Consider the following 53,791-nt stretch of genomic DNA (forward strand, 5'->3'; position numbering starts at 1 on the left):
TGACCGGCCTTGCGCCGATTGCCTGCGAAAGTGGCGAGCGGGCCGGACATCGCTCCATCAGGGGCGGACGCCCAGCACCCAGGAACGCCATCTACATGGCCGCCCTGTCCGCCTCCCGTCACAACCCAGACCTCGCGCGCTTCGCCGCAAGGCTGAAGAAAGTCGGAAAACCCAATAAGGTCGTCCTCGTCGCCGTCATGAGAAAGCTCATCGTCCTGGCAAACACCCTCATCACCAAAAACCGCATCTGGACACCAAATCCACCTTGACACCAAACACAGATGCTCATCCGCCTGCCGGCACCTTCTCCCCGCTGGGGAGAAGAGGACATGTCGCGACCTCTCCGTTCCTCGCGCCCCTTTCACAGAGCATACTGCGGACTTTTCATTTGCCAGGTCTTCTGTGGGCGATCTATTCGGAAAGCAGTTCATCCGTCTCAGGACCATCTTCGACCTTGCGCAACGGCCTGAAGCTCATCCGGTGTAGCGAGCAGGGGCCGTGTCTCTCGATGCCGGCGCGGTGCTGCGCCGTGCCATAGCCCACATGCGCGGCAAAGCCGTAATCCGGAAATACCTTATGCGCTCGCGCCATCATCCGGTCACGCGTCACCTTGGCGACAATCGAGGCCGCGGCGATCGAGACCGAGCGGGCATCGCCCTTGACCACCGCCTGTCCGGGGCAGTCGAGCCCGGGCGGCACGTCGAGCCCGTCGGTCAGCACGTAGCTTGCCGGAATGGCGAGGCTGCAGATGGCGCGGCGCATGGCGTCGAGGCTTGCCTTGCGGATATCCGTCTCGTCGATACGCGTCGAACTGGAGGAGGCGATGGAAACGGTCGCAGTCGCCAGAATCTGCACGAACAGCTCCTCGCGCCGTTGCGCCGAAAGCTGCTTGGAATCGTTCAGACCCTCAGGGATGCGCCGGGGATCAAGGATGACGGCAGCAGCCACGACGGGTCCCGCCAGCGGCCCGCGGCCTGCCTCGTCGGCACCGGCGACCGGCCAGTGGCCGGCCTTGCGGGCTTTGAGTTCCAGTCGGAAATCCGGCACGAGCGGAACCGTGTCGAAAAGCAGGGGAGAATCGGGTGGCGTGCGAGGTTTCATGCGGCTGAACCTCGCACGCCAACCCGATTTCCCGCAAGTCCCCGGATCAGGGCGGCGGCCGGGGACGCTCCGGCGGATGGTGGCGGTCAGGGCCATCCGCGGGAATTGCGCTCGGGGCTCGAAAACAGGGCGGTTTTGTCGAGCTGCCGATGCGCAAGCTAGAAGCAATTCCGGGAAAAGTGTGCAGCGGTTTTCCGTCCGGAATTGCGTAAAAGGGTAGAGGAAATTCCAGGAAAAGTGTGAATCGGCTTTGCCGGAATTGCGTGGAAACAAAAGGTTAGAGCAGCGATAGTTGTACGCCGCTGCCGTCTGGCGGCACGAACAGATCGTCGCGCAGCGGCACGCTGCGTCGCGTCAGCTCGAAACGTCGGGCTGCCATTTCAAAGCGCCGGGCGATCTGCCAGGCATAGGGACCGGCGCCTTTCATGCGCTTGCCGAATTCGGCGTCATAATCCTTGCCGCCGCGCATCGAGCGCACCAGCGACATCACATGCCGGTAACGATCGGGATAATGCTGCAGCAGCCAATCGCGAAACAGCGGGCTGACCTCGAGCGGTAGCCTGAGGATGACATAGCTCGCCTCGGCAGCACCGGCCGCCTTCGCGGATTCGAGAATACGCTCCAGCTCATGATCGTTCAGTGCCGGGATGAGCGGGGCGGCCAGCACAGCCGTCTGGATGCCTGCTTCGGCAAGCGTGTGGATCGTCTCCAGCCGCCGCGGCGGCGTGGCAGCACGTGGCTCCATCGTCCGGGCAAGCTTGCGATCCAGCGTGGTCACCGAGATGCCGACACGCACCAGGTTCTTAGCTGCCATCTCCTGCAGAATGTCGAGATCACGAAGGATCATCGCCGACTTGGTGACGATCGATACCGGATGGTTCGCCTTGTTCAACACCTCGAGAATGCCGCGCATGATGCGCCATTCCTTCTCGATCGGCTGATAGGGATCGGTATTGGTGCCGATCGCGATCACCCGCACCTTGTAGCCGGGCTTGGCGAGCTCCCGCTCCAGCAGTTTTGCCGCATCGGGTTTGGCAAACAGCTTCGTCTCGAAATCGAGCCCCGCAGAAAGCCCCATATAGGCGTGTGTCGGCCGGGCGAAACAATAGATGCAGCCGTGCTCGCAGCCGCGATAAGGATTGATCGAGCGGTCGAAGGAAATGTCCGGCGATTCGTTACGGGTGATCGCCGTGCGCGGTTTTTCGACCTGCACTTCCGTCTTGAACGGCGGCAATTCTTCCCACGTCTGCCAGCCGTCGTCGACGGTCTCGCGCTGCTGCGCTTCGAATCGACCTGTCGGGTTCAGTCCCGCCCCACGCCCACGACGCCGATCGACCTCGACCCTCAGACCGGAGGAAACGATCATCGCATCGGCAATATCTGCCGTATTGGCAGGCGCGAATGCGGCCTGCCCTGCCAGGGACTGCTCTCTCATCGGATTCTCCCGCGGCGAAAAGCCATCGCCGTCGCCCGTTTTGCTGATTAAATTCCTATCCGCAAAAAGAGAACAATGCAAGAACAAAATGAGGAAAACGGCGCTGGCAAAAATTTGTGCGGCGCATTATAAATAGTCAATGTTGACGGTTGTTCTCGAATGTCAGGATCAGGAATCTGAGCTGGCACAGACTTTATCGGTACTGGTGGCGGGCGCGGTGGAGGGGCTGGTGAGCGATGTGGTCGTGCTCGATCACGGCTCGCGCGACGGCACCTCGCGGGTGGCCGACGCCGCCGGTTGCCGCTTCCATTCGCAATGGGATATCAAGGACATCGTCCGCGCTGCCCGCGGCGAATGGCTGCTTTTCGTCGAGCCGGGTGCAAGACCCCAGGCCGGCTGGATCGATGAGATCGCCGAATATGTGGCGCTGAACAAGCTGCCGGCGCGCTTCACCGCATCGCGCGGCTACCGGCGCCCGTTCTTCCAGCGTGTCGGCCGGACCGTGCCGCCGCTGGAACTCGGCTTTCTCCTGCCGAAGAAGCAGGCGCTCGCCATCGCCAAAAGCGGCATGCGGCTCACCGAATTCGTCAAGGGCCAGAAGCCGCGCCGGCTGGCGAGTGAACTCATTCCCTCCTGGGTCGCCCGCGCTGCGCGGTAGGTTCGCGACCCTCTCCACCGTTCGCGCAAAAGATGGCGCCCAATAGGATTTCGCGCTATAATTCAATCATGGCGCCGTCGAAGCGCCTCGCTTCGCAACGGAATGGCCATGGAATGCCGGTGAACGGCAGAACAGGTCAGCAAAATCTCCTTTTCTGCCGGGTTCCCGGCGAAAGGAGGTGCGTCATGACACGCGGTAGGGTCTACGGCGTACGCAGTATGGTCTTCGGCCTCATAGCCGTCATATTGCCGACAATGGTGATCGCGCATCCGCATTCGGTAGCATCGCAGATGATGCGCAGTTGCGCAGGCCGACCCGAAATCGTCAATTTCCTGGACAAGAACTTCGCCGAAAAGCTCACGGCAGTCGGACTGATCAACCAGAACGCCATTCTCGAGGTCTATGCCGCCGAAAGCGGCACCTGGACACTCATCGTCACGGATGTTCATGGCATAAGCTGCGTCCTGCTGTCGGGTGATAGCTGGGACACGATGCCCGTCCTGCCGGGCATTGCGACATAACGCATGTCGCGCAAAACTGTGCTGCGGTTTTGCAATAACGACATGCGTAAAAACAAAGACCTGAAGCGCAAGGAGCGAATCTGAAATACTGTGACGCGCCTTAGGCGATGCCGCTGTTGCAGGCAGTCTATTTGGTCGCGCCGCGTTTCAGGTGCTCGTCCAGACGCGGCATGATCTCGACGAAATTGCACGGCACGCTGCGATAGTCGAGCTGTCCTTTCAGAATGCCGTCCCAGGCATCCCGGCAGGCGCCGGGCGAACCCGGCAGCACGAAGATGAAGGTGGCGTTGGCAACACCTGCCGTGGCGCGCGACTGGATCGTCGCCGTGCCGATCTTCTCGTAGGAGATCCGGTGGAATATGGCGGCAAAGCCGTCCATCCGCTTTTCGAATAAAGGTTCCAGCGCCTCGGGCGTCACATCACGGCCGGTAAAGCCGGTGCCGCCAGTGGTGATGACGACGTCTATATCTTCGTTCTCGGTCCAGGCCTTCACTCGCGCGGCAATCTTTTCGCGATCATCGGGCACAATTCCCCGGTCGACCAGCCTGTGGCCCGCCTCCGTGATCCGCGCCGCCAGCGTATCGCCTGACTTGTCCGTCTCCGGCGTGCGGGTATCCGAGACAGTCAGAACCGCAATGCCGACCGCGATGAAGGGCCGTTTTTCGTCCAGATCTGCCATCATGCGCCTCCCGAAACGGTTTCCGTCGCCTGGAAATACCAGTCAGGGCGCGCGTCGTGAAGTGCTGCCGCCGCATCTTTGGCAGCAGTTATGCTCGCAAATATGCCGAAACAGGTGGCGCCGGAACCGGACATGCGGGTCAAAAGCGCGCCCTTCGCTTGCAGCATCGCCGAGATCGCCGTGATCTCGGGCACGAGTTCGCGCGCCGGCGGCTCCAGGTCGTTGCGGGCAGCAGCAATTGCCGCGAGCCAGTCGGCAGTCTGAAGCCGGCTCGGTGCCAGACGCAGAGCCGGATTGTTTTTCTCCGCCAGCCGGCGGAAGACCTCGGGCGTCGAGACGCCCTTCAGCGGATTGGCGAGCACCATGGCAAAGGCCGGCAGCTCCGGCACGGGTTCGAGCTCTTCGCCGATGCCGCGGGCAATCAGCGGCCGGCTCGCAAGGCACATCGGAACGTCGGCGCCGAGCTTCAGGGCGAGAGCTGCGAGCGCCTCCTCGGGCAATGTCGCGCCCCAGAGCCGCATCAGCCCGCGCAGCGTCGCGGCAGCATCGGCCGAGCCGCCGCCGATGCCGGAGGCAACAGGCAGGTTCTTTTCCAAATGGAGGCGGACGGGGAAGGCGAGGGGACCGATCGCCTCGCGCAGGAGGTCGCGCGCCTTCAGCACCAGGTTGGTGCCGCCATCGCCGGCAAGTACCTCGCCGAAACGGCCAGACAGAATAAATTCGTCGCCCGGCGACCGCGTGAAGCCCAGCCGATCGCCGTGATCTGCGAAGGTCACCAGCATATCGAGCAGATGATAGCCGTCCGGTCGCTGGCCCGTCACATGCAGGGCCAGGTTGATCTTCGCGCGAGCTTCCTCGGTGATGCTGGAGCATGATGCCGAAAAGTGTGAGAGATTTTCGGACGACATCATGCTCTATTTCTTTGACCTGTTTCCGGCCAAGCCCTTATCAGGCATGCCTTCCGCCCGTCAGGATTTCTTGTCGACCGGCGGCGGGATGACGGGCGCCGGATCCGGCTGCTTCTTGTCGGCCGCCTTGGCATCGTCGCTGGCGGGAGGCAGGCCGTTGGCGACTTTGTCCTTGATCTTCGGGATCTCGGCAGCTTCGGGCTCGGAGCTGAGCGCCCGGTTCCACTGGTAGACGGCCTCGAGCTTGCGGCCGACGCGCCAGTAGGCGTCGCCGAGATGGTCATTGATCGTCGCGTCGCCGGCCTTGATCTGGGCGGCGCGCTCCAGCTCGTCGACGGCATCATCGAAGCGGTTGAGGCGGAAATAGGCCCAGCCGAGCGAATCGATGATGTAGCCGTCGTCGGGGCGAAGGTCGACGGCCTTCTTGATCATGCCGAGACCTTCGTCGAGGTTCCGGTTCATGTCGATCCAGGAATAGCCGAGATAGTTCAGCACCTGCGGCTGGTCGGGATTGAGCTCCAGCGCCTTGCGGAAGTTCGGCTCCGCCTGGTCCCACTTCTTCAGCCGCTCATAGGCAATGCCGCGCTGGAAGAAGACGCTCCAGTTGGCGCGGCCGGGAATGGGGCCGATCGCTTCGACGGCCTTGTCGTAATTGGCGGCCATCGCCTCGTAGTCCTTGGCGTCGGAGAGCACGCTGCCATAGGCGAGGTAACTGCGGATGTCCTTCGGGTCGGAGGCGATCAGCGCCTGCAGGTGCTTGCGCGCCTCGTCCACCTTGCCGCCCTGGGCAAGGGCAAGACCGAGCTGCAACTCGGAGATGCGCCGCATCGGCGAATTCTCCGGCACCTTCTTGTAGAGCGCGATGGCGCGGTCCATCTGATTCTGTTTCTCGGCGATGCCGCCGAGCAGCACCAGCGTATCGGCGCTGTTCGGATCGAGCGCATTGGCCGTCTGCAGGTATAGCGAGACGATGTCCTCGGCGCCGTCGCGGTTCAGCGCCCCGCCGACGGAGAAGAGCACGCCGGCAGCCCCTTCTTCGGCCGTCTTGACCTGCTGTTCCTGCTTCTCGTTCTTTTCAATGCTGTCGCGCAGCGCGTTCAGCGGCGCATAGTTCGGCAATAGGTTGTCGCCGACGGAAACGGCGTCGAGCGCCTTCTGCTTGTTGCCTTGTGTTGCTTCGAGGCGGGCAAGCGCCATCACCGCGCGCATGAAGGTATCCGGCGCCGTTGCGCCGCCTTCCTTGTCGAGCACGGCATCGTTCAGATGCTGACGGGCGGCTTTCACGTCGCCGGTGACGATGGCGATCGCCCCGGCATTGTAATTCTGGAAGATGCGGAACCAGTCCGGCCCCTTCATCTTCTCGACCATGGTGAGTGCTTCCTTGCCTCGGTCGGCGCCGACGCGGGCCCAGGCGAGCAGCAGGTCGTTCATCATCCGGTCGAGATCGTTCGGCCCCTTATATTTCAGGATGGACTCGGCAGTCTTGTAGTCGTCGCGGCGCACGGCATCCATGCCGCGCACGATCGTGGTGATGCGCTCGACGGAAGGATCGCCTTTCAGGTCGTTGGCATATTTGACGCCCTCCTTGATGTCGCCACTGAGCAGCAGCGAGATCATCAGCCGCTGGCGGATCTCGGGATTGCCTGGCTCGATCTGCAGCGCCTTCTTGTAGAGCTCGATCGCCGTTTCGTAGTCATGATCGACATCGGCGGTGCGCGCCGCGAGGAAGGCGCCGGAGAAAGTGGTCACGCTGTCCGCATCAAAGTGAGCGGCCGTACCGGCATCGTCTGCCTTGGCCGCATCCTCGGCGTTCACGCCGCCGACACTGCCCAGCGAAAGGACAGCTGCAAGCGCTGCGCTCGTAAGAAGACGGATGGCAAGTCTCTGCCGCATTAGGAAACCTTTCTTCGACAGCGTCCCGACAAATGGTGCCGGTCGCAAAACCAGTTGCGATCACTGATTCACAACAGGATGGCTTTTTTGAAGCGGCGCTGCAAGAAAATCAGCCTGCGATCAAGGACGTTTGATCAATTGACGCGCTCGATGCAGAAGTCGATCACTTCCATCAGGGCGGATTTCCAGACCGTATCCGGAAGGGGCGCAAGCGCGTCCCGTGCGATCGTTCCGTAATGGATCGCGCGGCCGATCGTGTCGCTGAGCGTGCCATATTTGGTGATCAGCCCCAGCGCTTTTTCGAGATTGGCGTCGGTGCTGTTGCCGGCTTCGATCGCATCGCGCCAGAAGGCGCGCTCGTCCTCGGTGCCGCGGCGATAGGCCAGAATGACGGGCAGGGTGATCTTGCCTTCGCGGAAATCGTCGCCGACATTCTTGCCGAGATCGGCCGCCTTGCCGCCGTAATCAAGCGCGTCGTCGACGAGCTGGAAGGCGAGCCCCAGATTCATGCCGTAGGATTTCAACGCATTGCGGCCGGACCGGCCGATCTCGGCGACGATCGGCCCGACTTCGGCGGCAGCGGCAAAGAGGGCCGCCGTCTTGGCGCGAATGACGGAGAGATAATCGTCCTCGGTCGTCTCCATGTTCTTGGCGACGGAAAGCTGCAGCACTTCGCCTTCCGCGATCACGCAAGCCGCGGAAGACAAGACGTCGAGCGCATCGAGCGAGCCGACATCGACCATCATCCGGAAGGCCTGGCCGAGCAGGAAGTCGCCGACCAGCACGCTTGCCTGGTTGCCCCAGATCATCCTCGCCGTCGATTTGCCGCGGCGAAGATCGCTCTCGTCGACGACGTCGTCATGCAGCAGCGTCGCCGTGTGCATGAACTCGACTGAGGTTGCGAGCTTGACGTGGTTTTCGCCCCTGTAGTCGAACAGCGAGGCGGAAGCCAGCGTCAGCATCGGCCGCAGCCGCTTGCCGCCCGATGAGATCAGATGGTTCGCCACTTCGGGGATCATCTGCACGTCGGAGCCGGCCTTGGACAGAATGAGCTGGTTCACTCGCTCCATGTCCGCCCTGGTGAGATCGACCAATGGCTTGATGGATGCCAGTTTGTTTTTGCTTTCTTCAAGCGGTATGACCACGCCCAACGACCCGGACTCCTGTTCATTCTTTGCATCTGACAATAGAAAGGGGCGATGGACGCGGCAAGGGGTGAATTGTCGCGCTGAGCGAAATTGGAAGGAAAACGACGGCAAATGCATGAACTTATCCGCGCCAACGACCCCGTTCTTCTCTCCTATGCCGAGAGTTTGATGAAGGATGCCGGAATTCACTGCTTCATCGCCGATCAGGGCATGAGCGTGCTGGAGGGCTCGCTCGGCATGCTGTCGCGCCGCCTGCTGGTGGATGAGGAGATGGCCGATCAGGCGCGCCGCATCCTCATCGATGCCGGTCTCGGCGGCGAGTTGCGCGAGCGGAAGTGAGCTCCGATGACCGGGGAAACCACTGACACCATCGATGCCTTTCATCGCGGCGCCTTCCACGTGATGCAGCCGAAGGGCAGGGGCCATCGCTCCGGCATGGATGCGATGCTGCTTGCGGCTCTGGTTGCCGACGATCGCCCGGTCAGGGTTGCCGATCTCGGCGCCGGCGCCGGTGCCGCCGGTCTTGCCGTCGCCTCACGGCTTGCCAATTCGCAAGTGGTGCTCTTCGAGCGCTCGGCCGAGATGGCCGATTATGCCCGCCGCAGCATCCTCTTGCCCGACAATGCCCATGTCGCGGGCCGCGTCAGCGTCGTCGAGGCCGATGTGACGCTGACCGCCAAGGCGCGCAACGATGCGGGGCTCACCGATGAGAGCTTCCACCACGTCATCATGAACCCGCCTTTCAACAACGCCGGTGATCGGCGCACGCCGGATGCGCTGAAGGCCGAAGCCCATGCGATGACCGAGGGCCTGTTCGAAAGCTGGATCCGCACGGCCGGCGCCATCATGATCCCAGGCGGGCAATTGTCGCTGATCGCCAGGCCTCAGTCGATCGCCGAGATCGTTGCCGCCTGCGGCCGGCGCTTCGGCGGCATCGAGATCACCGCTATCCACCCGCGTCCGGGTGAAAACGCCGTGCGTATCCTGGTGACTGGTATCAAGGGATCGCGGGCGCGGCTTTCGCTGCGGGCGCCGCTCATCATGCACGAAGAGGGGAGCCACAAGTTCTCCCCTCTCGTCGATGATTTCAACAATGGCCGGGCGGCCTACGCCAGGCTTTAGACTGGCGCCACACTTTTCCTGGAATTGCTTCAGCCGGTGACGAAGTCGAAGAGCAGCTTGACGTTCAGCCCGGCGATGACGACCGCGATCAGATAGGCGATGCCGCTCAGCCAGCGGGGCGCCACGAGTTCGCCCATCTTGGCCTTGTTGGCGGTAAACATGACAAGCGGGAAGACGGCGAAGGAAAGCTGCAGGCTGAGCACCACCTGGGTGAGGATCAAAAGCTCGGCCGTGCCCTGGTCGCCATACCAGATGGTGACGATCGCCGCCGGCACGATGGCGATGGCGCGGGTGATCAGCCGGCGTATCCATGGCTTCAGCCGGATCTTGAGAAAGCCTTCCATGACGATCTGGCCGGCAAGCGTTGCCGTTACCGTCGAATTGAGACCGCAGCAGAGAAGGGCGATGCCGAACAGCGTCGGCGCGATGGCGAGGCCAAGCAGCGGCGACAGCAGCGAATAGGCATCGCCGAGTTCGACGACGTCGGTCTTGCCGTGCGCATTGAAGGCGGCGGCCGCCAGGATCAGGATCGAAGCGTTGATCAGCAGCGCGAAACACAGCGCGACCGTGGAGTCGATCGTCGCAAAGGTCAGCGCCTCCCTCTTTTCGGGAACCGTATGGCCGTAGGCCCGCGTCTGTACGATACCGGAGTGGAGGTAGAGATTGTGCGGCATGACGGTCGCGCCGAGAATGCCGAGTGCCAGATAGAGCATCTCGGGATTGGTGACGATCTCCGTGGTCGGGAAGAAGCCGGTGAGAACGGCGCCCCATTGCGGGTCGGCCAGCAGGATCTGCACGCCGAAGCAGACCGCGATGACGCCGAGCAGCGCGATGATGAAGGCTTCCACCCAGCGGAAGCCGAGCTTCTGCAGGAAGAGGATAACGAAGACGTCGAGTGCGGTGATCAGCACGCCGAGTTCGAGCGGGATGCCCATCAAGAGGTTGAGGCCGATCGCCGTGCCGATCACCTCGGCGATGTCGGTGGCGATGATGGCGATTTCCGCAAAAGCCCAGAGCGGCAGCGAGACATATTTCGGAAAGGCGTCGCGGCAGGCCTGGGCGAGGTCACGGCCCGACGCGATCGCCAGACGCGCGCAGAGCGATTGCAGCACGATGGCCATCAGGTTGGAAAGCAGCGCGACGGTGAGCAGCGCATAGCCGAATTTCGAGCCGCCGGCGAGGGATGTCGCCCAGTTACCGGGGTCCATGTAGCCGACGGCGACCATGTAGCCCGGCCCGGCGAAGGCCGCCGCCCTTCGCCACATCGAGCTGTGACGCCCGGTTCCGACGGTGCGGTAGACATCCGACAGCGACGCCTCGCCGCGTTCGTGCCGCCAACCGCTCTTTGCATTCGGATTAAGGACGTCCATGCGATTTCCACCTGTTCTATCGTCAGCGCACTATGACGAATTAGAATGATAATGCAAGTCATTCGCAACAACAAATTCAAACCCGCTATTTTCGGGAACGCGGGGATTGCGTTTGCCGTTCCAACGCATACATGGATGCCGATCGCAAACTGCGATCGTGCGACCCGAAGCGAAGGATGGGAAATGGCCGGATTCTTGAGAAAACTGCTGCCGAAACGGTTCCGCAAGGACGGCATCACCATCCCGGTCGTCCGGCTGCAGGGGGCGATCATCAGCGGCGGCGGCCAGTTCCGGCCGACCCTCAATCTGGCCAATGTCTCTCCGGTTCTGGAAAAGGCCTTCGCTATGAAGGACGCGCCGGCGATTGCCATCTCCATCAATTCACCGGGCGGTTCGCCCGTCCAGTCGCGCCTGATCTTCACCCGCATTCGCGAGCTTGCCCGCGAGAAGCAGAAGAAGGTTCTGGTCTTCGTCGAGGATGTCGCCGCCTCCGGCGGCTACATGATCGCGCTCGCCGGCGACGAGATCATCGCCGATGCCACCTCCATCGTCGGCTCGATCGGCGTCGTCTCCGGCGGTTTCGGTTTTCCCGAACTCTTGAAGAAGATCGGCGTCGAGCGCCGCGTCTATACCGCCGGCGAAAACAAGGTGATCCTCGATCCTTTCCAGCCGGAAAAGGAGAAGGATATCGAGTACCTGAAGAGCCTGCAGCTCGAAATTCATCAAGTCTTCATCTCCATGGTGCGCGAGCGTCGCGCCGGCAAGCTGACAGACGATGCGACGGTGTTTTCCGGCCTGTTCTGGAGCGGCACGCGCGGCTTGGAGCTCGGCCTCATCGATGGCCTCGGCGACATGCGCCAGGAGTTGAAGAGGCGCTACGGCCAGAAGACCAAGCTGGAGCTCGTCACCGCCGGCCGCGGCCTGTTCGGCCGCCGAATTCCCGGCGTGTCGCCGGTGTCGCTCGAGGGCGCTGCATCCGGTCTCGCAACAGGGCTTGTCGAAGCGGCGGAAGAGAGAGCATTGTGGAGCCGTTTCGGGCTTTGAAGGGAGCAAGAGAGGGGCATGCCGCAGTTAATTACCATTCTGATCCTGATCTTCTCAGCCTGGTGGCTCTACCGCCGCTTCGTCTCTGACGCCCGCAAGCTCGCCGAAAAGTCGCGCCGCGCCGAAAAGGAGCGCCAGACCGGCGCGATCGGCACGCTGGTCAAGGACCCGGAGACCGGAGAATACCGGCTGAAGCGCGAGGGCGAATAAAATTAAGAGCACAAATTGAAGGGTCTCGCCACTGCTCTGCCCCATCCAGCATCCTAAACCCCTCCCCAACCCCTCCCCACAAGGGGGAGGGACTAACCCGGAGTACCCGCCTCGCTCCTCCTTAAACGTCGAAGATCTGGAAAGCGGGCGCAGCAAGTTAAGCCCCTCCCCCTTGTGGGGAGGGGTTGGGGAGGGGTTTTAGATCTCTCCGCCGCCGCAAAAGTCTTGACCCCTGCCGCCCTCCATGGCACCTGTCGCGCCGATAAATCCCACGCAATCGGTGCCGTTCGATGTCAGCTATCCCAGACCATATGAACCCGAAGCGCTCCTTTCAGGCGCTGATCCTGACCCTGCATCATTACTGGGCGGATAAGGGTTGCGCGGTGCTGCAGCCCTACGACATGGAAGTCGGCGCCGGCACCTTCCATCCGGCCACCACGCTGCGCGCCCTCGGCCCCAAGCCCTGGAAGGCCGCTTACGTTCAGCCATCCCGCCGCCCCTCCGACGGTCGCTACGGCGAGAACCCGAACCGGCTGCAGCATTATTACCAGTACCAGGTCATCCTGAAGCCGAACCCGCCAAATCTGCAGGAGCTTTATCTCGGCTCGCTGGCGGCGATCGGTCTCGATCCGCTGCTGCATGATATCCGTTTCGTCGAGGACGATTGGGAAAGCCCGACGCTCGGCGCCTGGGGCCTCGGCTGGGAATGCTGGTGCGATGGCATGGAAGTCTCGCAGTTCACCTATTTCCAGCAGGTCTGCGGTATCGAATGCTCACCGGTATCAGGCGAACTGACCTATGGTCTCGAACGCCTCGCCATGTATGTCCAGGGCGTCGACAATGTCTATGACCTGAACTTCAACGGCCGCGACGGCGACGAGAAGATCAGCTATGGCGATGTCTTCCTGCAGGCCGAGCAGGAATATTCGCGCCATAATTTCGAATTCGCCAATACCGAGATGCTCCATCGCCACTTCGTCGATGCCGAGAAGGAATGCCGGGCGCTGCTCGATGCCGGCGCCCCCGGCGACAACGCCAACCAGCGCCTCCACAAATGCGTCTTCCCGGCCTATGACCAGTGTATCAAGGCAAGCCACGTCTTCAACCTGCTCGATGCCCGCGGCGTCATCTCGGTCACCGAGCGGCAGAGCTACATCCTGCGCGTACGCACGCTCGCCAAGGCCTGTGGCGAAGCCTTCCTGCTGACCGACGCCGGCGGCGTCAATCTGGCCAAAGAGGCGGCGTGACGCAACAGCCCGCCAGCCGCATCATCCATATCAACGGCTGGCCGGGCACTGGAAAGCTGACTGTCGGCCGCCTGCTGGCGAAGAGGCTCGGCGCGCGGCTCGTTGATAATCACATGCTGCTCAATCCGGCTGAGGCCCTGTTCTCGCGCAGCGATCCGCTGCACGCATCGCTGCGGGGGCAGATCCGCCAGGCGGTTTTCGATCATGCAGTGCGCGCAGACCCGGCTGAAAGCTTCGTCTTCACCGATGCCTTATCGGACGATGCACAAGACACTGCGACCTTCTCCTGGTATCGCGATCTGGCTGCCGCGAGAGGCGCCGATCTGGTGGCAATCCTGCTCGATTGCGCCCCGGAAGAGAACGCCAGGCGCCTTGTTTCTCCCGGCCGGTCCGAGGCGCTCAAGCTGACGGATATTGCGGTACTGCAACGGCTGCGGGCAAACCATAGGCTGCTGCGCGGGCTGGCTGAACGCACCGTCGAAATCGACGCGACAGGCCTTTTGCCGGAGCAGACGACGGCCCGAATCCTCGGAGATATGGGCGTTTGACGGCAGCCGGCAAAACCGCTTAGTGTCCGCCCGGACATTACTTCGCTGCGGGGGATTCGCGATGTATATTGCACTTGGCGTCATCGTTCTGGTCGCGCTCTATCTCATCTTCATCTACAACGGCCTGGTTCGCGCGCGGCAGATGGCGGAAGAGGCCTGGTCGGGCATCGATGTCCAGCTCAAGCGCCGCGCCGACCTGATTCCGAACCTGATCGAGACGGTCAAGGGCTATGCCGCCCATGAAAGGTCGACGCTCGAAGAGGTGGTTGAGCTCCGCAACAAGGCGCAGGCCGTGCCATCAGGCGATGTCGCCGGCAGGGCGCAGGCGGAAGGCCTGCTCGGCCAGGCGCTCGGTCGTGTCATGGCGCTCGCCGAGGCCTATCCGGATCTCAAGGCCAACCAGAATTTTGCCGAGCTGCAGGCCTCGCTGGAAACCATGGAAGGCGAGCTGCAAATGGCGCGGCGTTATTACAACGGCGCCGCCCGCGATCTCAACGTCAAAGTCGAAAGCTTCCCGTCCAATCTTGTTGCCGGCCAGTTCGGATTCTCCAAGCGAGAATATTTCGAAATCACCAACGAGGCCGACCGCGCCGTCCCCACCGTGAAATTCTGACGATCCGGCATTTTGCCTTTGCCAGAAAGCGATTAAGAGCAAGGGCAGATCGCGGCCGGCAATGGTCGTCTCATGGACGGAAGAAAATAGCATGACACGCACAGCCAAACTCACGATCATTCCGCCGGGCCGGCCGCTTTCGGGCCGCGCCATGCCGCCGGGCTCAAAGTCGATCACCAATCGCGCCCTGCTGCTCGCCGGCCTGGCGAAGGGCACCAGCCGGCTGACCGGGGCGCTGAAGAGCGACGATACGCGCTATATGGCCGAAGCGCTGCGCGCCATGGGTGTTTCGATCGACGAGCCAGACGATACCAGCTTCGTCGTTACCGGCAGCGGCAGGCTGCTGCCGCCGAAGGCGCCGCTCTTCCTCGGCAATGCCGGTACGGCGACACGTTTCCTGACGGCGGCTGCGGCTCTGGTCGACGGCACCGTCATCGTCGATGGCGACGAACATATGCGCAAGCGCCCGATCGGCCCGCTGGTCGAGGCGATGCGCACGCTCGGCATCGACGTGACCGCCGAGACCGGCTGCCCACCGGTCACCGTCAAGGGCACCGGCCGCTTCCAGGCCGACCGCGTCCGCATCGATGGCGGCCTGTCCAGCCAGTATGTTTCGGCACTGCTGATGATGGCGGCCGGCGGCGACCGGCCGGTCGATATCGAACTCGTCGGCGAGGATATCGGCGCACTCGGCTATATCGACCTGACCACGGCGGCGATGAAGGCCTTCGGCGCCAAGGTCGAGAAGACCAGCCCCGTCACATGGCGGGTCGAGCCGACCGGCTACCGTGCCGCCGATTTCATCGTCGAGCCGGATGCCTCGGCTGCGACCTATCTCTGGGCGGCCGAGGTTCTCACCGGCGGCGCGATCGATCTCGGTGTTCCCTCCGATACCTTCTCGCAGCCCGATGCGCGCGCCTATGACATCATCGCCAAATTCCCGCATCTGCCGGCAGAGATCGACGGCTCGCAGATGCAGGATGCCGTTCCGACCCTTGCCGTGCTTGCCGCCTTCAACGAGACGCCGGTTCGCTTCGTCGGCATCGCCAATCTGCGCGTCAAGGAATGCGATCGCATCCGGGCGCTCTCGACCGGCCTCAACCGCATTGTTTCAGGCCTTGCCCGCGAAGAGGGCGACGATCTGATCGTGCAGTCCGATCCCGCACTTGCAGGAAGGCGTCTACCGGCGGAGATCGACAGTTTCGCCGATCACCGCATTGCCATGAGCTTCGCGCTTGCAGGGCTCAAGATCGACGACATTACCATTCTCGATCCCGATTGCGTCGGCAAAACCTTCCCCGCCTATTGGCGGACGCTCGCGGCACTCGGCGTGAAATACCAGGACAACGATTGACGGAACGCGCAGCCGAGGCTGCCGGCGAGGAGACAGGGATGGGGCGTCGGGTTTTCGGATTTTGCTTTGCGCTGCTGTTGACGCTCGCCGCTCCGGCGGTGTTTGCCGCCGAGGTGATCGACAGTTTCGCCTCCGATATCGCGCTCGAAAAGAGCGGAGCGATGACGGTGGCGGAAACGATCACCGTCAATGCAGAGAACAACCAGATCAACCACGGCATCTTCCGTGACTTCCCGCTCTATTTCACCGATGCCGCGGGCCGCCGCCGCAGCGTCGATTTCGATATGGTCTCGGTCCAGCGTGATGGCGATAACGAGCCCTGGCACACCGAGTCGATATCAGGCGGCATCCGCATCTATGCCGGTTCTGCCGATGTGACGGTGACGCCGGGCCGTCATAAATATGTCTTCACCTACAGGACCAATCGCCAGATCCGCTATTTCGATGATCATGACGAACTCTACTGGAACGTCACCGGCAATGGCTGGATCTTCCCAATCCGCTCGGCAACGGCGACGGTGCACCTGCCGCCCGGTGTCGGCGCCACTGATACGATTTTCTTCACCGGCCCGGAAGGCGCGACCGGCAAGAATGCCCGCGTTAGCGAAACCGGCGCCGGCCTGGTCTTTTCGACGACCGAGCCGCTTGGGGCCCGTGAAGGCCTGACATTCTCGATCAAGATGGCGAAGGGCGCCATCGATGCGCCGAGCGCCGATATGGAAAGCAGCTGGTGGTTGAAGGACAACCGCAATTATTTCATCGGCTTCGGCGGTCTCATCCTCGTCTTCGCCTACTATACGCGCTCCTGGCTGAAGGTCGGCCGCGATCCCGCCCGCGGCGTCGTCGTGCCGCGCTGGGATGCGCCAGACGGCATCTCGCCGGCACTGGTCAACTACATTGACAATAAGGGCTTCTCCGGCGGGGGCTGGACGGCGCTGTCCGCCACCGCGCTCAATCTCGCCGTTCGCGGTTACGTCAAGCTCGAGGACCTGAAGAATTCGATCGTCATCAGCGGCACCGGCAAGCCGCTCGGCAAGGAGAAATTCCAGGCCGGCGAGATCGAATTGCTGAAGGTTGCCGGCGGCGCCAGCTCGACGCTGACGATCGACAAGGCCAATGGCGAGCGGGTGAAGTCCGTCGGCCAGGCCTTTCGCTCGGCGATCGAGAAGGAACACCGCGACAAATATTACAATTCCAACCTCGGTTATACCGCAGGCGGCATCGTGCTCAGTGCCGCCGCCCTGGTGATACTGTTCGTCTTCGGTTCGCTCGAGCCCGAGACGATCGCGCTGATGCTGATTCCAATCGCCATCTCGGTCTTCGTCGCGGTGTTTGCCGCCGGCCTCGTCAGATCGGTGCATCGCGGCAAGTCGCTGTTCGGCAAGATCATCGCCATCATCTCCACGGCGATCGGCGTTTTCGTCGGCGTCAGCATCCTGGCGATCATGGTGATGGTGCTCACCTCGTCGCTGATGGAGCTGCATGAAACGCCGATGCTCTTTGCCGTCGGCGGCATCGTGCTTTTGAACATCCTCTATTTCTTCATCATGGGCGCCCCGACCCCGCTCGGCGCCAAGATGATGGACGGCATAGATGGCCTGCGCCAGTATCTGACGCTTGCCGAGAAGGACCGGATGAACACGGCTGGCGCGCCCTCTATGTCGCCGCAGCATTTCGAGACGCTACTGCCCTATGCGGTGGCGCTCGGCGTCGAAAAGCCCTGGTCGCGCACTTTCGAGGCCTGGCTTGCGGCAGCTGCCGCCGGCGCGGCTGCCGCCTATGCACCCGCCTGGTATTCCGGCAATTTCAACAGCGGCAGTTTCTCCGATCGTATCGGCGGCTTTTCCTCGTCGATGGCCTCGACCATCGCTTCGACAATTCCTTCGCCGCCGCCGTCTAGTTCATCCTCCGGTTTTTCCGGCGGCGGCTCGTCCGGCGGGGGCGGCGGAGGCGGCGGAGGCGGGGGTTGGTGAGCTTTCCCGCTTGACCTTTCGGTCCTTCGCCCTTAACCGCCAGACGAAACAGGAAAGGGTCGCGCATGAAGGTTCTGTTGATCGGATCGGGCGGACGCGAGCATGCGCTCGCCTGGAAGCTGGCGCAATCGCCGTTGATGACGGAATTCTATGCTGCACCCGGCAATCCCGGCATTGCCGAACACGCCGTGCTGGTGCCCGTTGACATCGAGGATCACCAAGCGGTCGCGGCCTTCTGCAAGGACAAGGCGATCGATTTGGTCGTCGTCGGTCCGGAGGCGCCGCTGGTTGCCGGCCTCGCCGACCGGCTGCGCGCCGATGGCCTGGCGGTCTTCGGTCCCTCCGCTGCCGCAGCCCAGCTCGAGGGTTCCAAAGGCTTCACCAAGGATATCTGCGCCCGCTACGATATTCCGACAGGCGCCTACCAGCGCTTCAACAATGGACCGAAGGCCAAAGCCTATATCCGCGCCGAGGGTGTGCCGATCGTCGTCAAGGCTGATGGCCTTGCCGCCGGCAAGGGCGTAACGGTTGCGATGACGATCGAGGAAGCTTTGGCTGCTGTCGACGACTGCTTCGAAGGCGCCTTTGGCGCTGCCGGCGCCGAAGTCGTCGTCGAAGCCTATCTTGATGGCGAGGAGGCGAGCTTCTTCTGCCTCTGTGATGGCAAACATGTGCTGCCGCTCGCAACCGCCCAGGATCACAAGCGGGTGGGCGAGGGCGATACCGGCGTCAATACCGGCGGCATGGGCGCCTATTCGCCGGCGCCTGTGATGACCGCCGAAATGGTCGAGCGCACCATGAAGGAGATCATCGAGCCGACGATGCGCGGCATGGCCGAGAGCGGCCATCCCTTCTCCGGTGTGTTTTTCGCCGGTCTGATGATCACCAAGAAGGGGCCGGAACTGATCGAATACAATGTCCGCTTCGGCGACCCCGAATGCCAGGTGATGATGATGCGGTTGAAAAGCGATCTTCTGTCGCTGCTGCTCGCCACCGCCAACGGCACGCTCGATCAGGTCAACGCCGAATGGAGCGACGATCCGGCACTGACGGTGGTCATGGCGTCCAAGGGTTATCCCGGCGCTTACGAGAAGAATACGCCGATTCTCTCCCTGCCGGATGCAGGCGAGGGCGAGAAGGTGTTTCATGCCGGCACGGCTCTGAAGGACGGCGCACTGGTTGCGACCGGCGGCCGCGTGCTGAACGTCACCGCGTCAGGTAGCACGGTCGCCGAGGCCAAGAACCGCGCCTACGCGTTGCTCGACCGGGTAAGATGGGAAAACGGCTTTTGCCGGCGCGACATCGGCTGGCGGGCGATCGAGCGGGAAACCGGCTCGGAATGAGTATAAACCGGCCCGTTCTTTAAATTTTTACCCTTTCCCCTGACGGGATAGAAACAAAGCTGCGCTAATTTGCTCCCAAGATGAGACGGAGTAGCGTTGATGCGTCAGATTTTCCTCGGTGCGGCAATCCTGCTGATGGCAGGTTCTGCGATGGCGTCCTCGATCGAGGTGGTCGGCAAGACTGCGCCGCGCGCTGAAGGCAGCATCGTCACCGAAACCTGCGCCCATTGCCCGCCGCTCCAGACCGAGCTGACCAAGAGGGACTATACGGTGCCGGAGCTGAAGCCCGGCGTCCTCGAGGCGAGTGAAATCCGCGATGTCGGCGGTGAAAAGAAGATCTACCGCACCGAAGGCTGGATGGGTGGCTCGCCCGTCGTTTTCGTCAGCAAGGCGACGCCTGAATCCATGATTGCGGCCGCGCCGCCGGCGCCGCCGGTCGACGGCATCGACATGAATTCAACCACCGCGGCCGTCATTGGCGGCGACGCCAGGCCCGTTGCGGCAGGTATGGTGGAACAACCGGCAGCGCTTAACGCTTCCGAATTCAAGCTGCGTTTCTAGGAGCAACTTCCGGCAAAAGTGTTGAGCGGTTTTGCGTCCGGAATTGCCTAAACAACAAATTCCCTGCCCCCGCCTGATCAAGGTTTCGATCGTTTGGGGGTCCACCACAGGTGGGCCGAATGCACCCTCGATGAGCAGCGGGGGTGCATTCATGTTTTGATGCACCGGGCACGCTGAGAATTGAAAAGAGAAATGATATTTGGCCGGCCGATGAAAATCCGGCGGTCTGCCTTGTAACTTTACCCCCTGATTTTCAGGGAAGTTCACATCGCGAACAATAAAATTAAAGCTTTTTTATAGGGTGAGCATTAATTGATACTTTACCCGGTCGCAGCATGTTTATTTTAGCAGCGGTAGACGCGTCCTCTTTTTCGGCGCGCTCGCACAGGCGGTAGAAGACCGCACCGGAATGCAGCCATCCATTCCCGTTGCGAGGCGTCATGAAAAATTTGAAGATATCGAAGCAGCTCATATTGCTGGTCGTCGGCCTGATGATCGCCTTTGCGATCGCCACCTCCCTGCAGATCCGCTCCTCCGTCAACGCGATCTACAACGAACGCTACGACATGCTGCGGGCGGAGGTGCAGTCTGCGGTCTCTGTTCTCAAAATCTACCAGGCCAAAGTGAGTGCCGGCGAAATGACGCTGGAAGACGCCCAGAAGCAGGCTTACGCCACGGTCAATGCGATGAAATACGACCCCGATGGCTATTTCTTCGGCTATAGCTACGACATCCAGATGATGTTCCATTACGATGCGGCGAAAGTCGGTCAGGTCAACAAGGGCCAGCCGGACAGCAAAGGCAAGCTCTATCGCGAAGAGCTGGTCAAGCTCGGGCAGCAGGGCGGCGGTCTCGTCGAATATTATTCCACAGCCAAACCGGGCCACCCCGCTGGCGATTTTCGTAAGACGGCCTATGCACAGGCCTTCGATCCCTGGAAGGTCGTCGTCGTCACCGGCGTCTATATGGACGATCTCGATGCTCAGATAAACAGCACGATCCTGACCGCGCTCTCCGGCAGCATCGTTCTGTTCTTCCTTGCCATGACAGCCGCATACTTTGTCATCCGCGGTATATCGGGACCTCTCAACACCGTCCATGCCGCCCTGAAGGCCGTCGCCGAAGAGGATGTTTCGATCGCCATCCCGCATACCGGGATGAACAACGAAGTCGGCATGATGGCGAAGGCGACGTTGTCGCTGCAGGAAAAGATCAGGGAACGCCATCAGATGTCCGATCGCGAGGCGGCTCAGCAGCTGGCGCTGGAAAGCGAGCGCGAAAACAATCTGCGCCAGCAGCAGGATGAGACGACGCTCCAGGCGCGCGTGGTGGCAACGATTGGCCAGGCACTGGCGATGATTGCCCGTGGCGATCTCACCGTCCGCTGCGCCGATCTCGGCCAGAAGTATGCCGCCCTCCGCGATAACTTCAACGATGCGCTGTCGCATCTCGAAGCCGCCATGGCCAAGGTCAGCGCCAAGGGAACCGACATCGGCACCAGCAAGGAAGAGATCCGCCGCGCTTCGAACGAGCTGTCGCAGCGCACCGAGCGTCAGGCGGCCAGCCTGGAAGAGACTTCGGCCGCCCTCGATGAGCTCACCGTCGCCGTCCGCCAGACGGCCGATGGCGCCCACGAGGCGAGCAAGCGCGTCCACTCGGTCAGCACCGAGGCCACCCATAGCGATGCGATCGTCACCCAGGCGATCGAGGCGATGAGCGGCATCGAGAAGTCTTCCTCGGAGATCACCAAGATCATCGGCGTCATCGACGAGATCGCCTTCCAGACCAACCTTCTGGCGCTGAATGCCGGCGTCGAGGCAGCGCGTGCCGGCGAATCCGGCAAGGGTTTTGCGGTCGTCGCCCAGGAAGTGCGCGAACTTGCCCAGCGTTCCGCCGCGGCCGCCAAGGAGATCAAGGACCAGATCGCCCGCTCTTCCAGCCAGGTCGACCATGGCGTCCGTCTGGTCGGCGAGGCAGGCGAAGCGCTGAAGCGCATCTCCGATCAGATCAAGGCCGCCAACGAGATCGTCGCCAAGATCGCCCACAGCGCCTCCGAACAGGACACGACGCTGCGCTCGATCTCCTCGTCGATGAACCAGCTCGACGCCGCCACCCAACAGAATGCCGCCATGGCCGAGGAGACCACGGCATCGGCAGAGACGCTGGCCACGGATACCGACGAGCTGATCGACCTCATCCGCGGATTCCGCGTCAATGCCGAACGCACCGCTCCCGCCACACATCAGGGTCGCCGTGCCGCTTAAACGGCACGGAGACGAAAGCGTTTTCATCACCAAATTCTTAGCGGCCGTCGGTTCTCCGGCGGCCGTGCCTTTTGAAGCTCACTGCGCGATACGCTCGATCAACTGTTCGATGTCGCGATCGGAAAACACTTCGACACCGGCCGCTTTTAGCGCCGCCGCTGTCACGCCATTACCTGCCTGCTTGCGGCCGGAAAACGTGCCGTCATGGATGAATCCGGATCCGCAGGACGGGCTGCCGTCGATGAGCAGCGCATAACGGCAGCCGGCCTGCCTTGCGAGCGCCACGGCATTCTTTGCTGCTGCAGGAACTCTTCCGTCACGTCGGCGCCCGTCAGCTCGACAACCCGCGCTGTGCCGGCCAGCACCTCTTCGCCGGTTGCCGTCTCTGCGATCTCCGCCGGCGGCCGCGGCACCATCATGCCCGCCGACATCTCCGGACAGATCGTCACCAACCGGCCCTCGGACCGCCATGTCTCGATTACCGGATGAAGCAACGGCTTCGCCCGCCGATCATAGCGGACGGCGTGGCCCATGAGACAGGCGCTGACGAGAATCTTGCTCTGCATGTCTGCATGAATAACGCTACGTCGGCGGCAATGCCAGAGTCCGATCATCGTTCTCTACGCTCGATCGTCGCCCTGATCGGAAGTCCAGGAAGCCGCGGGCTCACTCGGACGATAGACATCGCGCCAATCGGGGTTCATGGCCTGAGCGAGATCGACCTTTCGGGATCGTGCTGTGGCCACTCGAAGCAAGTTCAAGGCGTGGGAATTCCTTTAGCCGGCGGAGATTCCCAGCCGTCATAGTCACCGCTGAATTCTCCCGCGAGATGGGTGAGCTTTACGGTAACCCTTGTGATTTCACTTGGCGCATCCCGGCGCGAGAATCTGATCGGCAATTTGCCGTCGACTTGGTCTGATGTAGTTTCATTATCGACGTGAAATCCATCGGCAAGAATTGCAGCTTTGAAATTCTGAAGCTCCGTCGGCGTGCTGAAATATGCGAAATGATGAATGAGCCGCGGCAGGTTTATGTCATCGCCCAGCGAAGTGAGCTTTTGGATTACCTTGTTGTCTTCAGCTTGCTGTAGATTGTCACCGCTGGGAGCTAGGACATGGCGATATACTGACCAACTCGTGTCCTGAATAACATGCTGATCGATGATATAGCTGGGAAATTGCTTTCTAGCCGTTTCGATAATGCCCCTCATCGCCGAGGCATTGGATGCATAAAAGAAGTATGTTGCTAGGCCATCGGATAGTTTATGGCCGACGAAGCGGATATTGCCGACGCTATCCGATTGACTGACAAGCCGATCTTCCAAGGCGTAGATGATCTCAGATTCATCATTTTGCGGTAATCCGTTTTCCCGAGGATGTTGGAGTTTCAACTCCACGGTCAAAAGCATTGGATAGGATGGGATGCGCTCAACCTGTCGATACTGAAGATCCACGGCGATTGCCGCCGGACTAGCGATATCAACACTGATGTAAACGCTCCAATCACCGCCGTCCAACGCCAATCCCCATCGTTAGATGTCGATATGAAAAGTCTTACCCCGAAATCTTCGAGAAATCCGCAACCGTTCCCGTTGCCTCGCGGATCAGCCGCAGCAGGGCGAGGCGGTTGGCGCGGATGGCGGCGTCCTCGTCGTTGACGAGCACGTCTTCGAAGAAGCGGTCGACCGGGCCGCGCAGCTTGGAGAGCGCTTCCATCGCCGAGCGGAAATCTTCTCCGGCAACCGCGTCCGACGCATCCTTCGAGGCGCTGGAGATGGCGGCGAACAGCTCCTTCTCGGCGTCGAGCTTCAGAAGCGCCTGCGACACGCCATCGGCGATCACCGTGCCCTTCTTTTCCTCGGCGGCAAGCAACTGCGTCGCCCGCTTGGTGCCGGCGAGCAGGTTCTTGCCGTCTTCCGAGGTGATGAAGGCCGTCAGCGCTTCGACGCGGCGCGCCACCATCAGCAGGTCGTCGGCATCTGAAGTCAGCACGGCGTCGATCAGATCGTGGCGAGCGCCCTGGTCGCGCAGATAGACCTTGAGGCGGTCATGGAAGAAGGAGAGCAGGTCGCCATCCCTTGTTGTTGCCAGCAGCGGCAGGCGGATCCTTCGCTCCAGCAGGATCCTGACGACGCCGAGTGCGGCACGCCTCAGTGCGAATGGATCCTTCGACCCTGTCGGCTTTTCATCGATCGCCCAGAAGCCGATCAGCGTATCGAGCTTGTCGGCAAGGGCGATCGTGATCGCCACTCTGTCCTCCGGCACGCGGTCCGACGGACCCTGCGGCTTGTAGTGATCCTCGATCGCTGCGGCAACGGAGGCATCCTCACCCTGCAGCACCGCATATTTGCGGCCCATCAAGCCCTGCAGTTCCGGGAATTCGCCAACCGCTTCGGTGCGCAGATCGGCCTTTGCAAGCACGGCGGCGCGATCGGTGAGAGCCGCATCGGCGCCGGTGATATCAGCCAATTGCTTGGCCAGGGCTCGGATGCGGGCGACGCGTGCGCCCTGCGTGCCGAGCTTGGCATGGAAGGTCACATCGAGCGCATCGAGCTTGGCCATGCGCTGGTCGAGCGGCTTGTTGATGTCGAGGCCGAACTTTGCCGCTGAAGCGGAGAGCATCTCAAGATCCGGCAGATTGCCCTGGTCGCGCTTCCAGAAATGCAGCGCATCGGAAAGCCTTGCCCGCACCACCTTGCCGTTGCCGTGGACGATTTCCTTGCCGCCGTCGCTCGCCTGGATGTTGGAGACGAGGATGAACTTGTTCGACAGCGTCTCGCTGCCGCTCGCGCGCGTCACGAAACACTTTTGGTTGGTCTTGATCGTCAGCCGGATAATTTCGGAGGGGATCGAGAGGTAATCCTCCTCGAAACTGCCCATCAGCACCTGCGGCCATTCGACGAGGCCGGAGACTTCCTCCAGCAGGCCTTCGTCTTCCACCAGCTCAAGCCCGTTGGCAAAGGCGATATCGCGGGCGTCGTGCAGGATGATGTCCTTGCGCCGCTCGGCATCGAGGATAACCTTCGCCTTTTCCAGGTTCGCCGCATAATCGTCGAAGCGTCGCACCGTGATCGCCTCGGGCGCGTGAAAACGGTGGCCGTAGGTGATGTTGGAGGCAGTGATGCCGTCGATCTCGAAGGGGATGATGGTGGTCTCTTCATGCTCCGGGCCGAAGGTGCAGACGATCGACTGCAGCGGCCGCACCCAGCGCAGCGCACCGGGCTTCGACGAGGCCTTGCCCCAGCGCATCGACTTCGGCCAGGGAAAATCGCGGATGATGCCGGGTATCACATCGGTGACGATCTCTTCCGTTGCGCGGCCAGGCTTGGAGATGACCGCGACGTAGAAATCGCCCTTCTTCGGATCGCTCACCACCTGCGCCTCGGAGACCGAGGAAAGGCCGGCGCCGCGCAAAAAGCCTTCGATCGCCTTTTCGTTGGCGTCGGTGCGCGGTCCCTTGCGTTCCTCGCGCACATCGGCGGAGCGGGCCGTCAGGCCATGGATGTCGAGCGCAAGCCGCCGCGGCGTCCAATATTCGCGCGCGCCCTCGTAGGACAGGCCCGCTTCGACAAGCGCATCGGTGACGAGCTTCTTCAGGTCGCCGGCAGCCTTGCGCTGCATGCGGGCCGGAATCTCTTCGGAGCGGAGTTCGAGAAGAAGGTTTGGCATGTCAATCTTTTCCTTGCGCCCGCGGGCAGGGCGATCCAAAAACGTTGCTTCTGCTATCAAAGAATGCCGCATCTGCACAACCGCAAAAACGGACGAGAGCGATGGGGCGGGGCGACCGGCGGGCGTGTTGCCGCGTGGCCCCCTCATCCGCCCTGCCGGGCACCTTCTCCCCGATGGGTAGAAGGGGAGTTGCGGCAGCGATCCATTCTTGCCACTGCCGTTTGTGATGGAGGAAAGCAGTGCGGCATATCCCTTCTCCCCTCGGGGAGAAGATGCCGGCAGGCAGATGAGGGGGCCACACGGCAACACGCCGATGGATCCCCCAATCCATTAACTTCCGCTGTGAAAACCACAGTCGGGCATTGCCTTGCCGCTTTTCGCCGCTATGGTCCCGCCACCTCTGTCGAAACAGGAAATCCCCAGGAACCCCATGGCAGCAGACCTCCGTTTTCTCGCAGCCCGCATCTCCGCCGAAATCAGCGCCCGGCCCGAACAGGCCAAAGCCGCCATCGAGCTGCTCGACGAGGGCGCAACCGTGCCCTTCATCGCCCGCTACCGCAAGGAAGTGACGGGCGGGCTGGATGATACACAGTTGCGCAATCTCGCCGAGCGGCTGGTCTATCTGCGCGAACTCGAAGCCCGGCGCGACGCGATCGTCGAATCGATCACCGGCCAGGGCAAGATGACCGACGAGCTGATGGCCAAGGTCGCAGGCGCCGAAACCAAGGCCGAGCTTGAAGATCTCTATCTGCCCTACAAGCCGAAGCGCCGCACGCGGGCAGAAATCGCCCGTGAACGCGGCCTCGGCCCGCTCGCCGAGATGATCCTCGCCGACCGCGCCAGGGAACCGGCGGTGCTGGCCGAAGGCTTCGTCACCGCTGATGTGCCCGATGTGAAGACGGCGCTCGAGGGCGCGCGCGATATCATCGCCGAAGGCATTGCCGAAAATGCCGACCTGCTCGGCAGGTTGCGCGCTCATATGCGCCAAGCCTCATTGCTGAAGGCGAAAGTCGTCGACGGCAAGCAGGCGACGGGCGAGAAGTTTTCCGATTATTTCGACCATTCCGAACGCTGGGCGACCGCCCCCGGCCACCGCGCGCTCGCCATGCTGCGCGGCTGGAACGAGGAGGTGCTGACGTTGACGATCGAGGCCGACGCCGAGACGGCCTCCCCGAACAAGCCGGTCGAGCGCATGATCGTGGCGGCATACGAGATCGGTACCAGCCGTCCCGGCGACCGCTGGCTGATGGAGGTCGCAAGCTGGACCTGGCGCGTCAAGCTTTCCATGTCGCTCTCGCTCGACCTGATGCGGGAACTGCGCGAAAGGGCGGAAGAGGAGGCGATCCATGTCTTCGCCCGCAATCTCAAGGATCTGCTGCTGGCCGCGCCCGCCGGCTCGCGCGCGACGATGGGTCTCGATCCGGGCATCCGCACCGGCGTCAAGGTCGCCGTCGTCGACGGCACCGGCAAGGTGGTGGCGACATCGACCGTCTATCCCTTCCAGCCGAGGAACGATGTGCGCGGCGCCCAGGTCGAGCTGGCCTCGCTGGTCCGCAAGCACAATGTCGAGCTGATCTCGATCGGCAACGGCACCGGCAGCCGCGAAACCGAAAAACTGGTGGCCGACATGCTGGCCGATTTGCCGGCGCCGAAGCCGACCAAGGTCATCGTTTCGGAAGCCGGCGCCTCGGTCTATTCCGCCTCGGCGACCGCTGCTGCTGAATTCCCTGATCTCGACGTGTCGCTGCGCGGCGCCGTCTCCATCGCGCGGCGCCTGCAGGATCCGTTGGCCGAACTCGTCAAGATCGAGCCGAAGTCGATCGGCGTTGGCCAGTATCAGCACGACGTCGACCAGCAGAAACTGTCGCGTTCGCTCGATGCCGTGGTGGAAGATGCGGTGAATGCCGTCGGTGTCGATCTCAACACCGCGTCTGCGCCGCTGCTCTCGCGCGTCTCCGGCCTCGGCCCGTCGATCGCCGACGCCATCGTTCGCCACCGCGACAGCGAAGGCCGTTTCGAGACGAGAAAGGATCTCCTGAAGGTCGCCCGCCTCGGCGGCCGCACCTTCGAGCAATGCGCCGGCTTCCTGCGCATTCCCAACGGCAAGGAGCCGCTCGATTCCTCTTCGGTGCATCCGGAGGCTTACGGCGTCGCCAAAAAGATCGTCGCCGCCTGCGGCCGGGATCTGCGCGCGCTGATGGGTGATAGTGCCGTCTTGAAATCGGTCGATCCACGCCAGTTTATCGACGAGAAATTTGGCCTGCCGACGGTCAGGGACATCATCGCGGAGCTGGAAAAGCCCGGCCGTGACCCGCGTCCGAGCTTCAAGACCGCGACCTTCGCCGAGGGCGTCAACGAAATTTCCGACCTGACGCCCGGCATGGTGCTGGAAGGCACGGTGACCAATGTCGCCGCCTTCGGCGCCTTCGTCGATATCGGCGTGCACCAGGATGGTCTGGTGCATGTGTCCCAGCTTGCCGATCGCTTCGTCAAGGATCCCCACGAGGTCGTCAAGGCGGGCGATGTCGTCAAGGTGCGGGTTGTCGAAGTCGATGCCAAGCGCAAGCGCATCGGTCTTTCCATGCGACGCGACGATGGTTCATCGGCGCCGCCGCCGCGCGGTGATTCTCGTCCAAACCAAGGGGCGCGGCCGCAGAACGAACGCCGGCCTGCGGCTCAGAAACCGGAAAGCCAGGGCGCATTCGGCGCGGCACTTGCCGAAGCCATGAAGCGAAAATAGGGGTTTAGCCGGCATTTCGGCAAAAATGCAACAGTTTGGCAGCGTTCTGAACGGAGTGCTAAATCCGGCGCTTGTAAGGCGAAAGAGAGCGACTAAGTTGATGTGACCATCCTGTCACATTTGCGAGGCGTGCATGGCGTCGGCATTCTTATCGATCGTCCAGCAAATCGTCCGCAAGGGTTCATTGAAACTTACCCTTGCCAATGGCGAAACCCACACGATCGGCGACGGCACGGGTGAACCCGTTGTCGCTCGCCTTGCCGATCAGGAGGCCGAGGACGCCATCCGGCGCGACCCGACCATGAAGCTCGGTGAAATGTACATGCAAGGCCGGTTCATTCTCGAACAGGGCAACATCTACGATTTCCTGTCGCTGGTGAAACAGAACACCACCAATGAAATCTTCGATTTCAAGATGGCGGCACTGCTGCTTGGCCGCATTGCCTGGCAGCAGCTGAAGAGCCGCGTGCCGGTCAATCGCAACAAGCACAATGTCGCCCATCATTACGACCTGTCGGCCAAGCTCTTCGATCTTTTCCTCGACGAGGACTGGCAATATTCCTGCGCCTATTTCGAACCCGCCGGCATCAGTCTCGATGAGGCGCAGCTCGCCAAGAAGCGCCATATCGCCGCCAAGCTTCTGCTCGAGCCGAACCAGCGCATCCTGGAGATCGGCTCCGGCTGGGGTGGCATGGGCATGTACCTGACGGAGGCGACCGAAGGTGCCGAGTTCACCGGCATCACACTGAGCGAGGAGCAGCTCAAGGTCTCGCGCACGCGCGCCGAAAAGCGGGGCCTTGCCGACCGGGTGCGGTTCGAACTGCAGGACTACCGCACCATGACCGGCCGGAAGTTCGACCGCATCGTCTCGGTCGGCATGTTCGAACATGTCGGCATCGGCAATTACGGCAACTTCTTCCGTAAGGTGTCGGATCTCCTCGACGACAACGGTGTGATGGTGCTGCATTCGATCGGCCGCCCGAAGCCGAGCTTTGCCACCAATGCCTTCATCGAGAAATATATCTTTCCCGGCGGCTATATCCCGTCCGTCGGCGAGGTCGTGCCGCCGCTCGAAAAAGCAGGGCTGCTGGTCAAGGATATCGAAATCCTGCCGATGCATTATGCCTATACGCTGCGCCATTGGCGCGAGCGTTTCGTGGCGCGCAAGGCCGAAGCCGTGGCGCTTTACGACGAGCAATTCTTCCGCATGTGGGAATTCTATCTGGCCGGTTCGGAAATGGGCTTCCGCTGGGACGAGCTCTTCATCCTGCAGATCCAGATCGCCAAGAACCAGTTCGCCGTTCCCGACAATCGCAATTACATCGCCCGCAACGAAGCCAAGCTGAAGGAATTCGAGGCGAGGCGCGCCCCGCTGGAAAAGGTGACGTTCTAATCCCGCGGAAGTGCTGCTTCCGCTGGCGGTTTAGCCGAGGGACCGATTCTCATGAAAGGACGTGCCGATGAGCAGTGCGTTTCCCGAGACCTATCTGGTCCGCCACGGTGAAACCGAATGGAGCCTGTCCGGGCGCCATACCGGACGCAGCGATATTCCCTTGACGGCGAACGGCGAGGCTGCCGCCCGCAAACTCGCCGGCCGGCTGGCGGGCCTTACCTTCTCCGCCGTCTGGTCGAGCCCGTCCGAGCGGGCTCGCAAGACCTGCGCGCTCGCCGGCTTCGGATCGGACGCGGTGATCAAGGACGATCTCGCCGAATGGGACTACGGCGCTTATGAAGGCATCACCACAAAGGCGATTCTGGCGGAGCGCCCCGGCTGGCAGCTCTTTCGCGACGGTTGCCCAAATGGCGAATTCGCCGCCGATGTCGGCGCCCGCGCCGACGCCGTCATCCATGCGCTTCGCGAAACGGCCGGCACCACCCTCATCTTCTCCAGCTCGCATTTCCTCCGCGTCCTCGCTGCCCGCTGGCTCGGTCTGCCGCCGGAAGGCGGCGCGTATTTCTCGCTCGATACGACAAGTATCAGCGTGCTCGGCTACGAGCACGATCTGATCGAACCGGTCATCCGCCGCTGGAACCAGAGATAGGGAAGCGGGGGAGTGGTTTTGCGGAATTCGATAGTAGATGCCACCAGGGTGTGGCCCCCTCATCCGACCCTTCGGGCCACCTTCTCCCCGAGGGGAGAAGAGGGGAGGAAGGCGCGCCGACACTGCCAAACGAACCCGCCTGCTCAACGGTACGCCATCCAATGGGGTTGCTGACGAAGCGGCGTTCTCCCTCTTCTCCCCTCGGGGAGAAGGTGCCCGTAGGGCGGATGAGGGGGCCGCAGGGCACCGACTTTCATGAGCGCCCTTTGTTTCACCGTGGTTAACATTGGGGTAACGACATCAGGATAGATGTAGCGAGCGCCGCCCTCCGCGGCTTTGTTTTTGCTTTTTCTGGAGTGTGGACGTGTCTCATCGATCAGTCGTATCGATCTCTTTAGCTATTGCCATTTCATCTCTAGGTTCGGCGGCCGCCGCCCAGGAAAGCGGCCAGCACTTCTGGTCCGGCGACTGGTATTTGAGCGTCGGTGTCGCCGGCTTCTCCGCCCCGAAATTCGAGGGCTCGTCGCACAACGAATTCAAGTTCAGCCCGCTGATCTCGGTTGGCCGCCAAGGCGCCGGCCAGCGTTTTTCGTCGCGTAACGATAATCCTTCTTTCGCCCTCATTGACAAGGGTGCCTTCCGTGCCGGCATCGTCGGCAGATTCGTGCCGTCGCGCGATGACGGCGACGGCAGCGAGCTGAAGGGCTTGAAGAAGGTCAAATGGGGGGCGGAAGCCGGCGGTTTCGTCGAGGTCTACCCCACAGATTTCCTGCGCGCCCGCGCCGAAGTCCGCCAGGGCATCCGCGCGCATGACGGCATCGTCGCCGATCTCGCGGTCGATGCCTTCACCGATATCGCGCCCGACCTGCAACTATCAGGCGGTCCGCGCGCGACCTTCGCCACCAGCGGCTATTACGACGCCTATTACGGCGTCAACGCCAAGCAGGCAGCGGCAAGCGGCCTTGATCCTTATAAGCCGTCGTCGGGCATCCAGTCTTATGGCGCCGGCACGGCGCTCACTTGGAAGGCGACGGAAAACCTCTCTGCCAGTTCCTTCCTCGAATACAAGCGGCTGGCAGGTCCTGCCGCCGACAGCAGTCTCGTGCGCGAGCGCGGCTCGAAGAACCAGGTCTTGATCGGGGTCTCGGCGACCTACAAGTTCAATTTCTCACTGCAGTGATTGACGGCGCTGCGGGCCTTTCCGGACATGCGGCGCTGTAACACTTTGAATTGCCACATGACTTCGCCGGGATCGATTCCGGTCTGAGGAATGATGCAAGTGGCATTGCAATGATCGCGTCTTGACCGGATCGGTGGCCCGCCGCTAGATGAGCGGCATGCACGATACCGGCGATTTCAACGATCGCGTCTCCGACGCACCTTCCGATAACTGGGTCTACCGGATCCTGCCGCCATGGCTTTGGCCCTATGCGCAGCTCGCGCGCTGGGATCGCCCGATCGGCTGGCAGTTGCTGATGTGGCCGTGCTTCTGGTCGGCAACACTTGCCGCCAATGCGGCGATCGGTGAGGGGATCTATTCCGGCAGTGTGCTGGTGTCTCACCTGTTCCTCTATTTCATCGGCGCGGTCGCCATGCGCGGCGCCGGCTGCACCTATAACGATCTCGTCGACCACCAGATCGACATGGAAGTGGCGCGCACGCGGTCGCGTCCGCTCCCCTCCGGCCGCGTCACCCGTCGACGGGCGAAGATCTTCATCGGCTTGCAGGCGCTGGTCGGCCTCTTCGTGCTGCTGCAGTTCAACTGGCTCAACGTCTTCCTCGGCGTTCTCTCGCTCGGGATCGTGGCGTTCTATCCTTATGCCAAACGCTTCACCGACTGGCCGCAATTCTACCTCGGACTTGCCTTCTCCTGGGGCGCGCTGATGGGCTGGGCCGGCATTTTCGGCGGCCTCTCCTTTGCCGCCATCCTGCTCTACGCCGCCTCCGTCGCCTGGACGATCGGTTACGATACGATCTATGCGCATCAGGATAAGGAGGATGACGAGCTGATCGGCGTCCGCTCCACTGCGCGCCTGTTCGGCGACAGGACGCGGCAATGGCTGATCGGACTTTATGGACTGACGCTGGTGCTGATGTTTATCGCTTTCGCTCTCGCCGGTGCCAATCTCATCGCGTTCCTGGCCTTGCTCGGTGCGGCCGGCATGTTCGCCTGGCAGATCATCCGGCTCGATATCAACGATGCCGACCAGTGCCTGGCGCTCTTCAAGTCAAACAACCGCGTCGGCCTGATCATCTTCTTCGGCCTCTTCATATCGCTGCTGTTTGCCATTCCCTGATTGGGACGATGGATGAAAACGATAAACCCGGCGCGGGCGCCGGGTTCAAAATCGTATTGCCAAATCGGGACTTTCGCGGTTTCGCTTAGGTCCGGGCGATGATTTCCTTACCTTCGATCTTCATGGCGACGCCCAGCCGGCCGGTGGTGCGGCGCACGAGGAAGCGCGGACGGCGATTGGCGAAGTAGGAATGACGGCGGCGCGGCTTGAGATCGCCGGTGCGTAAGGCACCAATATGGTCTTCGAGCGGCCGGGCGACACCATCGGCCTCGACCATCAGCATCGGAATGCGGAAGGCTTCGGACCAACTGCGCCAGTCGGCAGCGATGTCGCTGAGATCATGGGCGACGAGCAGCGGAATGCAGAGCTCCGGATCGGTGTGATGGAGTTCGAGGGTTACGGTGACATCGCCGTCGCCATGGTCGATGGCGCGGGCGGCGACACCTTTGAAAACGCGCTTCGGCAGCGCAATCGAGAGCGGCAGGCCGCTGGAGGGGAGGACCTTGCGCAGGACCGCACCGCGTTCGTCTATCGTGATATTGACGTCATCCGAACAATCGTGGATGGCATAGCTGACCTGCTGGGGAAAGCGGGTCGGATCGAGGCGCAACGTCGTGCCAGCCCAGGCGGGCTTCATAACGGGATTGTTCATTTCATTCTACCCTTGTCTTACCTGAGAGCCGATTTCCGGTCTTCTCCTTGGGACTTTTCGTCCTCTATGGCCGACAATAGGCAGCCGCCGTTCCGTACAGCTTAAAAATTGCGGTTAAGAAAACTTTGCCTCCTCTGATGGTTATCAAAACCGAATCCGGCAAGGTTTCCGGAAGGTGAACGGTGTGGTGTCCTGAAATGATGCATCCAGAGGTAAGCCTCAGGTAAGCTTTCCATGGCAAAATGTGCTCACCAGCAGTTCGTCTTTCTTTTAGAAATTTGGGTGAAAAGGGCGCTTTTCATGATCTCGGCTTCCCTCGCTTACACGATCCTGTCGCGGGATATGACGTCCAGCCTCAACAAGGTTGCGTCGCAGGCGACGGTCAAGAAGGATGCTCAGTACTACGCCGACCATATCAACAAGGTCGAAAACGTCGACGATTTCCTCGGCGACTACAAGCTCTATAGCTATGCAATGAAGGCCTATGGTCTCGAGGATATGACCTATGCCAAGGCCTTCATGAAGAAGGTGCTCGAAAGCGACCTCACAGACCCCAACAGCTACGCCAACAAGCTTTCCGATACGCGTTATCGCGAGTTTGCCGCCGCCTTCAATTTCAACGCGCCGGCCAAGGATGTGCAGACCGACGCGCAGGAGGACGACCTGATCGGCCTCTACAAACAGTCCTTCGTCGATGCCGACAAGGCCGCCAGCGCTGAGAGCACCTATTACAGCAACAATATCGATAGCGTGCAGACCGTCGACGACCTGGTCAACAACGCCCGGCTGCGCACCTATGTGCTGAAGACCTTCAAGATTGATCCGACCTATGCGTCGAAGGATTTTCTGCGGCAGGTGCTGACGAGCGATCTCAGCGACGCCACGAGCGTCGTCAACACGCAAGGCGGCGACAAGTACAAGGCGCTTGCCGCCCAGTTCAGCTTCAATGCCGACGGCACCGTCACCGGCACGGCGCAGACCGCCGCGCAGAAGGCCTCGGTCATCGAATCCTACACCCTGAATTCCCAGTCGGTCATCATCGACAATTCGGTCGGTTCGGACGTCTATTACGTCGGCCAGACGGCGGCCGATTACAACAAGGCCTATTACACGGCGAAGATCGGCACGATCACCAATGTCGACGATCTGGTCGCCGACAAGCGCCTGACCTCTTATATCACGACGGCCTACAGCATGGGCGCCGACTTCACCGCCGCAGCGCTGCGCACGGTGCTGACCGATCCCAATTATGCCCAGCTGATGGGCTTTACCAATGTTTACAACGCTTTCAACTTCAAGGCTGACGGGTCGGCCTCCAGCACGGCGCGCGTCCAGACGCTCGATCAGGCAAACAGTCTGAAGGCGGCCGCATCGAACACGAACAACTATTATACCGTCACCTCACAGTCGAGCGGCATCACCAATGTCGACGACCTGCTCGCCGACAGCGTGCTGGCGCGCTATATCAAGGATGCCTACGGTCTCGGCACAGGTTTCAGCAATGCTGACCTGAAGAACATCCTGACCGATTCGGCCTATGCCGCGGCCCAGGGCCATTCCGATCTCAATGCCGACTTCAACTTCCAGGCGGACGGTTCGATCAACGGTTCCGCGATCCAGACCGCGGCGCAGCGGAAATCGACGACCGACAAGTCAGCGGCGAATGCAGCACATTTCAACAGCATGATCGGCAACGTCACCAATGTCGACGACATCATGTCCGATGCGGTTGCGGTCAGCTATATCAGAAACAGCATGCAGATCGCAGACGGCGTCTCCGATGCGACATTGAGGACTTTCCTCGTCGATCCCACCGCGGCCAGCGCCCAGGGCTACAGCGACGTTCACAACCTCTTCAATTTCAAAGCGGACGGTTCGGTCGCGACCCTTTACGCCTCGCAGAGCGCGACGCAAAGCGCCAGCACCACCAGCAAGGCCGACAATGCGGCAGTCTACTACCAGTCGACCATCGCCGGCATCTCAAACGTCGATCAGTTGCTGGCGGACCAGAAGCTGAACAATTTCGTCCGCAACGCCTACGGCATCCCGTCGACCGTCAACGACGTCGCTCTTCGCGCTATCCTGACCGATCAAAGCGGCACCGGAACCTATGCCGACGTCGCCGCCGCCTTCAATTTCAAGGCGGACGGCACGCTTGAGGACGGCATGGCGGCGCAGAGCGCGACCCAGATCAGCAGCACCAAATTTGCCGCCTCGGCGCGCACCGATGATTATTCCGCCAGGATGTCGACGATCGGCAATGTCGATGATCTGCTTGCCGACAGCGCCATGACCAATTTCCTGAAGAGCACCTACAATCTGCCGTTCAGTATTTCGGACGCCGATCTGAAGAGCATCCTGACCGATGCGACGGCCGCTGCCGCAGCCGGCCATGCCGACCTCAATGCCGACTTCAATTTTGCCGCCGACGGATCGCTTCCTGTCCTCAGTTCGGCCCAGACGGCCGATCAGGCACAGACCACCAACGACAATTATGCGGCGCGCTACGACGACGAACGCGACGAGGCGATCGACGAGGTTGCATCCAACTACCAGAAGCTTATGGCCGACAGCAGCAGTCTGCTGAATTTCTCCGACGTCAACAGTGTCAATGATTTCCTGCGCAGCAATTCGTCGGCCGATTTCAGCAAGAGCAACGACAAGCTGCCGGATCTCTTCCATGTGGCGCTGCAGGCCTTCGGTCTGACCGACCAGGAGGTCTCGCGCTCGATGATGCGCAAGATCCTGACGAGCGATGCCTATGATCCGAATGGCTATGTCGCCTCGCTCAAGGATGAACGTATCACCAATCTTGCCCGGGCCTTCAATTTCGGCCCCGACGGCAAGGCGGCATCACCCTTCCAGGCGCTCCCCGACGCGACCATGGCCAAATATGCCACCGACTATCGATCGCATATCACCATGCTGATGAAGGACGGTCCGGTGAAGGACAAGGCGGCGAAGGACGCGACGGCTGAAGTCAACTATTTCGCAAAGGGCATGGCGAAGGTGAAGTCGCTCGATGATTTCCTCGACGACAGCCGCCTGACCGGCCTGGTGCTGAAGGCGAACAACCTTGATCCGAAGGATTACGATAAGGCGACGCTCAAGAAGATCTTCACATCCGATCCAGATGACAAGAAGAGCTATCTCAACGCCACCGCCGATGCACGTTTCAAGGATATCGTCGCCGCCTTTAACTTCGACAAGGATGGCAATCTGACCCGCGCCAAGATCGGCACCGTCCAGAACAAGGCGGCCGAGGAGCACACCCAGGAGCTCTACGTCAAGCAGACGATGGAAACCCAGGAAGGCGAAACCAACGACGGCGTGCGCCTGGCGCTCTATTTCGGCCGCAAGGCCCCGAGCATCACCTCGATCTATTCGATCCTCGGCGACAAGGCGCTCTATCAGGTCATCACAACAGCCTACAGCCTGCCGTCGCAGATCTCGGGCATGGATGTCGCCAAGCAGGCCGATCTCATCAACCGTTTCGTCAAGCTCGAGGATCTCCAGGATCCGAAGAAGGTCGACAAGCTGCTGCGCCGGTTTACCGCGATGTACGACGTCCAGAACGCCACCCAGCAGTCGCCGGCGCTGATGATCCTGACCGGCGGCGGCACGCAGCAGTCCTAAGGCAATTCCGAGCAGAGCGCTTGACGCGGATGGCCGCCCCTCACCCTAACCCTCTCCCCGTAAACGGGGCGAGGGGACGTGCCCCGCGAAAGGTTGGTGGGAACCGAGAGGTTGCGTCATATTCCCTTCGCCCCGCCTGCGGGGAGAAGGTGCCGGCAGGCGGATGAGGGGCAAACGTTGGCGATCCCTCCGATCGTCGGCCTCACGCATCGCGGCTGACGACCTTTCCCGGATTCATGATATCGGCGGGATCGAAGGCGCGCTTGATGCGGCGCATCAGCTCGATTTCGATCACAGGCCGGATCGCCGCCAGTTCGTCGCGCTTCAGCTGGCCGATGCCGTGCTCGGCCGAGATCGAGCCGCCATGCGCAAGCACCCGTCCATGGACGATATGGTTCATCTCGTGCCAGCGGGCGATGAAGGCGTCCTTGTCGGCGCCGAGCGGCTGGGAAATATTGTAATGAATATTGCCGTCGCCCATATGGCCGAAGGCGCAGATGCGGGCGCCCGGCATCGCCGCCATGACAGCTTCTTCGGCCTCGGCCATGAAATGCGGGATCTTCGATACGGGCACGGAAACATCGTGCTTGATCGAGCCGCCTTCCGGCTTTTGCGCATCCGACATGCTCTCGCGCATGTGCCAGAGCGCCTTCTGCTGTGCTACCGACGAGGCGATTGCCGCATCCAGCACCAGCCCGGCCTCGAATCCCTGTTCCAGCACGCCACTCATCATCCGCTCCGCCGTCTCGGCCGAATCCGACGTCGAAATGTCGATCAGCACATACCAGGGATAGGCGGTCTCCAGCGGATCGCGCACGCCGTCGATATGGCGGGTGGTGATCTCGACGCCGAAACGCGGCATCAGCTCGAAACCGGTGAGCGAGGCGCCGCAGAGGCTGGAGGCCAGGTTGAAGAGGGCAAGCGCATCCGCCACCGAATTCAGACCGGCGAAGGCCACCTGATGGCCGAGCGGCTGGGGAAAGAGCTTCAGCACCGCGCCGGTGATGATGCCGAGCGTGCCCTCGGCGCCGATGAAGAGATCGCGCAGATCGTAGCCGGTATTGTCCTTCTTCAGGCGGCGCAGGCCGTCCCAGATCTCGCCGGTCGGCAACACCACTTCGAGGCCGAGGCAGAGCTGGCGCATGTTGCCATAGGCAAGCACGGCCGTGCCGCCGGCATTGGTGGAAAGGTTGCCGCCGATGCGGCAGGAGCCCTCCGAGCCGAGCGACAGCGGAAACAGCCGTCCATGCGCCTCGGCCGCCTTCTGCACCTCGGCAAGGATGGCGCCGCCATCGGCCACCAGCACGTTCGCCACCGGATCGACATCACGAATCCTGTTCATGCGCTCGAGCGACAGGATGATATCGCACTTGCCCTGACGCGGCGTCTGGCCGCCGACGAGGCCGGTATTGCCGGTTTGCGGCACGATCGCCGTTCCGGTCTCCGTCGCAAGCTTCATGATATCAGAGACTTCTTCGACCGAACCGGGTTTCAAGAGGAGAGGGGAGGAGCCGTGATAGAGCCCGCGGTTTTCGATCAGATGCGGTGCAAGATCTGCCTCGCTACGCAAGGCGTATTTTTCACCGACGATGGCCGCGAAGCGATCGAGGAGTTCGGTGGAAATGCTGGAATTGCTCATCGGCCTCGGTTCTCCATCGTGATGCACTGTCCTTCAGTCGCGGGGCGCGGCTGCCCGCTGCAGCCGGTCGTTGATCGCTTCGCCGAGCCCATCCTCGGGAATCGGCGAAAAGGCGATGCTCTGGGCGCCGCTGGCATCGGCCCGCTTCATATAGTCGAATAGATTGGCCGCCGCCTCCGCCAGGTCGCCGCGCGGGCTGAGATCAAGGACGATCCGGGCACCGTTCGCGCCGGAAACCGCAGCGCTCCCGAAGGCAATCAGTGCCTCGCCGGGTTCCACCGCCGTCGCATTGAGGCGCACGGAAGCGCCCGGCGCGTAGTGTGAGGCGAGCATGCCCGGCGCTTCGATCGCCGCCGATGCCGTTTTCGGCCGCAGCAGCGGCTGGCCCGCGACACGCTCGATCTCGCGCGCCGCCAGTCCCCCCGGGCGAAGCAGCCGCAACCGGCCGCCCTCTGCTTTGACGATCGTCGATTCGACGCCGACAGCACTTGGCCCCGCATCGAGGATCAACGGGATCCGCGCCCCGAGATCGGCTTCGACATGGGCGGCACTCGTCGCACTGATCCGGCCCGAGGTATTGGCGCTGGGGGCTGCGAGCGGCCGTCCGAAGGCGCCGATCAACGCGCCTGCAAAACCCCTCGGCACGCGGATGCCGATACTGTCGAGCCCGGCGGTCGCCAGCGAATGGATCGGGCTTTCTGGCTTCAGCGGCAGCACCAGGGTCAGCGGGCCGGGCCAGAAGGCTCTGGCCAGCGCCCGTGAGACCGGGTCGAACTCGGCGTGCTCTTCGGCCATGGCGAGATCGGCCATGTGGCAGATCAGCGGGTTGAAGCGCGGCCGTCCCTTTGTCTCGTAGATGCGGGTGATGGCTGCGGGATTGGTGGCGTCGGCCGCAAGGCCGTAGACGGTCTCGGTCGGGATGGCGATGGCAAAGCCGTCGGCAAGAGCAGCTGAGGCGGCCTCAAGCGCTGCCTGCCTGTCTGCCGTGATGTCGATTATGCGTGCCATATCCTGCCCGTGTTGGTCCTGGCAGTCATTAGGCTTTCCGCCGCTCGCGATCAATCGCTTTAGAGCTGCCGGATGATTTCGCGCAGCTGTTCGTTGCGGGCGCCGAGCAAGAGGATGTTGCGGATCGCAGCTTGCGGATCATGGGTGCGGAAGAGCAGGCCGTTGCCGCGCACCGACCGGTCGATGGTCATCTTTTCCGCCGAGTTCTCGCCGGGTTTGATGGCGACGGCGAAATACATGCGGGAATAACCGACATCGATTCGCTCGAAGAAATTATCGTTGTCGCCGATGTCGGAATAGAAATTGGCGATGTAGAAGGCCCAGCTTACCTCTTCGTAATGCGCGAATTTCGTTCGCGCGGCGGTGACGTGGCAATAGCCAAGATGCGGGCTGTCCGCCAGCGTCCGGTGGAAGATCATCTTCGGAAACTGGATCGAGTGGTGAAAGCCGTTGATGTGCTGATGCGTCTTTTCGCCGGCAACCTGCAGCTTGCGGCCGGTCTTTGCGGCGACCTCGTCATGGGTGAAATAGCGCTTTTCCTCGGCCAGCCAATGCCGCCGCTCGCGGGGAATGCGGCCGGTGCGCAAAAATTCGGAATGCGCGGCAATCAGCTGCGGTTCTTGCAGTTTACCTGCTTCTTTCGCGTCGAAATACCGGAGTTTGGCCATGGTTCGCATTCTTCGGTCGGTCTGAATCAACAGCAGGATAGGACGGTATGCTTAAGGTGATGTTAAAAATCGCCATGGCGGCAGGCCGGCTGAAGGCAAATGCCGGGAGATGTCGCAAACACGACTGACATCGATATCAGGCAGTCGACCTCTTTGCGCAACGGGTCTTTACGCCATGTCGCAATTGAGGATAATTGCCGGGAGAGTCGGGCGAGGTGATCGATCGGGATGGGCCGCTTCAAGCCTTGCCGCATCCTGTCGTCAATTTCGAAGCCGATGTCGCATTACAACCAAGCGGCAGCCATGCTCGGTGATTAAATGACGCCATGAACAATTCTCCCGAAGGAGAAGGAAGCGGGCGCGCTTCCGCCGGCCTTCTTGCCGGAAGGCGGCAGCCGGGTGCACGAGGACATGAAGATGGATATTCGCAGCAACGTTTTGCGTCAGCTCAAGAGCCGCCGTGAGGGCTTCAGCCTCGAACAGCCGTTCTATATCGACGAGGAATATTTCCAGCTCGACATGGAGATGATCTATTATCGCGACTGGCTGTTCATCGGCCATGATTGCGAACTGCCGAAGCCGGGCGCCTATTTCACCGTCCAGATCGGCAGCTATCCCGTCGTCATCGTCCGCGGCCGCGACAATATCATCCGCGCCTTCCATAACAGCTGTCGTCATCGCGGCTCGCGCGTCTGCACCAAGGAGCACGGCTCCTCCGTGCGTCTCGTCTGCCCCTACCATCAATGGACCTATGATCTCGAAGGCAAGCTCGCCTTCGCCCGCCACATGGGCGATGATTTCGACAAATCAGGTTTCAACCTGAAGCCTGTCCACTGCGAAACCGTCGCAGGCTTTGTCTTCATCTGCCTTGCCAACACCGCTCCGGATTTCCAGACGGTGCGCGACAAGATCGAACCCTATGTCGCACCGCACCGGATCAGCGAGAGCAAGGTTGCTTTCCAAAGCACGATCATCGAAAAGGGCAACTGGAAGCTTGTCTGGGAAAACAACCGCGAGTGCTATCATTGCGCCGCCAATCACCCAGAACTCTGCCGCACCTATCCCGAAGCGCCGAGCGTGACCGGCACGGATGGCGGCGCCGACGATCCCGAGATCGCCGGCCATTGGGCGCGCTGCGAGGCCGCCGGCCTGCCGAGCAAGTTCCAGATTTCGCCGGACGGTCAGTTCCGCACCGCCCGCATGCCGCTGATCGAGGATGCCGAAAGCTACACCATGTCGGGCAAGCGCGCCGTCAAGCGTCCGCTCTCCGACGATATCTCAATCGGCCATATCGGCACCATGCTGCTCTTCCACTACCCGACGACGTGGAACCACCTGCTCGGCGACCACGCCATCTCCTTCCGCGTGCTGCCGCTCAGCGCCAACGAGACCGCGGTGACGACCAAGTGGCTCGTCCACAAGGACGCCGTCGAAGGCGTGGATTACGATCTCGAGGAACTGACCCACGTCTGGACCGAGACCAACGATCAGGATCGCCGCATCGTCGAGGAAAACGCCTTCGGCATTCACTCGCCCGCCTATGAGCCCGGCCCCTATTCCACCCTGCATGAGGGCGGCGTCATGCAGTTCCTCGAATGGTATTCGAACTTCATGGTGAACCGTCTGCAGGGCGACCAGGCGAAAATTTCCGCCGTGGCCTGATCCATCGGCCCGGAACTATTAGCGGTTCCGGGATAACGACATGCATGAACAAAGGACTGAGGTGCGTTCCGGGCGAGATCATCGAGGAAGGCCTCGCGGTTAATGCCCGGTTCAGATCGATTTCTTTAGACATACGAAAGCAGCCGGCCCCGGCCGCTTTCGGAACCATTCCGGCACGAAAGCGTTGCTGAGCAGGCGGTTATCGCTGTTGAATGGGAGAGAAGAATGTTCGGTTTGAGTAACAAGATCGCGACAGCAGTTCTGGCTGCGGCCGTCGTTCTGACAGGCTTCGTGCCGTCGCAGGCAATGAAGATGCCGACAGCCCCGCAGGTGGAAAAATCCTCCGCTGTCGAGAACGTCCAATACCGCCGCTATTATCGCCCCGGTTACCGTCCGGGCGCCTATTACCGGCCTGGCTATCGTCCCGGCGCCTACTACCGGCCCGGCTATTACGGCGGCTATCGCGGATATTCCTATTACCGCCCGGGCTATCGGCGTTATAACGGCTACTGGTATCCGCTCGCCGCCTTCGGCGCCGGTGCGGTCATCGGCGGCGCTATTGTCGCGCAGCCGCGTTACGTCGCGCCTGCGCCCAGCATGGGTTCGAGCCACGTTGCCTGGTGCGCCAACCGCTACCGGTCCTATCGCGCCTACGACAATACCTTCCAGCCCTATAACGGCCCACGCCAGCAGTGCTATTCGCCGTATTGATAAACGTGCTGTTCTCGAGAAACGTCTGCCCCTCACCCTAACCCTCTCCCCGTAAAAACGGGGAGAGGGGACGTGCCCCGCGACAGGTTGGTGCGAACGGAGAGGTCGCGGCATGGTCCCTTCGCCCCGTTTACGGGGAGAAGGTGCCGGCAGGCGGATGAGCGGCGGGAGCCAACGACGGCGGTCACGTCCACTCAAACTGGATGCCGGCGCTTCACCCTCAAAGAATATCCACGCGCCTCAATAACCACCAGGCAAAGGCGATGGAGGCGACGATGAGGGCGACGGCGTATTCGGTGCCGTAGTCGCCGACGGCGAAGGGCAGGTTTGCCGTGTTCATGCCGAAGAAGCCGGTCACCAGCGTCGGCGGCAGCAGGAAGGCCGTCATGATCGACAGCAGATAGAGGTGACGGTTGGTTTCGGAGGATTGCTTCGAATCGATTTCTTCGTGCAGCAGGCGTGCCCGGTCCTGCAGCGCATAGATATCGTGGTCGACCGTTTCCAGCCGGCTCGTCAGCCGCCGCGCCACATCGTCGAAGCCGAAGGGCATCTCGTCGTCGTCGGCCGCCGCCGCCCGGCGCATCAGCGCCAGCACGGTGCGCAGATGGCGATGCAGCCTGACCACGGTTCGCCGCACCGGCGCCAGGCGCCGGCGCTCGTCGCGCTGCGCGCTGTCGTAGACGATATCCTCGATCTGGTTCAGCTCTTCGGTGAGTTCGATGACGACCGCGATCAGCGTGCGCTGGAATTCGATCACCAGCAGTTCGAAGAGATCGACTGGCCGGGAGAATTTGCCTGGATTCTTCTCGATCAGGGCGCGTGCCCGTTCGACGCTGCGCAGCGGCTGCAGCCTCGTGGTGATGATGAAGCGGTCGGACATGGCGAAATGCAGCCAGCCGAGATTGTTGGTATCCTGGGCGAAATCGCGCTGGCAATCGACGAGCGTGCCATAGAGCATCTGCTCGTCGACAGTGATGGTCGCATGCGTATCGCGCGTCGTCAGCGCCGATTTCGCGTCCTCCGTCAGCCCGTCCAGCGTATCGAGCAAGGCTGGCACGCGGGCGTCGACAAGGTTGAGGTGCAGCCAGTAGAAACAATTGTCGGCGGTCAGTTCCGCCACCGTCGCACTATTGTTCAGTCGCACCGCGGTCTTTTCTTCGGGTGAGAAGCGATAAGCCCAGACGAAACCGGGTATGTTGACGGGCAACGTGTCCATTGTTCGCCGGTCCTTTGCGAAGGCGATGTCATTCCTTAGAGTGTCTCCATGACGTGCATTTGTGCAAGGGTGCAAGAGCAAAGCGTCACGTCATGCGACTTATCGCATGACGGCCGAGGAAATCGAAATTGACGTTTACGTAAAAATCAATTAGCCCTTGTCTCGGAGGGGCTTTGCCGCTGTGAGGCCGGTCTGCGGAGGAAAAACCATGTACAAAGCGCCCGTCGAGGAAATCGCGTTCACGTTGAAGCACGTAGCGGGCATGGGCGAGGCAATTTCCAAGGGGCTGCTCGGCGATCTCGGCGAAGATCTGGTCGATGCGATCCTGGCCGAGGCGGGACGTTTTGCCACAGAGGAAGTGGCGCCGCTCGCCGACATCGGTGATCGTCAGGGCGCTCGTCTGATCGATGGCGAGGTCCGGCTGCCGGATGGCTGGCGCGATCTGTACCGCCATTGGATTGCCGGCGGCTGGAACGGCCTGACGGCGCCCGAAGCTTTCGGCGGCCAGGCCTTGCCGCATATGCTGAATGTCGCAGCACTCGAAATGTGGAATTCCGGCTCCATGGCCTTCGCCCTCGCCCCGACGCTGACGATGGGTGCCGTCGAGGCCGTCAGCACCCATGGCAGTGCTGCGCTGAAGGACAAATATCTGGAAAAGATGGTCTCCGGCGAATGGACCGGTACGATGAACCTGACCGAGCCGCATGCGGGCTCCGATCTCGGCGCCCTGAAAGCCCGCGCCGAGCGCCGCGACGACGGCAGCTACCGCCTGTTCGGCCAGAAGATCTTCATCACCTGGGGCGAACATGACGCGGCCGACAACATCATCCATCTGGTGCTGGCCCGTCTGCCGGATGCGCCGGCCGGCACCCGCGGCATCTCGCTCTTTCTGGTGCCGAAGTTCCTGGTGAACGACGACGGTTCGCTTGGGCTCCGCAACGATCTCTTCTGCCACTCGCTGGAGCACAAGCTCGGCATCCATGGCTCGCCGACCTGCACGATGATCTACGGCGACGGAAAATTCGGCGGCGAAAAGGGCGCTGTGGGATGGCTGGTCGGCGAGGAGAACAAGGGGCTCGCCTGCATGTTCACGATGATGAACAATGCCCGCCTTGCCGTCGGCATGCAGGGCGTGGCGATCGCCGAGGCCGCCACCCAGAAGGCGCTCGCCTATGCCAGGGAACGCACCCAGGGCAGGGCGCCGGGCTCAAGCGGCGCCGGCATGAGCCCGATCGTCGACCATCCCGATGTCGCCCGCATGCTCCTCACCATGAAGGCTCTGACGCAAGGGGCGCGCGCCATCTCCTATGCCTGCGCCCACGCGATCGACATGTCGCACCGGGCAGGCGACACCCGCCACCACTGGCAGGAGCGCGCCGCCCTTTTGACGCCGATTGCCAAGTCCTTTTCGACCGATGCCGGCGTCGATGTCGCCTCGCTCGGCATTCAGGTGCATGGCGGCATGGGTTTTATCGAGGAGACGGGTGCGGCGCGTTATCTCCGCGATGCCCGCATTGCGCCGATCTACGAGGGCACCAACGGCATCCAGGCGATCGACCTCGTCACCCGGAAGCTGCCGCTCTCCGGCGGCGATCAGGTGAAGGGCTTCATGGCCGAGCTTAAACAGATCGCCGAAGGCGTCCGCCGCTGCAATCTTAATGGTTTCGGCGAAACGGCTGTGAGGCTCGACGCTGCGATTGCCGATCTCGAACAGGCGACCGCCTGGCTGCTGAAGACGCTTGCCGATGAAAAGGCCGCCGAGGCGCTCTCCGGAGCCACCCCCTATCAGCGCCTGTTCGGGCTGGTGCTCACCGGCTGTTATCTCGCCAAGGGTGGTCTCGCTGAGGGAGCCGATGGGGCAGGCGAAAACCGCATCGCGCTCTGCCGCTTCGCCGCCGAAAACCTGCTTGCCGAGACCGCAGCCCTTCGCGATCGGGTCGTCAATGGCGCGGCAAGCCTTGCCGCCGCCCGCATACTGCTTGCCTGAGGAGACCTTATGACCGACCACATCATCGTCGACCAGCCTTCCGCCCATCCCGGCATCCAACTGATCCGCTTCAATCGGCCGGAAAAGAAGAATGCCATCACCCGCCCCATGTACCGCACCATGGCCGATGCGCTGACTGCGGCCAACACGAATCCCGACATCCGCGCCACCGCTTTCCTCGGCACAGAGGGCTGCTTCTCGGCCGGCAACGACCTGAACGATTTTCTTGCTGCCGCGATGGGCGGCCGCGGCCTGGAGCAGGAGATCCTCGATTTCCTCTATGCGCTGGTGAATGCCGAAAAACCGGTCGTCTCCGGCGTCGACGGCCTGGCGATCGGCATCGGCACGACGATCCATCTCCATTGCGACCTGACCATCGCCTCCAGCCGCAGCCAGTTCCGCACACCCTTCGTCGATCTGGCGCTGGTGCCGGAGGCCGGTTCCAGCCTCGTCGCGCCGCGCCTGATGGGCCACCAGCGCGCCTTCGCCATGCTTGCCGCCGGCGAAGCCTTTTCGGCCGAGGAGGCGAAGGAAGCCGGTCTGGTCTGGAAGGTCGTCGAGCCAGGCGAGGTCGATTCACTGACGCTTGGCCTCGCCGCAAAGCTCGCGGCCAAGCCGCCGGAGGCGCTGCGCATCGCCCGCGATCTCATTCGCGGCGACCGTGGCGAGATCATCGCCCGCATCGACGAAGAGGCCCGCTATTTCTCCGCGCGGCTGAAAAGCGCCGAAGCTCGGGCGGCCTTCGAAGCCTTCATGCGCCGCTGAGCGCCGATCTCGATCGTTTCCGAACAATCCATGGCAAGCAGGCCGGTACCAACACCAGTTCGGGAGCAAACGGACACCGATCAGACCGCCGGCACATTGAATACCTCGCCGGCCCTGAGCGGCCGGAACCGTTCCGGGGGAATATCATGCTCGCTCATGGCGTCTTGCAACGCTCTTGCCGGCGCGTCGACCGCTTCATTCGTCAGTTGGAACGTGGCGAAGTGGTGTCCGGCCACATAGGCCGCATTTGCCAACTTCATCCCGGCCACCGCCTCCTGCGGATTCTGGTGCTGCCCTTTCATGAACCAGCGCGGCTCATAGGCGCCGAAGGGTAAAATGGCCAGGCGAAAGCCGCCATGCTTCTGCCGTGCCGCTTTGTAATTGATCCCGTGGTGAAAGCCCGTATCTCCGACGTGGTAAATTTTTCCGGCTGGAGTCGACAAAACGAACGACGCCCAGAGCGCCATCCGGCGATCGGCGGTTCCGCGGGCGGACCAATGGTGTGCAGGCTCGGCATCAATGCTTATTCCGGCGTGCGAAATGCGCTCGCCCCAGTCCATCGAAGTCGTCTGTATATCGGGCACGGCGCGGCGCATGATCGTGTCATTGCCGAGCGGCGTCACGACAAGTGGCCGATGCTTCGCACCCAACCGCCTGAGCGTTGCGATATCGAGATGATCATAATGATTGTGCGACACCAGCACGAGATCGATTGGCGGCAAATCATCGAACGCGATGCCCGGCGGGACGACGCGCTTGGGTCCGGCAAAAGCGAAGGGACTCGCGCGCTCTGACCATACCGGGTCGGTGAGGATATTGAGCCCGGCGACCTGCACGAGCATTGTTGCATGGCCGACCATGGTCACCCTTAGATCCTCGCCGTCGACGTATGGATCCGGCTTGGCCGCCGCGTACGGACTTGCGACCGACCTCGGCCAAGGCTTACGGCCACCGCCGAATTGCCACCGCAACACATCGCGGAAACCGAGAGGTTCGATACCTTCGGGATTGAAGAAATGCGTGCCGTCGAAATGATCGGACACTGGACCCTTATAGTAGGGGTTGCGTCTTTTGGACTTAGTCATTGCCGGTGACCAGGGCAACGCTTCTGTTTTTGTCGATCATGTTTCACCTTAGGGTGGGGATCACCGCCAATTGGTTACTATCTTTTCGATATGACGTCACTATCGAAAAGATACCGATAAAAAGCCTATCGATTCCGCAATGCCCGTCCGCTGCGGCCTTATCTGTGGCGATGTGCGTGGAGCATTCTCGTCTTGCAGGATGCACATCGGGCCTCATCCGGTTCTACCAATATAGGAAGAGCCGCGGCATCGTGACCACTATGGCGGGCTCGGAGATCCAACCCATTGCAACAGATGCCGTTTCAGGCACACAAGCCGGGACTCGGGCAATGCGACGGAGCTCGGATCGGGACACGAAAACCGGAAACCGACAAGGTAGCTCCAGCGCTAGGAAGACGGTTCGGGCACCACACCGCCGGCACAGAGAGCAAAAACTTAGCCGACAGGCACGCCTATTTCTCCAGCGCCGCCACCACCTCGACATGCGAGGTCCAGAGGAACTGGTCGATCGGCGTCACGCCGGTAATGTGGTAGCCGCCCTCGACGAGGATCGCGAGATCCCGCGCCAGCGTCAGCGGATTGCAGCTGACCGCCACGATCTTCTTCACGCCTGAGCGGGCGAGCTCCTGGCACTGGAACTCGGCACCGGCCCGCGGCGGATCGAAGACGACGGCGTCATAGGGCTTGAACTCCTGCGTCATCAGGGGGCGGCGGAAGAGATCGCGTTTTTCGACGGTGACCGGCTTCAGCCCCTGTGTGTTGCGGGCGGCATGATCGAGTGCCGCGAGCGCCTTTGCCTCGGCTTCGACGGCGTGCACGCGGGCGATCCGCGCCAGCCGCAGCGAAAACGTGCCGGCGCCGGCAAAGAGATCGGCGATCCGCTTCGACTTGCCGACATGAGCCGTGACCAGCTCCGCCATCGCCTCTTCCGCCGGCTTGGTTGCCTGGGTGAAACCGCCCGGCGGCGGTGAAACCTGGACGCCACCGAATTCGACCATCGGCTTCGACGGCTCGACGAGGATTTCGCCGTTCAGCGAAACACGGGCGATGCCGCGCAGGCTGAGCGCGGTCTCGATCGCCTTGCGCCGCTGCGGGTCGGAGAGTTTCTTCACCTCGTCGACTGATATGTCCAGGCCGGAAAGCGTTTCGAGCACGGCGACGCGGAAGGGTTCGGCGCTGGTCGCCAGCGATGCAGCAATCGCCCTGATCGCCGGCAGCCGGGCGATGATCCCTGCCGACGAGATCGGACATTCCTCGATCGCGACGATATGGTGGCTTTCGGCCTGGTTGAATCCAACAAGCATGTCCTTCTCGGTCTTGCGCGCCGCAAAGACGAGGCGCCGGCGCTCGCCCGGCCGAGCCGGAACAATCTCGCCGACCTCTGACGTCAGACCCTTCGATTTCAGCGCATCGATCACAAGCTGGCGCTTGAAGGCGCGGTAGGGCGCATCTGCCATATGCTGCAGTGTGCAGCCGCCGCAGGTGCCGTTGACGCCATCCGGGCCGAAATGCCGGCAAGGCGGCTCCTGCCGGTCGGGCGAGGGCGTCGTGATCGACATGATCGTGCCCTGGCTCTTGACGCGGGCAATCGCCACCGTTTCGCCGGGCAGGGAAAAGGGCACATAGACAGGCCCGCCGGCGCTGCTGGCGATGCCGTCGCCCTGGGCGCCGAGCTTCTCGATCTTGACGGTTTCGGTGCTCACGGTTTCAATCCTGCCAGAAGAAATTCCTGATTGCCATCGCCGCCGGAAATCGGGGAAGGGATGAGGCCGAGGCTTTTCCAGCCCATGTCCTCGACGAACCAGCGCTCCAGTTCTGCAGCAACGGCGGGAGCAGACGAGGGGTCCTTCAGCATTCCGCCCTTGCCGATCGCCTCGCGCCCGGCCTCGAACTGCGGCTTGACCAGCAGCACGGCGATAGCGCCAGGTTCGGCGATCTCGAGAGCCGGCGCAAGCGCCAGCCTCAGCGTGATGAAGGAGACGTCGGAAACGATGAAGGTGGCGGGATGGCCGATATCCTCTGCCGTCAGGTTGCGGGCGTTGAGGCCTTCCCTATTGGTCACGCGCGGATCGCCTGATATGCGCGGGTGCATCTGCCCATGGCCGACATCGATCGCGGTGACATGTGCAGCCCCGCGCTGCAGCAGTACCTCGGTGAAGCCGCCGGTGGAGGCCCCGACATCGAGACAGTGATGGCCGGCAGGATCGAGCCGGAAATGGTCAAGTGCGGCGGCAAGTTTCAGTGCGGCGCGCGAGACATAGTCCTGGGCCGGATCGTCGATCTCGATTGCCGCGTCTGCGCTAAACAGCGCGCCGGCTTTCGTGACCACCTGGCCGCCGATCCTGACGGTGCCGCGCTGCACGGCGTCGCGGGCGCGCGAGCGGCTGGCAAAGAGGCCGAGGGAGACGAGAAGTTGGTCGAGGCGTTGGGTGTTTTGATCTGACATCGGCTGTGCATGACCGGCAAAGCCGCCGGTTGCAAGCATTTTGTTCCCAAGACCGTCATTGACCCTCAAAAGCTTTCGGCGATAATCCTGCCGCGGCGACCGCGCCGCAGACACGGGGGTGTTCCATGCTGAAGCTCTTCACGCTGATTGCCGCGGCAGTGATCGCAGCGCCCGCGCTCGCGAACGACACGATGGCCGAGGTCAAGACCGGCGGGCTGATCTTTGCCCAATCCGACGATGTCAGCATGGCTGAAGAGGATCTCTTCATCTCCGCTTCGGAAGTGCGCGTCGACTATGTCTTCGAGAATAGCTCCGACAAGGATGTCGACAGCCTGGTCGCCTTTCCGATGCCCGACATCACTGGCCAGGTCGACAACAATTCCGCCATCTCCGATTACGACAGCGACAATTTTCTGCATTTCTCCACCGTGCAGGACGGCAGGCCGATCACCGCCAAGCTGCAGCAACGTGTCGTCTCGCTCGGCATCGACGTCACCGAGGAATTCGCCAAGCAGGGCATTCCGGTCCTTCCCTATAGCCAGAAGACGACCGAGGCGCTCGCCAAGCTTCCCGAAACCGTCCGCAAGGACTGGACCGCCCGCGGCCTCGTCTATCCCATGGCCGAGGGCGATGCCGATGGCGTCGCAAAGGTCGACCTCGTGCCGCTCTGGACGCTGCGCTCGACCTATTGGTGGCGTACCACCTTCCCGGCGAAGAAGAAGGTCAGCGTCCAGCATCGCTACAAGCCGGCCGTCGGCGGCACGGTGGCGATCAGCTTTCTCAAAGGTGGTGAGCCGAAGGGGGAGCGTTTCGACGAATATTCCCGCAAATACTGCCTCGACGGAGATTTCGTCAAAGTTGCCCAGCAGCGTGCTCGGGAAGCCGAGGCCGGGGGCGCCAACTATACCGAAAGCTGGATCTCCTATGTGCTGTCGACCGGCGCCAACTGGGCGGGACCGATCAGGCGCTTCCAACTGACGATCGACAAGGGCAAGCCGGGCAGCCTCATCAGCTTCTGCGGCAGCAACGTTCGAAAGATCGGTCCGACGACCTTCCGGATGACGTCAGAGGATTTCGATCCCACAAAGGATTTCGACATCCTGATCCTCAATCCTCCGGAAACGGCACAATAATCCGCGCGCTCGGCCTCGGTTGCAGTGCACAAATTTAAACAAATTTAAAGCCTGCCCGGATAGGTTCGGCGTGATTGCGGCGGTTCATCTGAACTGCTCGGCGCCATGAAGGCGCACGCGTTTCCACGCCGATCATGTTCTCAGTTTCAAACATCCCGGCGGTTGCGTCTCGCGCGACCTGCCTCTCGCCGCGTCGACTGTCGTCAGGAGAAATCACCGATGTCCGCCAAAAACATATCCTTGAACGGTAAACTTGCGGCCACGTTCGCAGCCCTCATTCTCATTTTCGTCGCCGTTTCCGCTTTCGTTTACTCCAAGGCGACGGCGTCCGCGGCCGCTTCTGCCGAGCAGGAAAAGTCCGAGCTGCTCGTCAATCAGATCGACGATGCGCTGCAGGCGATGCTCGAACAGGCCGTTAACCTGCGTGGCTTCATCCTCTTCCGCAGCGACAGCACCTATGGCGACGTCTTCGCCAACCGCGAGCGCATGCTGAAGGCGATTGCCGCCGCCAAACAGACGGCGGCCGGCGAGCCGCAGCTGGTCGAGATGATCGAGGGCATGCAGAAGGCCGCCGACCTCTATTTCCATGAACTCGCCGAGCCGCAGACCAAGGCGCGCAAGGAAACCGACATGCCGATCGAAGAGGTCGTCAAGATCGGCGTCAACGCCACCAAGGGCCAGCTCGACGGTTTCCGCCAGGCCTCGGCCAAGATCAAGGCCACCGCGCGTGAAAAGTCGGAAGCGCTTGCCGAGATCCGGGCTGATGCCAACAGCGATCTGAAGATCACGCTGCTTGCCGGCGGCATCCTCGCCTCGCTTGCCGCTGCTATGCTCGCCTGGCTGATGTCGCGCATCATCGTCCGCCCAGTCGTCGGCATGACGAGCGCCATGGATCGCCTCGCCGGCGGTCAGAACGACATCGAGGTTCCGGCTACCGACCGCGGCGACGAAATCGGCCGGATGGCCCAGTCGGTCCTGGTCTTCAAGCAGGCGGCGATCGAGAAGCTGCGCCTTGCCGGCGAGACCGACCGGATGCGCGACGACGCCGAGCGCCAGCGCCGGGCAGGTGATGAGCAGAAGGCGCGCGAGGAAGGCGAGATTCGCTATGCCATCGACGCTTTGGCGGGCGGCCTTGCCGAGCTTGCCAACGGCGATATGGCCGGTCGTCTCCAGACGCCGTTCGCCTCGCAATATGACAGCCTGCGCAATGACTTCAACCATGCCGTCGAAAAGTTGCAGGCGGCGCTGCAATCGGTCGGCCGCAACGCCTCGGCGATCAATGCCGGCGCCGGCGAAATCCGCTCGGCTGCCGACGATCTGGCCCACCGCACCGAGCAGCAGGCTGCCGCCGTCGAACAGACGGCCGCCGCACTCGAGGAAGTGACGACGACCGTCCGCGACAGCGCCAAGCGCGCCGAGGATGTCGGCAATCTCGTCGAGCGCGCCCGCCTCGGCGCCGAAAAGTCAGGCGAAGTCGTCCGCAAGGCGGTCTCCGCCATGCAGCAGATCGAGAAGTCCTCTGGCGAAATCTCCAACATCATCGGCGTCATCGACGACATCGCCTTCCAGACCAACCTGCTCGCTCTGAACGCAGGCGTCGAAGCGGCCCGCGCCGGCGATGCCGGCAAGGGTTTTGCGGTCGTCGCCCAGGAAGTGCGCGAGCTCGCCCAACGCTCGGCCAAGGCCGCCAAGGAGATCAAGGCTTTGATCACCACATCGGGCGAACAAGTCGTTGCCGGCGTCGGCCTCGTCGGCGAGACCGGCAAGGCGCTGGAGGTCATCGTCTCCGAGGTGCAGGAGATCAACCACCACGTCAGCGCCATCGTCACCGCCACCCGCGAACAGTCGATCGGCCTGCAGGAGATCAACACTGCCGTCAACAACATGGACCAGGGCACACAGCAGAACGCCGCCATGGTCGAGGAGCAGACTGCGGCCAGCCATGCGCTCGCCCAGGAGGCAAACGCTCTCGAAGAATTGCTGCGCCAGTTCAAGCTCGGCCAGCTGGCCCCGGCGCCGCGCGCAAGCGTTGCCGGCACCAACGCCCGCCCGGTCGCCTCCCCGGCCCACGCCCTGACCCGCACCGTCGCCAAGGCTTTCGGCGGAAGACAGGCGAGCGCTGCGGCGACCGTTCAGGAGGATTGGACGGAGTTCTGAGAGTGCGTCCTTCTTAGGAAGGGATGTTAAATGAACAGGGCGGTGCAGTGATGCGCCGCCTTTTTTATTGAGAGAACCTGCCGGGCAGCCCCCTTGCATGTTCAAACTGCATCCGTTGATGATGGGTGCGACCCCTGGGGGATGGCCATCCCCCAGGGGTCGGACGGGCGGGACCGTAACCCCCTTGGCGTGAACCGGGGATGAGCCTGGTCCGCCCGTCCTTCGCGTTTGTCCTGAACAGATAGTGGGGAGCAGGTCCCGTATGCAAGGCAAGGTATCGTCCGAAC

Annotated in this window: 44 protein-coding genes and 2 pseudogenes; 28 read left to right on the forward strand and 18 right to left on the reverse strand. The window is 62.0% G+C overall.

Translation table 11 applies throughout. The annotated features are described in order from the left end of the window. On the forward strand, positions 1–269 hold a 269-nt coding region (locus ACIPSK_RS30340), incomplete at its 5' end, for a transposase (protein WP_446533092.1). Between the two features lie 142 nt (positions 270–411). Here the strand turns inward: ACIPSK_RS30340 and ACIPSK_RS30345 are convergent. Together ACIPSK_RS30345 and ACIPSK_RS30350 are read right to left on the reverse strand one after the other, a co-directional pair. Further along, positions 412–1,101: a ribonuclease HII gene (locus ACIPSK_RS30345; protein WP_162118375.1), complete on the reverse strand. Its 690-nt coding sequence runs from the start codon at positions 1,099–1,101 to the stop codon at positions 412–414. Positions 1,102–1,378: 277 nt separating this feature from the next. Further along, entirely contained in the window at positions 1,379–2,536 is a 1,158-nt protein-coding gene (locus ACIPSK_RS30350) for a PA0069 family radical SAM protein (protein WP_162118374.1), read from the reverse strand. A 139-nt stretch (positions 2,537–2,675) separates the two neighbouring features. On the opposite strand from ACIPSK_RS30350, the gene ACIPSK_RS30355 reads away from it, so the two are divergent. Continuing rightward, the gene (locus tag ACIPSK_RS30355) at positions 2,676–3,194 is read left to right on the forward strand and encodes a glycosyltransferase family 2 protein (protein ID WP_017963026.1); all 519 of its coding nucleotides are present in this window, start codon (positions 2,676–2,678) and stop codon (positions 3,192–3,194) included. A 185-nt stretch (positions 3,195–3,379) separates the two neighbouring features. Continuing rightward, positions 3,380–3,715: a hypothetical protein gene (locus tag ACIPSK_RS30360; protein WP_162118373.1), complete on the forward strand. Its 336-nt coding sequence runs from the start codon at positions 3,380–3,382 to the stop codon at positions 3,713–3,715. Between the two features lie 127 nt (positions 3,716–3,842). On the opposite strand, the gene moaB is transcribed toward ACIPSK_RS30360, so the two are convergent. The 4 genes from moaB to ACIPSK_RS30380 form a co-directional block, all read right to left on the reverse strand. Then, a complete protein-coding gene (moaB, locus tag ACIPSK_RS30365) occupies positions 3,843–4,394 on the reverse strand; it encodes a molybdenum cofactor biosynthesis protein B (RefSeq protein WP_162118372.1) in 552 nt (183 codons plus the stop codon). Beyond that, entirely contained in the window at positions 4,394–5,305 is a 912-nt protein-coding gene (locus ACIPSK_RS30370) for a 4-(cytidine 5'-diphospho)-2-C-methyl-D-erythritol kinase (protein ID WP_162118371.1), read from the reverse strand. The genes moaB and ACIPSK_RS30370 overlap by 1 nt, the downstream gene beginning before the upstream one ends. Before the next feature lie 57 nt (positions 5,306–5,362). Continuing rightward, positions 5,363–7,195: a tetratricopeptide repeat protein gene (locus ACIPSK_RS30375; protein ID WP_162118370.1), complete on the reverse strand. Its 1,833-nt coding sequence runs from the start codon at positions 7,193–7,195 to the stop codon at positions 5,363–5,365. Between the two features lie 134 nt (positions 7,196–7,329). Continuing rightward, positions 7,330–8,346 (reverse strand): polyprenyl synthetase family protein, encoded by a 1,017-nt coding sequence (locus ACIPSK_RS30380; protein ID WP_017963032.1) that lies wholly within the window; start codon positions 8,344–8,346, stop codon positions 7,330–7,332. 108 nt (positions 8,347–8,454) lie between these two features. Here ACIPSK_RS30380 and ACIPSK_RS30385 point away from each other — a divergent pair, with 108 nt between their 5' ends. After that, entirely contained in the window at positions 8,455–8,682 is a 228-nt protein-coding gene (locus ACIPSK_RS30385) for a putative signal transducing protein (RefSeq protein ID WP_024321294.1), read from the forward strand. A gap of 6 nt (positions 8,683–8,688) precedes the next feature. Continuing rightward, a complete protein-coding gene (locus ACIPSK_RS30390; RefSeq protein ID WP_162118369.1) occupies positions 8,689–9,465 on the forward strand; it encodes a tRNA1(Val) (adenine(37)-N6)-methyltransferase in 777 nt (258 codons plus the stop codon). A 29-nt stretch (positions 9,466–9,494) separates the two neighbouring features. Here ACIPSK_RS30390 and ACIPSK_RS30395 read toward each other — a convergent pair whose 3' ends face one another. Beyond that, on the reverse strand, positions 9,495–10,835 hold the full coding sequence (locus ACIPSK_RS30395; protein ID WP_162118368.1) for an Nramp family divalent metal transporter: 1,341 nt from the start codon (positions 10,833–10,835) through the stop codon (positions 9,495–9,497). 183 nt (positions 10,836–11,018) lie between these two features. Between ACIPSK_RS30395 and ACIPSK_RS30400 the strand changes: the two genes are divergently transcribed. The 10 genes from ACIPSK_RS30400 (at position 11,019) to ACIPSK_RS30445 (ending at position 21,992) form a co-directional block, all read left to right on the forward strand. Further along, on the forward strand, positions 11,019–11,879 hold the full coding sequence (locus ACIPSK_RS30400; protein WP_162118367.1) for a S49 family peptidase: 861 nt from the start codon (positions 11,019–11,021) through the stop codon (positions 11,877–11,879). An 18-nt stretch (positions 11,880–11,897) separates the two neighbouring features. Beyond that, a complete protein-coding gene (locus ACIPSK_RS30405; protein WP_162118366.1) occupies positions 11,898–12,089 on the forward strand; it encodes a hypothetical protein in 192 nt (63 codons plus the stop codon). A gap of 290 nt (positions 12,090–12,379) precedes the next feature. After that, positions 12,380–13,336, forward strand: a complete 957-nt coding sequence (locus ACIPSK_RS30410) for a glycine--tRNA ligase subunit alpha (RefSeq protein ID WP_162118365.1) — start codon at positions 12,380–12,382, stop codon at positions 13,334–13,336. Then, a complete protein-coding gene (locus ACIPSK_RS30415; protein ID WP_162118364.1) occupies positions 13,333–13,884 on the forward strand; it encodes an AAA family ATPase in 552 nt (183 codons plus the stop codon). Before ACIPSK_RS30410 ends, ACIPSK_RS30415 begins: the two co-directional genes overlap by 4 nt. A gap of 61 nt (positions 13,885–13,945) precedes the next feature. Further along, positions 13,946–14,497 carry a LemA family protein gene (locus ACIPSK_RS30420; RefSeq protein ID WP_162118363.1) on the forward strand — a complete coding sequence of 184 codons (552 nt, stop codon included), beginning with the start codon at positions 13,946–13,948 and terminating at the stop codon, positions 14,495–14,497. A 91-nt stretch (positions 14,498–14,588) separates the two neighbouring features. After that, complete coding sequence (locus ACIPSK_RS30425; RefSeq protein WP_162118362.1) at positions 14,589–15,851, forward strand: 3-phosphoshikimate 1-carboxyvinyltransferase; 1,263 nt, start codon at positions 14,589–14,591, stop codon at positions 15,849–15,851. Between the two features lie 38 nt (positions 15,852–15,889). Continuing rightward, a complete protein-coding gene (locus tag ACIPSK_RS30430; protein ID WP_162118379.1) occupies positions 15,890–17,824 on the forward strand; it encodes a DUF2207 domain-containing protein in 1,935 nt (644 codons plus the stop codon). Positions 17,825–17,889: 65 nt separating this feature from the next. After that, positions 17,890–19,167 carry a phosphoribosylamine--glycine ligase gene (gene purD / locus ACIPSK_RS30435; protein WP_162118361.1) on the forward strand — a complete coding sequence of 426 codons (1,278 nt, stop codon included), beginning with the start codon at positions 17,890–17,892 and terminating at the stop codon, positions 19,165–19,167. A gap of 99 nt (positions 19,168–19,266) precedes the next feature. Then, positions 19,267–19,728, forward strand: a complete 462-nt coding sequence (locus ACIPSK_RS30440; protein WP_162118360.1) for a plant virulence effector HPE1-like domain-containing protein — start codon at positions 19,267–19,269, stop codon at positions 19,726–19,728. 440 nt (positions 19,729–20,168) lie between these two features. Further along, positions 20,169–21,992 carry a methyl-accepting chemotaxis protein gene (locus tag ACIPSK_RS30445; protein ID WP_162118359.1) on the forward strand — a complete coding sequence of 608 codons (1,824 nt, stop codon included), beginning with the start codon at positions 20,169–20,171 and terminating at the stop codon, positions 21,990–21,992. 78 nt (positions 21,993–22,070) lie between these two features. On the opposite strand, the pseudogene ACIPSK_RS30450 reads toward ACIPSK_RS30445, so the two are convergent. The 3 genes and pseudogenes from ACIPSK_RS30450 to glyS form a co-directional block, all read right to left on the reverse strand. Beyond that, a pseudogene (locus ACIPSK_RS30450) lies at positions 22,071–22,558 on the reverse strand (DUF523 domain-containing protein). Between the two features lie 191 nt (positions 22,559–22,749). Further along, positions 22,750–23,508, reverse strand: a complete 759-nt coding sequence (locus ACIPSK_RS30455; RefSeq protein WP_162118358.1) for a DUF695 domain-containing protein — start codon at positions 23,506–23,508, stop codon at positions 22,750–22,752. 37 nt (positions 23,509–23,545) lie between these two features. Further along, positions 23,546–25,660 carry a glycine--tRNA ligase subunit beta gene (gene glyS / locus ACIPSK_RS30460; RefSeq protein WP_162118357.1) on the reverse strand — a complete coding sequence of 705 codons (2,115 nt, stop codon included), beginning with the start codon at positions 25,658–25,660 and terminating at the stop codon, positions 23,546–23,548. 430 nt (positions 25,661–26,090) lie between these two features. Between glyS and ACIPSK_RS30465 the strand changes: the two genes are divergently transcribed. The 6 genes and pseudogenes from ACIPSK_RS30465 to ubiA all read left to right on the forward strand — a co-directional run bounded on the left by ACIPSK_RS30465 (position 26,091) and on the right by ubiA (position 32,739). Next, entirely contained in the window at positions 26,091–28,400 is a 2,310-nt protein-coding gene (locus ACIPSK_RS30465) for a Tex family protein (RefSeq protein WP_162118356.1), read from the forward strand. A gap of 133 nt (positions 28,401–28,533) precedes the next feature. Next, positions 28,534–29,793: an SAM-dependent methyltransferase gene (locus tag ACIPSK_RS30470; RefSeq protein WP_017963048.1), complete on the forward strand. Its 1,260-nt coding sequence runs from the start codon at positions 28,534–28,536 to the stop codon at positions 29,791–29,793. 67 nt (positions 29,794–29,860) lie between these two features. Beyond that, positions 29,861–30,442, forward strand: coding sequence for a histidine phosphatase family protein (locus ACIPSK_RS30475; protein WP_162118355.1), 582 nt, complete (start codon positions 29,861–29,863; stop codon positions 30,440–30,442). A 50-nt stretch (positions 30,443–30,492) separates the two neighbouring features. Continuing rightward, positions 30,493–30,686, forward strand: a pseudogene (locus ACIPSK_RS30480) (hypothetical protein); the annotation flags it as partial. A gap of 120 nt (positions 30,687–30,806) precedes the next feature. Next, complete coding sequence (locus ACIPSK_RS30485; RefSeq protein ID WP_162118354.1) at positions 30,807–31,622, forward strand: MipA/OmpV family protein; 816 nt, start codon at positions 30,807–30,809, stop codon at positions 31,620–31,622. A 157-nt stretch (positions 31,623–31,779) separates the two neighbouring features. Continuing rightward, entirely contained in the window at positions 31,780–32,739 is a 960-nt protein-coding gene (ubiA, locus tag ACIPSK_RS30490) for a 4-hydroxybenzoate octaprenyltransferase (RefSeq protein WP_162118378.1), read from the forward strand. Between the two features lie 85 nt (positions 32,740–32,824). On the opposite strand, the gene ACIPSK_RS30495 is transcribed toward ubiA, so the two are convergent. Beyond that, positions 32,825–33,391 carry a DUF6101 family protein gene (locus ACIPSK_RS30495; protein WP_162118353.1) on the reverse strand — a complete coding sequence of 189 codons (567 nt, stop codon included), beginning with the start codon at positions 33,389–33,391 and terminating at the stop codon, positions 32,825–32,827. A gap of 300 nt (positions 33,392–33,691) precedes the next feature. Here ACIPSK_RS30495 and ACIPSK_RS30500 point away from each other — a divergent pair, with 300 nt between their 5' ends. Further along, positions 33,692–37,027: a DUF1217 domain-containing protein gene (locus tag ACIPSK_RS30500; protein WP_162118352.1), complete on the forward strand. Its 3,336-nt coding sequence runs from the start codon at positions 33,692–33,694 to the stop codon at positions 37,025–37,027. 202 nt (positions 37,028–37,229) lie between these two features. Here the strand turns inward: ACIPSK_RS30500 and ACIPSK_RS30505 are convergent, their stop codons facing one another. From ACIPSK_RS30505 to ACIPSK_RS30515, 3 genes are read right to left on the reverse strand one after another with little or no spacing between them, the layout of a single operon-like run. Then, a complete protein-coding gene (locus ACIPSK_RS30505) occupies positions 37,230–38,666 on the reverse strand; it encodes an FAD-binding oxidoreductase (protein ID WP_162118351.1) in 1,437 nt (478 codons plus the stop codon). Positions 38,667–38,699: 33 nt separating this feature from the next. Further along, positions 38,700–39,674 (reverse strand): L-threonylcarbamoyladenylate synthase, encoded by a 975-nt coding sequence (locus ACIPSK_RS30510; RefSeq protein WP_162118350.1) that lies wholly within the window; start codon positions 39,672–39,674, stop codon positions 38,700–38,702. A gap of 59 nt (positions 39,675–39,733) precedes the next feature. Continuing rightward, on the reverse strand, positions 39,734–40,342 hold the full coding sequence (locus ACIPSK_RS30515) for a DUF6656 family protein (RefSeq protein WP_162118349.1): 609 nt from the start codon (positions 40,340–40,342) through the stop codon (positions 39,734–39,736). Positions 40,343–40,759: 417 nt separating this feature from the next. Here ACIPSK_RS30515 and ACIPSK_RS30520 point away from each other — a divergent pair, with 417 nt between their 5' ends. Together ACIPSK_RS30520 and ACIPSK_RS30525 are read left to right on the forward strand one after the other, a co-directional pair. Beyond that, on the forward strand, positions 40,760–42,004 hold the full coding sequence (locus tag ACIPSK_RS30520) for an aromatic ring-hydroxylating oxygenase subunit alpha (protein ID WP_162118348.1): 1,245 nt from the start codon (positions 40,760–40,762) through the stop codon (positions 42,002–42,004). Between the two features lie 225 nt (positions 42,005–42,229). Continuing rightward, a complete protein-coding gene (locus ACIPSK_RS30525; protein ID WP_162118347.1) occupies positions 42,230–42,715 on the forward strand; it encodes a BA14K family protein in 486 nt (161 codons plus the stop codon). Positions 42,716–42,935: 220 nt separating this feature from the next. On the opposite strand, the gene ACIPSK_RS30530 is transcribed toward ACIPSK_RS30525, so the two are convergent. Continuing rightward, positions 42,936–43,931 carry a transporter gene (locus ACIPSK_RS30530; RefSeq protein ID WP_020486033.1) on the reverse strand — a complete coding sequence of 332 codons (996 nt, stop codon included), beginning with the start codon at positions 43,929–43,931 and terminating at the stop codon, positions 42,936–42,938. 208 nt (positions 43,932–44,139) lie between these two features. Between ACIPSK_RS30530 and ACIPSK_RS30535 the strand changes: the two genes are divergently transcribed. After that, positions 44,140–45,918, forward strand: a complete 1,779-nt coding sequence (locus tag ACIPSK_RS30535) for an acyl-CoA dehydrogenase (protein WP_162118345.1) — start codon at positions 44,140–44,142, stop codon at positions 45,916–45,918. Between the two features lie 9 nt (positions 45,919–45,927). After that, positions 45,928–46,683, forward strand: a complete 756-nt coding sequence (locus ACIPSK_RS30540; RefSeq protein WP_162118344.1) for a crotonase/enoyl-CoA hydratase family protein — start codon at positions 45,928–45,930, stop codon at positions 46,681–46,683. A gap of 80 nt (positions 46,684–46,763) precedes the next feature. Here the strand turns inward: ACIPSK_RS30540 and ACIPSK_RS30545 are convergent, their stop codons facing one another. The 3 genes from ACIPSK_RS30545 to ACIPSK_RS30555 form a co-directional block, all read right to left on the reverse strand. Next, on the reverse strand, positions 46,764–47,768 hold the full coding sequence (locus tag ACIPSK_RS30545) for an MBL fold metallo-hydrolase (RefSeq protein ID WP_162118343.1): 1,005 nt from the start codon (positions 47,766–47,768) through the stop codon (positions 46,764–46,766). A 452-nt stretch (positions 47,769–48,220) separates the two neighbouring features. Continuing rightward, on the reverse strand, positions 48,221–49,471 hold the full coding sequence (locus ACIPSK_RS30550; protein ID WP_162118342.1) for an RsmD family RNA methyltransferase: 1,251 nt from the start codon (positions 49,469–49,471) through the stop codon (positions 48,221–48,223). After that, complete coding sequence (locus ACIPSK_RS30555) at positions 49,468–50,253, reverse strand: TlyA family RNA methyltransferase (protein ID WP_210254210.1); 786 nt, start codon at positions 50,251–50,253, stop codon at positions 49,468–49,470. The genes ACIPSK_RS30550 and ACIPSK_RS30555 overlap by 4 nt, the downstream gene beginning before the upstream one ends. An 86-nt stretch (positions 50,254–50,339) precedes the next feature. On the opposite strand from ACIPSK_RS30555, the gene ACIPSK_RS30560 reads away from it, so the two are divergent. Both ACIPSK_RS30560 and ACIPSK_RS30565 read left to right on the forward strand, forming a co-directional pair. Then, positions 50,340–51,347 (forward strand): DUF4424 domain-containing protein, encoded by a 1,008-nt coding sequence (locus ACIPSK_RS30560; protein WP_446533096.1) that lies wholly within the window; start codon positions 50,340–50,342, stop codon positions 51,345–51,347. Between the two features lie 219 nt (positions 51,348–51,566). After that, positions 51,567–53,504: a methyl-accepting chemotaxis protein gene (locus ACIPSK_RS30565; protein WP_162118340.1), complete on the forward strand. Its 1,938-nt coding sequence runs from the start codon at positions 51,567–51,569 to the stop codon at positions 53,502–53,504. Positions 53,505–53,791 lie beyond the last annotated feature (287 nt).

This window comes from Rhizobium sp. LARHSG275, from assembly GCF_052871115.1.

What these genes read in the sequence shown, in the direction of transcription:
- ACIPSK_RS30345 (WP_162118375.1), bottom strand. Translation starts at nt 1,101, where the DNA reads ATGAAACCTCGCACGCCACCCGATTCTCCCCTGCTTTTCGACACGGTT.
- ACIPSK_RS30350 (WP_162118374.1), bottom strand. Translation starts at nt 2,536, where the DNA reads ATGAGAGAGCAGTCCCTGGCAGGGCAGGCCGCATTCGCGCCTGCCAAT.
- ACIPSK_RS30355 (WP_017963026.1), top strand. Translation starts at nt 2,676, where the DNA reads ATGTTGACGGTTGTTCTCGAATGTCAGGATCAGGAATCTGAGCTGGCA.
- ACIPSK_RS30360 (WP_162118373.1), top strand. Translation starts at nt 3,380, where the DNA reads ATGACACGCGGTAGGGTCTACGGCGTACGCAGTATGGTCTTCGGCCTC.
- moaB (WP_162118372.1), bottom strand. Translation starts at nt 4,394, where the DNA reads ATGGCAGATCTGGACGAAAAACGGCCCTTCATCGCGGTCGGCATTGCG.
- ACIPSK_RS30370 (WP_162118371.1), bottom strand. Translation starts at nt 5,305, where the DNA reads ATGATGTCGTCCGAAAATCTCTCACACTTTTCGGCATCATGCTCCAGC.
- ACIPSK_RS30375 (WP_162118370.1), bottom strand. Translation starts at nt 7,195, where the DNA reads ATGCGGCAGAGACTTGCCATCCGTCTTCTTACGAGCGCAGCGCTTGCA.
- ACIPSK_RS30385 (WP_024321294.1), top strand. Translation starts at nt 8,455, where the DNA reads ATGCATGAACTTATCCGCGCCAACGACCCCGTTCTTCTCTCCTATGCC.
- ACIPSK_RS30390 (WP_162118369.1), top strand. Translation starts at nt 8,689, where the DNA reads ATGACCGGGGAAACCACTGACACCATCGATGCCTTTCATCGCGGCGCC.
- ACIPSK_RS30395 (WP_162118368.1), bottom strand. Translation starts at nt 10,835, where the DNA reads ATGGACGTCCTTAATCCGAATGCAAAGAGCGGTTGGCGGCACGAACGC.
- ACIPSK_RS30400 (WP_162118367.1), top strand. Translation starts at nt 11,019, where the DNA reads ATGGCCGGATTCTTGAGAAAACTGCTGCCGAAACGGTTCCGCAAGGAC.
- ACIPSK_RS30405 (WP_162118366.1), top strand. Translation starts at nt 11,898, where the DNA reads ATGCCGCAGTTAATTACCATTCTGATCCTGATCTTCTCAGCCTGGTGG.
- ACIPSK_RS30410 (WP_162118365.1), top strand. Translation starts at nt 12,380, where the DNA reads ATGTCAGCTATCCCAGACCATATGAACCCGAAGCGCTCCTTTCAGGCG.
- ACIPSK_RS30420 (WP_162118363.1), top strand. Translation starts at nt 13,946, where the DNA reads ATGTATATTGCACTTGGCGTCATCGTTCTGGTCGCGCTCTATCTCATC.
- ACIPSK_RS30425 (WP_162118362.1), top strand. Translation starts at nt 14,589, where the DNA reads ATGACACGCACAGCCAAACTCACGATCATTCCGCCGGGCCGGCCGCTT.
- ACIPSK_RS30430 (WP_162118379.1), top strand. Translation starts at nt 15,890, where the DNA reads ATGGGGCGTCGGGTTTTCGGATTTTGCTTTGCGCTGCTGTTGACGCTC.
- purD (WP_162118361.1), top strand. Translation starts at nt 17,890, where the DNA reads ATGAAGGTTCTGTTGATCGGATCGGGCGGACGCGAGCATGCGCTCGCC.
- ACIPSK_RS30440 (WP_162118360.1), top strand. Translation starts at nt 19,267, where the DNA reads ATGCGTCAGATTTTCCTCGGTGCGGCAATCCTGCTGATGGCAGGTTCT.
- ACIPSK_RS30445 (WP_162118359.1), top strand. Translation starts at nt 20,169, where the DNA reads ATGAAAAATTTGAAGATATCGAAGCAGCTCATATTGCTGGTCGTCGGC.
- glyS (WP_162118357.1), bottom strand. Translation starts at nt 25,660, where the DNA reads ATGCCAAACCTTCTTCTCGAACTCCGCTCCGAAGAGATTCCGGCCCGC.
- ACIPSK_RS30465 (WP_162118356.1), top strand. Translation starts at nt 26,091, where the DNA reads ATGGCAGCAGACCTCCGTTTTCTCGCAGCCCGCATCTCCGCCGAAATC.
- ACIPSK_RS30470 (WP_017963048.1), top strand. Translation starts at nt 28,534, where the DNA reads ATGGCGTCGGCATTCTTATCGATCGTCCAGCAAATCGTCCGCAAGGGT.
- ACIPSK_RS30475 (WP_162118355.1), top strand. Translation starts at nt 29,861, where the DNA reads ATGAGCAGTGCGTTTCCCGAGACCTATCTGGTCCGCCACGGTGAAACC.
- ubiA (WP_162118378.1), top strand. Translation starts at nt 31,780, where the DNA reads ATGCACGATACCGGCGATTTCAACGATCGCGTCTCCGACGCACCTTCC.
- ACIPSK_RS30495 (WP_162118353.1), bottom strand. Translation starts at nt 33,391, where the DNA reads ATGAACAATCCCGTTATGAAGCCCGCCTGGGCTGGCACGACGTTGCGC.
- ACIPSK_RS30500 (WP_162118352.1), top strand. Translation starts at nt 33,692, where the DNA reads ATGATCTCGGCTTCCCTCGCTTACACGATCCTGTCGCGGGATATGACG.
- ACIPSK_RS30505 (WP_162118351.1), bottom strand. Translation starts at nt 38,666, where the DNA reads ATGAGCAATTCCAGCATTTCCACCGAACTCCTCGATCGCTTCGCGGCC.
- ACIPSK_RS30510 (WP_162118350.1), bottom strand. Translation starts at nt 39,674, where the DNA reads ATGGCACGCATAATCGACATCACGGCAGACAGGCAGGCAGCGCTTGAG.
- ACIPSK_RS30515 (WP_162118349.1), bottom strand. Translation starts at nt 40,342, where the DNA reads ATGGCCAAACTCCGGTATTTCGACGCGAAAGAAGCAGGTAAACTGCAA.
- ACIPSK_RS30520 (WP_162118348.1), top strand. Translation starts at nt 40,760, where the DNA reads ATGGATATTCGCAGCAACGTTTTGCGTCAGCTCAAGAGCCGCCGTGAG.
- ACIPSK_RS30525 (WP_162118347.1), top strand. Translation starts at nt 42,230, where the DNA reads ATGTTCGGTTTGAGTAACAAGATCGCGACAGCAGTTCTGGCTGCGGCC.
- ACIPSK_RS30530 (WP_020486033.1), bottom strand. Translation starts at nt 43,931, where the DNA reads ATGGACACGTTGCCCGTCAACATACCCGGTTTCGTCTGGGCTTATCGC.
- ACIPSK_RS30535 (WP_162118345.1), top strand. Translation starts at nt 44,140, where the DNA reads ATGTACAAAGCGCCCGTCGAGGAAATCGCGTTCACGTTGAAGCACGTA.
- ACIPSK_RS30540 (WP_162118344.1), top strand. Translation starts at nt 45,928, where the DNA reads ATGACCGACCACATCATCGTCGACCAGCCTTCCGCCCATCCCGGCATC.
- ACIPSK_RS30545 (WP_162118343.1), bottom strand. Translation starts at nt 47,768, where the DNA reads ATGACTAAGTCCAAAAGACGCAACCCCTACTATAAGGGTCCAGTGTCC.
- ACIPSK_RS30555 (WP_210254210.1), bottom strand. Translation starts at nt 50,253, where the DNA reads ATGCTTGCAACCGGCGGCTTTGCCGGTCATGCACAGCCGATGTCAGAT.
- ACIPSK_RS30560 (WP_446533096.1), top strand. Translation starts at nt 50,340, where the DNA reads ATGCTGAAGCTCTTCACGCTGATTGCCGCGGCAGTGATCGCAGCGCCC.
- ACIPSK_RS30565 (WP_162118340.1), top strand. Translation starts at nt 51,567, where the DNA reads ATGTCCGCCAAAAACATATCCTTGAACGGTAAACTTGCGGCCACGTTC.